This is a genomic window from Breoghania sp. JC706 (assembly GCF_037026715.1).
GTDB lineage: Bacteria > Pseudomonadota > Alphaproteobacteria > Rhizobiales > Stappiaceae > Breoghania.
Genome location: NZ_JBANCG010000001.1, coordinates 514,566 through 570,256, shown reverse-complemented (window position 1 = coordinate 570,256; position 55,691 = coordinate 514,566). Strand labels below are relative to the sequence as shown.

Below are 55,691 nucleotides of genomic sequence, written 5' to 3'. Positions count from 1 at the left end.
TCGCACGCAGCGAAGTCATGTCCGCGACCGAGAGACCCGCATAGTGGGCCACGACGACAACACCCGCGTCCGAAAACACGGTGTTGAGCGCCGCTACGGCTTCGCGCTTTTCCGCTCTATCCACTTGCCTTCTCCACTTGGCGAACGACAACGCGTCGTCCGCCGGTTGGCTTTGCCGCTCCAAAGGGTCTCCCCTTTTCGAGCGACGCTCAGGGTTCCTGCCCCCTCACGCACGCTCTAAAGGAGCGCGGCAAGGCCTACGGTTCGAACCGGGTGGCCTTTCGGCCGGAATATCGGTTCTAACCCGTCTATGCAGGCCCGGATGGCTTAAACCGGCCCCTTTCGGGCCCGGCACCTGCAGTCTCGGACAGGACCGGCTGGAAGGACGATCCCGGAGGACCTTCCTGACAGCCGCATCCCGCCGGGTCACCCCGGCGGGAATTCTCTCAGCCACCTTCACCCGGTGGCATCGTCGACCGGCACCCTCAAGGAGCGCCGTGCACCGATCAGGCGCCGGTGACCGTCGACGGGTCGAGCTTGATGCCCGGGCCCATGGTCGAGGTCAGCGCCATGCGCTTCAGGTACGTGCCCTTGGCGCCGGTCGGCTTGGCCTTGATCACCGCATCGGTGAGGGCCTTGATGTTTTCCTTCAACTTCGCCTCGTCGAACGAAGCCTTGCCGACACCTGCGTGAACGATACCGGCCTTCTCGACGCGGAACTGGACGGCACCGCCCTTGGCGTCATTGACGGCGGAGGTAACGTCCGGGGTCACCGTGCCGACCTTCGGGTTCGGCATCAGGCCGCGCGGGCCGAGAACCTTGCCGAGACGGCCGACGAGCGGCATCATGTCGGGTGTCGCGATGCAGCGGTCGAAATCGATCGTCCCGCCCTGCACCTGCTCGACCAGGTCCTCCGCACCGACGATATCGGCACCGGCCTTCTTGGCCTCTTCCGCCTTGTCGCCGCGGGCGAACACTGCGACGCGCACCGACTTGCCGGTGCCGTTCGGCAGAACGCACACGCCACGGACCATCTGGTCGGCGTGACGCGGGTCGACGCCGAGGTTCATGGCGATCTCGACGGTTTCGTCGAACTTCGCGGTGGCCCGCTCCTTGATCAGCTTCACGGCCTCATCGAGGGCGTAGAGCTTGTTGCGGTCGATTCCGTCGCGGCTGGCGACGATACGCTTTCCGATCTTCGCCATGCTCTTACCCCTGAACCTCGAGACCCATCGAACGGGCGGAGCCCTCCACCATCTTCATGGCGGCGTCGATATCGTTGGCGTTCAGGTCCTTCATCTTCGCTTCCGCGATTTCACGGACCTGATCACGGGTAACCGAGCCTGCAACGCTCTGGCCGGGCGTCTTGGAACCCTTCGGCAGCTTCGCGGCCTTCTTCAGGAAGAAGGACACCGGCGGCGTCTTGACCTCGAACGTGAAGGACTTGTCCGTGAAGAACGTGATCACGGTCGGGCACGGCGCGCCCTTTTCCATGTCCTGCGTCTGGGCGTTGAACGCCTTGCAGAATTCCATGATGTTCAGACCGCGCTGACCCAGCGCCGGACCGATCGGCGGGGACGGCGTTGCCGAACCCGCAGGCACCTGAAGCTTCAGGGACCCCTGTACTTTCTTCGCCATGTGGCTCTCCTAACTAAACTGGCCGGAAATCCGGCACCAGAGAGGTGGTGGTAGGGCCGCTTGCGCGGGGCGATCCGCCCTCAAGCCACCTTCCACCGCACACCCTGCCGAAAAGCCTGAAACTCAGAGCTTCTCGACCTGGGCGTATTCCAGTTCGACCGGGGTCGCCCGGCCAAAAATCGAAACGGCAACCTTGAGCCGCGCCCGCTCGTCGTCGACTTCCTCGACGAGACCGTTGAACGAGGCGAAGGGACCATCGGAGACTCTGACCTGCTCGCCGACCTCGAACGAGATCGACGGCTTCGGCCGGTCCACGCCTTCCTGCACCTGATGCAGAATGCGCTGCGCCTCGGCCTCCGAAATCGGCATCGGACGGTTGTCCGACCCGAGGAACCCGGTCACGCGCGGCGTGTTCTTGATGAGATGATAGGCGTCGTCCGTCATCTCCATCTTCACCAGCACATAGCCGGGAAAGAACTTGCGCTCGGCGTCGACCTTGCGCCCGCGCCGCACTTCCACGACCTTCTCGGTCGGGACGAGAATTTCGTCGAAAAGATCCGAGAGCCCGTTCGACTCGGCCTTTTCCCGAATGGATTCGGCAACTTTCTTCTCGAAATTCGAATAGGCGTGGACGATGTACCAGCGCTTGGTCATGTGACCCCAGTCCGCATCATTTGATATCGTGTGAGGCTCGGATCAAAAGCCCAAACCAAGAAGGAGCTTCACGCCCTCGGCCATAAGCTGATCCGCAACCAGGAAGAAGATCGAGGCGATCGCGACCATGATGAAAACCATCACGGTGGTCACCGCCGTCTCGCGCCGCGTCGGCCATGTGACCTTAGCAACCTCCTGGCGCGTCTGCTGGAGGAAGGTAAAAGGATTGTTTTTTGCCATTCCGCCTATGGCCGCCTGTGGCCTGCTGTCAGCGTGACGCCGCACCAGGAAACGCGCGGGCCCGCTCCTTATTCGTGTTCCAGATTGCCTGCCCGCCGCTTGCGGCGCCGAACGCCCACTGACGTTCGAAGGTCAATCCTGTTTGCGATCAAAACCCTGGCTCCGAATCAGAACCGCGGATCAGGACCGTTTAAACGGCATATAGGCGCGCGGAATCCTCCGCGCGCCACTGCCCGTTGCGCTTTACTTATAGCCGACGAACCGATTCCACAAGAGCGAAACTGGCAGGGGCGGAGGGACTCGAACCCACGACCTGCGGTTTTGGAGACCGCTGCTCTACCAACTGAGCTACACCCCTACTGGCTTCAGACCACGAAGGTCGCAGCCCTTATTCGCACGTCTTGCGCCGTTCCGGCGACGATCCCGACACGTGCCGCCCAGGCGGCTTGCGTCGGATTTAATCCGGTTTCCCGGAATTGGCAAGCGCGGCCCGCAAGCCGCGCCCACCGAAACATTGTCCGGCCCGATTACTCGATGATCGAGGCGACGACGCCGGCACCGACGGTGCGGCCACCTTCGCGGATGGCGAAGCGCAGGCCGTCTTCCATCGCGATCGGCACGATCAGCGTCACCGTCACGGTGACGTTGTCACCCGGCATCACCATCTCCGTGCCTTCCGGCAGTTCCACCACGCCCGTCACGTCCGTCGTGCGGAAGTAGAACTGCGGACGATAGTTGGTGAAGAACGGCGTGTGACGGCCACCCTCTTCCTTCGTCAGGATGTAGGCCTCGGCCTTGAACTTCGTGTGCGGGGTCACAGAACCCGGCTTGCAAAGAACCTGGCCGCGCTCCACGTCCTCACGGCCGATGCCGCGAAGAAGAGCACCGATGTTGTCGCCAGCCTGGCCCTGATCGAGCAGCTTGCGGAACATCTCCACGCCCGTGCACGTCGTCTTCTTGGTGTCGCGGATACCGACGATCTCGATTTCCTCGCCGACCTTGATCACGCCGCGCTCGACACGACCGGTCACAACCGTGCCGCGACCGGAGATCGAGAACACGTCCTCGATCGGCATCAGGAACGGCTGGTCGATCGGACGCTCCGGCGTCGGGATGTAGCGGTCGACCTCGGCCATCAGTTCCTTGACCTTGTCGCGGCCGATCTCCGGGTTGCGGTTCTCGACCGCAGCCAGCGCCGAACCCGCAACGATCGGAATGTCGTCGCCGGGGAAGTCGTAGGAGGAAAGCAGCTCGCGCACTTCCATCTCCACGAGCTCCAGAAGCTCGGCATCGTCAACCTGGTCGACCTTGTTCAGGAACACCACCAGCGCCGGCACGCCGACCTGACGGGCCAGAAGAATGTGCTCGCGGGTCTGCGGCATCGGGCCATCGGCGGCCGACACCACAAGGATCGCGCCGTCCATCTGCGCAGCACCCGTGATCATGTTCTTTACGTAGTCGGCGTGGCCCGGGCAGTCGACGTGGGCGTAGTGACGGTTTTCCGTCTCGTATTCCACGTGCGCCGTCGAGATCGTGATGCCGCGCGCCTTCTCTTCCGGCGCCGCGTCGATCTCGTCGTAAGCCTTCGCCGTCGCACCACCCGATTCAGCAAGCGTCATCGTGATCGCTGCCGTCAGGGTCGTCTTGCCGTGGTCAACGTGGCCGATCGTGCCAATGTTCACGTGCGGCTTGTTGCGCTCGAATTTTTCCTTAGCCATCGACGTCGCTCTCTGCTCGTTTCTGCGCGGCGCTAGCCCGCGGACTTCCTATTCCAGGCACGGCCGGAGGCAGCGACACCGCGCCACCCGGCGATGGATCAGAACTCGGGAGACCTCACCTTCCAGAGCGATCTGGTCGGGGCGATCTGGCCAAGGGCATTTTGGCGACTTGCAGAAGATGTTCTCGCAGGCTGGAGCGGGTGAAGGGAATCGAACCCTCGTCATCAGCTTGGAAGGCTGTTGCTCTACCATTGAGCTACACCCGCACTCTCGTGCCTGCCGTCATGCGATGGTGGAGGAGGTTGGATTCGAACCAACGTAGGCAAAGCCAACGGATTTACAGTCCGTCCCCTTTAACCACTCGGGCACTCCTCCGTTCTCGCATCCGGTAGAACGCAAAGCCTACAGGATCGCCAAACAGAAACACCCCGCCGCCAAGGGCTTGGAAGGACCGAGGTCCGTAGAACCCGGGAGGCGGTGAATCCCGTGGCGCGTGTTATGGCGATGTCGCCCCGGAGTGTCAACGGCCGATTGGACAAGAATGTCTTTTCTCCCCACGGCCCGGCTTTTCTCCCCAACGCACGCTCCGCGAAACCGCCCCGCGGAGAACCCGCCGAACGCGGGAAACAAGGCATTGCAAGCTGTTGCACCCGCGCCCCGCCCCGCGGCGAACACACGAAGTCGCGCAAGCGACAACGATGCCGCCGGCATGCGCGTACCTGGGGATAACGTCGGCGGACCGATCGCAAGGCCTCCGTTGAACCGTGCCGCAGGCCCGTTTGTGCGTGCGGATTCAGATACCGGCTCCCTTGCGCGGTGTGCTGCCGGTGGCTAAGGCTTTTCCCATGACAAAGACCCCGGAAAAGCCCTCCGCCAGGGCTGGTGCAAAACCACCGCTTGCCCGCAAGTCGAACCGCCACTCCCGCCCGGGCGCGCCGCGCCGCGGCAAGGACGGCCCGTCCGACGGCCCCCTTCTTCTCTATGGGCTTCACACGGTGGAGGCGGCCTTCGCCAATCCCGACCGAAAGCGCCACCGGCTGGTGGCGACACGCAACGCGCTCGCCCGGCTTGAGGAGCGGGGCGTCACCATCGACGTGCCGGTCGATCTCGTCGACCCGCGCTCCATCGCCCGCCAGCTGCCGCGCGACGCGGTGCACCAGGGCGTGCTGCTGCAGGCAGACCCCCTGCCCGCCTGGGATCTGAAGTCGCTGGGCGATGCCCGCCTCGTGCTGGCGCTCGATCAGGTGACCGATCCGCACAATGTGGGCGCGATCCTGCGCTCGGCGGTCGCGCTTGCCGCCGATGCGGTGGTGACCACCCACCGCCATGCGCCGGAGGAAGGCGCGGTTCTGGCGAAATCCGCCTCCGGGGCACTCGATCTCGTGCGCCATCTGAAGGTTCAGAACATGGCGCGGTTTCTGACGGAGGCCGGCGAGGCGGGCTACACGCGCGTGGCTCTCGACAGCGAGGGCCCTGCCCCTCTGGAGGAAACCGATCTCGGCGAGAAGCTGGTTCTGGTTCTGGGCGCGGAGGGCAAGGGCGTGCGCCAGGGTGTACGAGAGGCCTGCGACGTGCTTGCCCGGCTCGACATGCCGGGCAAGATCCGCTCGCTCAACGTTTCCAACGCCGCCGTGCTCTCCCTTTATATAGCGCGGCGGAAGCTGGGGCTCTGACCGCCCCTAGCGGCAGCGCCGGTACTTTCCCGAATACGCCAGATAGAGCCCCGTGCGCGGGTTGAAGCTCTTGTACTTCGACGCGCAATAGGCATACCAGTCCGGCGAGCCCGGCACCGGACGGCCGCGATAATAATAGCGGCTCGGCGGCAGCGGCGCCCTGCTGTAATAATAGGGATCGGCACCGTAGTAATAGGGCCCCGGGCGATACCCGTAGCGCCAGTAGGGCACGCCGACGAGCGGCCCGCTGCCGAACCAGAACGAGACGCCCGGCCTGTAGTGACGATGGCGCCAGTGCCGGTGCCGATAATGCACCGGCGTGGCGAGCGGCCCGCCTCCATCGCCGACGGCCACGGCCGGAAGGGCCGCGCGAAGCGGCATCGCTGCAACCGGTGTGCTGCCGAACCACGCAAGCGCCATCACGCAGGCGATTGCGGCTGGAATGACCCTGACTGAACGAACCATGACATTTCCCTCAAGGTTGAGCCCGCAGCATGGCCGGCTTTCGCGGCCGGATCAACACGCGCGCCATCCGGCGAAGACACCCTCCCCGGCCCGGATCGTATGTCGACCGCATGTCGATCGCAGGGCAAGCAAACCGGACGAAAAGCCGCTTGTCCATTCGGCTTGTCCATCCGGCTTGCGCGCCACATCGTCTTTTGCGGTACGGCTTCGCGACGCAACGCCGAGAGGCCTGAAGCCACCATATCCGCATCAGCAAACAGCTTGCGTCTGGAAAGCGGCAAAAACCGGGCATTTTCCGCACCATACCGGCGCGAGACGGCACCTCGCCGACGCCCCTTCTCCTGACACGTCCGCCACCGGCCCGCACAGGTACGGCAAGCCGCCCGCACGACGCCCCGCGCTGTCTGGCTGACGGGGCCATGTTGCCGGCGATCGACGGAAGACACCTGCGACACGCCTTGCCTGTGGCAAATCGCATTTCCCGGGATGCAACGACGCACACCTTGTGCTAAGGGAGCGCGTCGTTCAGACAAGCCGAGGGCCCGCCGCGCCCTCGCGCCTTTGCGGGCCGGTATAGCTCAGTTGGTAGAGCACCTGATTTGTAATCAGGGGGTCGCGGGTTCGAATCCTGCTGCCGGCACCAATAATTTCAATGACTTAGCCGCAATCCGATGCGAACGAAATGAGAACGTGAGACGGTCTCACGGTCTCACGCGTGAGACCCTTTTGGTCTCATGGGATTTGAGGGGATCGAACAAACAATCAGCACGCACTCGCGATACACCGTGACAATGTCGACGAGTGCAAGCGATGACGGAGAAAGGCTGATCACAGGCATAGCCACCTACAGGCTTAGTTCCCCATGGGAAAAGCGAATTATTCCACCTATCAGATTTATATTATAAATATAGAATATGTTATTTTTAAAAATGTAGAGACAGATGGTATAAATAGTAAAATAAAACCCAGCGCGTACATTATAGCTATCGAAAATCTAGTATATGGACGCGAATAATTATCAGCCTCGTACTTTGCAAATGCAATATCGGAAGAAAACTCTCGGGCCGCAATTGCACGATACGGCTCGGAAAATGCCCATATTACTTTTGGCGCGTCATAGGCTCGCCTGGCAATAGCTTCTGCATTAAAGTATCCTGAACCAGTAATGAAATCTTGATGAAACCCTGCCCAATCTCCATTGTTTTCCCCTTCTTCAATAGAACTAATCTCTGGGGTGGCGTCATCTAATCTCTCGACTTCTAGATCGCCCCCATCTTCACGCTCGGCCTCTAAATATTTTTTATATACTTCGACGACTAGTCGCGCTGCTTGCAATCTAACGCTCTCTGGATAGTCAAGAGTTTCCGTTTCATCACAACGATCGGAATTTTCAACAAACTTAAAAAGCACGTCATCAAAATATGATATAATATATGTTTTAGCTGTTAGTGACTGAACAACACTAGCAAAAGTAATACTATCGGGCGACTTGCTTACGCTTTCTGGGCACGCAATACTATATATTATCGATGAAATTCCGACTATAATCAGCCCATAATAAATAAAATAAATATTTGTCAGTTCAAGAGAACTCGTCGATGGGACTCCAATATTTAAAGAAACTTTCTTTAAAAAATTGATCACATAGTCATTAAAAAGAAGAAAGTATGCTATCACGGGCGCAAACATGACAGCACGCATTAGCGGTAGACTGCCAATCCGCCGCAAAGCAGACCAACTAAAGATACGTCCTAACTGTGCACAGAAATTAGACATTGCGGAATACGTGACCTCTTGCACGACGCAACAGCATCATTGAGTAGCATGCTATCAAACGGTTTTTGTACCATAAGATCTCAGATTGTTGATCGAAAAATACTTAAGCTGAAAAACCCTTACGCCTTAAGGCTGTTGCCGATTTTGTCCGGAATTCCGGGAGCCGTTTTGTCCTAAATCGCCCAAATTCGCATTGAGCCCTTACCGCCCCCGCTCCGCCTCAATCCGCTCTACCGCTGCCCGCAGATATTTCAAATCCGACCGCAGTTCCGTGAGCAACTGCACCTGGCTCACGCGGTCCACCTGCCTTTCGCGCTCGGCCGTCTCGAGCGCGGCGAGGCGGCGGGCGTGATCCTCCAGCGTCGAATCGAACTTCTGCCAGCCAACCGACAGGCCGACGATCAGCCCCCCGATCGTGATGAGGTTGCCGACCGAGATATCCGGTCGAATCCAACGCCTCTGTTCGTCGGCCATGCCATGCCCCTTGAGACTGCCCGTCAGGCCTTGCCGTTGCGCTTTTCCTGGCTGCGCTGCCAGACGTAGACGCCGAGAACCGACGCCCCGAAACCGAGATAGGTGGTCACGTAGCCGCCGATCTGGCCGACCGCGTTGATCGGGCTTTCGGCGTAAGCGATCGCATAGACGAAGGCGGCGCCGAGCGCCGAATAGACCAGGCCGAACTCGATCCCGAACAAGGGCCGCCAGATGCGCGTCAGCGTGTCCTTGGCCTTCTGCTCGGCGCGCATGGTCTGGTTGACCTGCCCGAGCATCGCTGCCCAATCCTCGCGCCGGTCGATCTCGACCTGGCGGATCGCCTCGCCGACGCCCCTTCCCTCCTCCTCCAGCACTTTCGTTCAGGACCAAAGCCTGCTGGCGCCCACCGCGATTTCCGCTAGGATAGGTCCGTCGCTATGGAGGGTAGCGCCATGGAAAAGGGGCCTGCGGCAAACCGGATCACCCTGACGGACCTGACGAAGACGCAGCGCATCCTGCTCGAGCACCTGCGCGGCCGGCCGTTCTGGCGCGTGCGCAACGGCTGGCGGCAGCAGGGCAACGCCCATCAGGTTTCGCTGGAAACGGGATCCTCGCTCATGCGCGCCGGTCTGGCCGAGCAGGCGGCCGGCAGTCTGCGGCTGACGCCTCTCGGGCGGCTTCTGGCCGAAGAGGCGAGCCAGCGCACCCGAAAGCGCGTGAAACCCGGCAATGCCGAGAGCTGAGACGCACGGCCGGCGGCTATATGCAGGACGACGAGAGAGCCATTGCCCTCCCCGCCCTCGGTTTTGCGGTCGCTCGGGAAGGGCACGCCCCTATGCCGTCAGGATCGCCCGCGGCGTGTTCGTCAGCCGGCGCCCGCCATCCCCGGTCACCACCACCGTCTCGGAAAAGGCGATGCCCTCGGCGGAAGTATAGACATGGAAGACCATGCCGCTTTCCAGCGGCCAGTCGCTTGTCGGCAAGAGCGCGGGCGAGAAATCGCTTGTGCGGGGCGTGCGGGTGACGAGGCCGAGCGTATAGGCCGTCACGTTCGGATAGTCCTTGCGCAGGCCTTCCGCCAGCAGCGGCGCGCGCACGATCGCATCCACGTCCGCGGCAATCGCGCCGTCGCGCATGGCGGCGATCTGTTCGTCCTGAAGGGCGATCAGACGTTCTGCGACGTGACGCTGGCGGGCAGAAGGTTCGCCGATCACGATCGGGCGCATCATCCGGGCGGAATAGTTGGCGACCTTCGGGATCAGCTCCACATGGATAATGTCGCCCGGCCCCAGCGTATCGGTGGCGAAAGCCCCGTGCAGGAAGGAATGCTCGCCGGCGGATTTCACGATCGGCCCGACCTCGCCCGTATCCGCCCCCTCCCGCAGGAAGACCCCGGCAGCAAGCGCCGCCGCATCGCGGGTGGTCATGCCTTCATGTGCGGCCTCGCAAATGGCGGCCATCGTCTTGTCGGCGATCGTTGCAGCGTTTGCGAGAAGCGCGATCTCGGCCGGTGACTTGACCCGGCGAACCCGATGGCCGAATTCGCCCAGATCGACGAATTGCACCCCCGGCAGCAATGCCTGTAGCCGGCCCGCCGTCAGCGCCGAAAAGCCATAGGAATTGGCATCGATCCCGATGCGAGCCCCGGCAAAGCCCCGAGCCCGAAGAACCCCTGCCATCGCCTCGTGCGGGCTTTCCCAATCGGCAAAGCCGGTGATGTCGGAAAACCAGCAGGCCGCGCGCGCATTGTCGGCGTCGAGCGCTCTCAGCACCAGGAACGGGGCGCCGTCGCGCGGCAGGAAGGCGGCGCGGTACATGGTCTCCGACACGGTGTAGCCGGTGAGCCAGGCGAGCAGCTCGCCGCTGTCGGCGATGACAAGGTCGACGTCGGCCTCACGCATCACGGCCCGGACGCATTCCGCCCGGGCCTCCATTTCACCTGTGGCAAAGAGCATCGTCGTTCAGGCCACTTCGCAGATATCAAGGATGGTGAGCAGATAGACGCGGATCATGTCGAGGAAGTCGGGGATATCGACCCGCTCGTCCGGCATGGTGTTGTAGCGCCCGCCGGGTCCGCACACGACGCCCTCCATGCCGGCCTCGGCATAGAGATGGCCGGCATCGGTGCCGTAGAAGCGGGTCGGGGTGATGGCGCCGGTGGGCTGCTTCTCGCCGCGCACGCTCTCGTAGGCCCTGTTGATCGCCTTGACGATGCGCGAGTCCGGCGAGACCTCGAACGGCGGCATCAGCGGCCGGCCCTCGATCTTTTCGGGCACAAGCTTCGCCTTCAGCCCCGGAAAACGCTTCTCCAGGTCGGCGAGCAGTTCGCGCATGTCGGCCCACACGTCCTCTTCGCACTGGCCGGGCGCATAGCGGGCGGAACCTTTGATGCGCACGAAATCGGAGACCTGTGGCGGGCGCCATTCCTCAAGATCCTTGCCCAGCGCACCGTGGACCACGCCGACATGGGCGCGGTTGATCGAGCGGTGAACCTCGCTTTTGGCGTTGCGGAAGGTCATCGCGTCGATGCGCGGGATCAGATCGCAGGCCGCCGCGATCGCGTTGACGGATTCCTCGCGCTTGGACAGATGCCGCGTATCGCCCGTCAGTTCGATGACGAAGCTGAGTGCGGCCGCATGCATGGTTATGGCAACGAGGTCGCTCGGCTCGGAATTGACGAAATAGTCCGCCTTCACGCCGTTCTGGATGGCGGCCATGGTGCCGACGCCGCCCTGCAGCTCGCCGACCACATAGGTCAGCACCACGTCGCCCTTCAGCTTCACCCCGGCATCGATCAGCGTCTTCACGGCGCAGTAGTAGGCCGCATCGCCCGCCTTCATGTTGGAGACGCCGATGCCATAGATGAACTTGTCGTCGACAAGGCCCGCATAGGGGTCGACCGTCCAGCCCTCGGTGACGGGGTTGGTGTCCAGATGCCCGTTGAACAGCAGGCTCTTGCCGCCGCCGGCGCCCTTCAGGCGGCCGATCGCGTTGTAGCGCGTGCCGTTGTCGAAGGGCTGCAGCTCGCTCTCAAGCCCCAGCTCGCCCATCTTCGCGGCCATGAAGCGCGCCAGTTCGATCTCGCCGTCGGTCTGCGAATGACTGCGGTGCTGGACCATGCGCGAGAGGAAATTCAGCGACGCCTTCTCGTCAATGGATCTGACGAGCGATTGCGGATCCATCTTGGATCTCCTTTGAAGCTCTTGTCGTTGGAAAGATCAGGAACCGGCCTCCACCGCGGGCGGGGTCGGAACGGCATCGATCAGGCGGCGCGTATAGTCCGCCCTCTCCGGCGATCCGATCTCGTCGGCCGCAACCACCTCGATCAGGTCGCCGCGATACATCACGGCGATCCGGTGGGCGATCTGGCGCACCAGGTTGAGGTCGTGGGTGATGAACAGGTAGGCCGTGTCGGTCTGGCGCTGGAGCTCCAGAAGAAGCTCCACGACGGAGGCCTGCACGGAAACGTCAAGCGCGGAGGTGATCTCGTCGCAGATGACGAGGCGCGGCCGCGACGCGAAAGCGCGCGCGATCGCCACGCGCTGCTTCTCGCCGCCGGAAAGCTGGTGCGGGAAACGGTCGGCATAGTCGCGCGGCAGCCGCACCTCCTCCAGAAGATCGCCGATCTTCTCGTTGCGCGCCGCCGCACCCGACACCAGACCATAGAGATCGAGCGGCCGCGACAGGATCTCGGCGATCCGGTGGCGCGGATTGAGCGAGGCGTCCGGATGCTGAAAGATCATCTGCACGTCGCGGCGATAGGCCTTGTCCATGTCGCGCGGACTGCGGATGGTGCGCCCGTCGAAACGGACTTCGCCGCTAAACGGATTGAGCCCCGTAAGCGCCTTGGCGAGCGTGGACTTGCCCGACCCGCTTTCGCCCACCACGCCGAGGATCTCGCCCGGCGCGATGGAAAGGCTTACCGCGTTGTTGCCGAGGACCTGATCCTGCTGGCGGCCGAGCAGCGATCCGATGAAGGACGAGCGGCCATACTGGACGGTGACCTTGTCGGCCTCCACCAGCGGCCTGCCCGTATTCTCCGGAGCGGGCCCGGCGAGCCGGCGCGCGGGGTTGGGCACCGCCGCGATCAGGTTTCGCGTATAGTCCTTTTCGGGGCGCCGGAAGACGCTCTCCACATCGCGGCTTTCCATGATCTCGCCGCGATAGATGACGGATACCCGCCGTGCGACGCGCGAGACCAGCGCCAGATCGTGCGAGATGTAAAGCGCGGCGACACCCGTCTCCGCCTGAAGTTCGCTCAGGAGATCGAGGATCTGGCGGGCGGTGATGACGTCGAGCGCCGTCGTCGGCTCATCGAAGATGATGAGTTCCGGATCGCATGCAAAGGCGGTGGCGATCACCACGCGCTGTTTCTCGCCGCCGGATGCCTCGTGCGGCATGCGATGCATCATCTGCGCGGGCGTCTTGAGCCCGACCTGCGCAAGCCGCGCCTCGGCTTCCGCCCATGCCTGGCGCTTCGTCAGGCCGCGATGATGGACGAGCACCTCGGATAGCTGGCGCCCGAGACTGAGCGTCGGATTGAGCGAGGTCGAGGGATCCTGAAAGACCATCGACATGCGCCCGCCGCGGATGGCCCGCATCTCGCGCTCGCTCTTTTGAAGGAGTTCCTCGCCGGAAAGCCGGATGGCGCCGGTCTTCTCCCAGGCATTGCCGGGCAGGTAGCGCATGATCGACCAGGCGAGCGAGGTCTTGCCCGACCCGCTTTCGCCGACAAGACCGAGCACCTCGCCGCGCGCGATCTCCAGATTGATATGCCTGAGGGCGGAAAAGGGGCCCGCATGGGTACGGTAGTCGAGGCTGTAGTCGAGGACCTCGAGCACAGGCGGATTTGCCTTGTTGTTCATGATCGCCCCCTCACGTTCTCGGATTGAGGGCGTCGCGCAGACCGTCGCCCAGAAGGTTGAAGCCGATGGCGACGGTGGCGATGGCGATGCCGGGCCAGACCAGCATCCACGGGCTGCGATGCATGTAGGCGCGGGCTTCGGAGATCATCAGGCCCCATTCGGTGGAAGGCGGCTGCGCGCCGAGCCCGAGAAAGGAGAGCGTGGCGAACAGCATGATGGCGAACGAGATGCGGATGGTCATTTCAACGATCACCGGGGCGACCACGTTGGGCATCATCTCGCGCACGATGATGAAGCGGCTCGGCTCGCCGCGCGCGACCGCCGCCGACACGTAGTCCTGCTTGCGCACGGTGAGCGCCACGGAGCGCGTGATGCGGGCCATGCCGGGCGCGAACGCGATGGCGACCGCCATCAGGGCATTGAAGGTGGAGGAGCCCAGCAGGTTCACGATGAGAAGCGCGAACAGGAGGCTCGGGATCGACATGACCGCATCGACGGTGCGCATGATCGCCTCGTCCGCGCGTCCCCCGAGGAAGGCCGAGGTCGTGCCGACAAGGGCGCCGAAGAGCGTGCCGAGCACGGTGGCGGCCACCGCCATGACGACGGTCGCCTGCCCGCCCATCAGCAGGCGGCTGAGGATATCGCGGCCGTACTGGTCGGTGCCGAGCCAGAAGTCGGCGGAAGGCCCCTTGTAGCGGGCGAGCGGCGACATCGCCTGCGGATCGTGCGGCGCAAGCCACGGACCGAAGACCACGAGGATGATGGTCAGGAGAATGATCAGGGAGCCGAGGGCACCCTGCGGCGTGCGCAGGAGGCGCTTGAGGATCTCAATCATACTGGATCCTCTTGTCGAGAACGGCATAGAGCATGTCGGCTGCGAAATTCACGACGGAATAGGTGGCGGCCATGATCAGCACGCCGGCCTGGATGGACGGCAGGTCGCGCGCCTGGATGGCGACGATGAGGGAGCGGCCAATGCCGGGAATGGCGAAGATCTCCTCCACCACGATGACGCCGCCGAGCAGGTAGCCGACATCGAGCGCGACGATGGTGATCGCCGGCAGAAGCGCGTTGCGCAGCGCATGGCCGACCAGAACCGTGCGCCACGGCAGGCCCTTGAGGCGGGCGGCACGGATGTAGTCGGTGTGCAGCACGTCGACGAGTTCGGAGCGCACCATGCGCGAGACGTGGGCGATCAGGATGATCGAGATCACGAAGACCGGCAGCACGAGATGCAGGAGCGACGACCCGGGATTTTCGAGAAGCGGCACGTAGCCGGTGGGCGGCAGGAGGTCGAGCCAATCGGCGAAGACCAGGATCGCCACTGTCGCGGTGACGAATTCCGGCAGCGACACGCCCACGTAGGAGATGAAGCTGACGACCATGTCCGCGACCTTGCCGCGCCGGACGGCCGCGATGACGCCCAGCGGAATGGCCAACATCAGCATGAAGGAGATGGAGAGAAAGGCGAGCAGCAGCGAGCGGCCAAGCGCATCGAAAAGCGCGGGACCAACCGGCTGGCCTGTCCTCAGCGAGGTGCCAAAATCACCCTGGAGGACGCCGCCCAGCCAGTGGAGATACTGCATCCAGATGGGGTCGTTCAGCCCCATGCGCACGCGCAACGCCGCCAGCGCCTCGTCGGTGGCGTTCTGTCCCAGCATCATCACCGCCGCATCCGACGGCAGCACCTGGGTCAGCGCGAAGACGAGCACCGAGACGACCAGCAGCGTATAGAATATCAGCGCGATGCGCTTGAGGAAGTAGCTGAGGGACACGAAAGGCTCGCTCTCTCGGGAAATGGAACCGGGCGCAAGACGCCGCGCCCGGTGGTTGCTTGTGCATCGGTTTCGAAAGCCGAGGCTTCCGTCGTCTGAGGAGCACCAGCTTGCTCCCCTCTCCCCCCTTACGGGGGAGATGTCGGCCTTCGCCGACAGAGGGGGGCAAACCGCTTGCTCTGAGCCTGCCGCCCTACCCCCCTCTGTCACGCATTCGCGTGACATCTCCCCCACAAGGGGGGAGAGGGGAGCGAGCCGCCGGCCTTCGGCGCGGAACGTAATTCCTCAGACCACGATCCGATCAGCCGCGCGACGGCGCATCCGCTGCCAGCGAGGCAAAGTCGAGCCGGAAGACCGAGGCACGCGGGTGAACCTCGTAGTTCTCCAGCCACGAGCGCTTGGCCGACAGGACGTCGAAGAACACCGGAATGATCGACGGCACCTCGTCGAACATCAGCTTCTGCGCCTGGGCATAAAGCTCGGCGCGCTTGGCCTCGTCGGTGGTCTCGCGCGCGGCATAGACAGCCTTGTCGAAGTCCTTGTTGTTCCAGCGCGTCTCGTTCCAAGCGGCATCGGAGGTGTAGAGCAGCGAGAAGATGCCGTCCGCCGTCGGCTGCATGTTGTAGAAGCCGACGTAGAAATTGCCCTTCTTCCAGACCTGGTCGAGATAGGTGGCGTGCGGCATGGTCTGCACGTCGATCGTGAAGCCCGCGGGCTTGGCCATCTCGCGCAGCGCAACGGCGAGCTGGGTGCGGTAGGACGGCTTGTCGGAGGCGACCAGCGTCGCTTCCAGTCCGTCCGCATAGCCGGCCTCCGCCAGAAGCTTCTTCGCTTCCTCGATATTGGCCTGGCGCTCCGGCAGGTCCGCAAAGAAGCGGTAGGAGGAATTGATCGGCGTGTCGTTGCCCGGCTGGCCGAGCCCTTCGGTCACGAAATCGACCATGGCGTCGCGGTCGATGGTCAGCGCCAGCGCCCGGCGCACGCGGACATCGTCGAACGGCTTGACGTCGCAACCGAAATTGATGTTGCAGAACTGGCCGGAAGCAACCCGCAGCGCGTCGACGCCCTCGGCATCCTCCATGCGCATGAATTCCGTCGGACGTACGGTCTGCATGAGATCGATGTCGCCGGCCAGCAGCGCCGAGCCTTCTGCCGACGCATCCGGGAACACGCTGATCTCGACGCCGTCCAGATAGGGGCGCGCGGGATCGTAGTAGTCGGGGTTGCGCTCGACGACGATCTTGCGATCGGGCTCGTAGGAAACGAGCTTGAACGGCCCGGTGCCAACGGCGGTCGACGACAGGCTCTCGAACTTCGCCTTGTCCTCCACGTAGGCTGCCGGAATGATGCGTGCATCGGTGTAGGCGACCGCGACCGGAAAATCGGAATAGGGCGTGGCGAGCTTGAATTTCACCGTCGTCGGGTCGATCGCGAAGATCTCCTTGATCGGGCCGACATTCTTGCGCCCCGGCGAGGCGGTCTCGGGATCGAGGATCGCCGTGAACGTGGCAACCACATCCTGTGCCGTCAGCGGCGAGCCGTCATGGAACTTGACGCCTTCGCGCAGCTTGAAGGTCCAGTCGGTGAGGGTGTCGTCGGCTTCCCAGGAAAGCGCCAGGTCCGGCTCGACCGTCATGTCCACCTTGAGGCGCGTCAGGTTCGAGTAGAGCAGCTCGGTGACCATGTATTCCGGGATCACGCGGGTCAGCAGCGGATGAATGACGCTCGCCGCCTGATCGACGGAAACGCGCAAGATGCCGCCGCGCTGCGGCTCGGCCGCAAAGGCCTGGATCTTCGGCATGAGCGGCGTGAACGCCAGCGCAGCCGCTGTTCCGGCGAGGAAGTGTCGGCGGTTGAGGGAGAGAATGGAAGGTTTCTTGGTCATTTGGGGCTTCACTCTTCTTCGGCAGGTGGATCTGACTAGGACAGGAGATCAGGCTCGGGGATGAGATCTGAGGCGTAGTCGGCCGCAAGATAGGCAAGGACGCTCTGCGCCAGCGCGACGACATCGTCCACGGTGGTGTGCTCGTCGGGGCTGTGGATGCAGCTTTCCGGGCGTCCGAGGCCGCCAAGCAGCACCTCCTGCGTGACGCCGGCCTTCTGCACCCAGCCGAAATCGGAACAGCTCGCCGCCCCCCATTTGGCAAAGTCCGCATCCGCATAGCCGAAGCCGAGGCTCAGCGCCTTCTGCCAGCGCGGCCAATGCGGCCCGTTGGGATCCGCTGTCGGCATCAGATGGCCGACGAGATCGATCTCGACCTTGAGGCCAGGCACGCCGCCGAGCGTTTCCTCAACGAGGTCGGTGATCTCCTTCATCGCGCCCTCGAAACTTTCCTCGGGCGCGTAGCGGCGGTTGACCAGAATATCGAAGCGAGAGGGCACCTGACCGCCGCATGTGCCGCCATGGGCACCGGCGATTGTCAGCTGCGGGCGAAGCGGCCCGCTTGCGTGCGGCGGCGCCGGCAGCGCGGAGCTGCGCTCGGCGACCTTCGTCTTCAGCGCATGGAGACCGTTCAGCAGCGGCAAGGCCATCTCGATGGCATTGATGCCGGCCCCGGTGCGGTTGCCCTCGCCCATGTGGACGGCATGCCCGTTCACCCTGACCTGCAGGTTGAAGAGCCCGAAGCAGCCCGCCCAGATGCGCGGCGCGGCGGAACCGTTGAAGTTGAGGACATGGCCCGGCATGTCACCCGTCTCCGCCAGATACCGGATGCCGGGATAAAGCCCGCCCTCCTCGTCGGTGCACAGCAGCAGGACGGGGTCGTAGGCAAGCGGCAGGTTCCTGTCCGCAGCCACCCGAAGCGCAAGCAGGACGGCCGCGATGGTGCCCTTCATGTCGGCCGCACCCAGCCCGTAGAGGCGGTTTTCCTCGCGCGTCAGCATGAAGGGATCGCGCTGCCAGCCCGGCGCGGCAGGCACCGTATCGACATGGAAATAGAGGCCAAGCTGCGGCCTGCCGGTATCGCGGGCCGCGATGAGGTTCGTGCGCCGCCCAGCGGCCGGACCGTTTGCGACCTTCCACAGGTTTTCCGGAACGTCGACGCGCCGCATGGCAAGTCCGAGGGGGGCGATCAGATCGGTCATGAGTGCGGCGAAGGCGGGATAGCCCGCTCCCGGCGGGAAGGTCGTGTCCAACGCGATCATCCGGGCAAGATCAGCCACAGCCTCCTCGCCACGCGCGGCGATCTCCTGTATCGCCTGAGCCAGATCGGAAGAAAGGTTGGTCGTCATCCCCGCACGCCTCACCTGCACTCCTTACCCGGATGCCAACTGGACACCCGGCAGCCTCTTTTCTATATACTATATAGTAATAGACCGGATTCACATATATGACCAGACGCGATGACGAGCCAGACCAAACACTAGGCAATTTGCCCAGTTTTTCATCAAATATGCCGCTGTCGGATCAGGTTCTGCCGCTTTATCAAGTCGTTAAACAGCAGATCAGCGACGCGATATTGTTGGGCCGCTGGCCGGCGGGAACGGTTCTTCCAAACGAGATCGAGATGGCCCGGTCTTTCGGCGTTGCGGTGGGAACCCTGCGCCGAGCCATGAGCGACCTGACCAAGGAAGGGCTGCTCGCCCGCCGGCGCAAGACGGGAACCATCGTCACCGGCCGCACGCCGCAGCAGAGCCTGCGGTTCTTTTTCCACTATTTCCGCCTGCATGGCCTCGATGGCAGCCTGCAGCATTCCGCAACCCGCATCCTGAACCTCGGCAAGCGTCTTCCCGACGAGGATGAACAGGCCGCCCTGGGGCTCGGCGCCGATGAGCCCGTCGTCGCCATCGATCGGCTGCGCTCCATCGCCGGCACGCCGGTGATGATCGACGTCATCGCCATGCCGGCCGGCCGCCTTCCCGATTTTCCCACCGATCCGGCGCAGCTTCCGGACCTCCTTTATCTGCACCTCCTCGATCGCTACAGCATCCGCATTTCCGCGGTCCGGGAGGAGATTCATGCCGACCTGGCAACCGACGGGGATTGCGCCCTGCTCGGCTTGGAGGGTCCGGTCGCGCTGCTGTGCATCGACGAGATCGCCTACGACCAGGCGGGCGAACCGATGATCCGCGCCCACCACCGCTGCATCACGAGCGCGCACCGCTACGTGAACGAGGTGCAGTAGCGGCAAGACCGGCAGGTGCGGCGCGCCGGTTCACAGGAACAGCAGAACCAGCGCGCCCCCATAGAGCACCAGCACCAGCGCACTTTCGAAGCCGATGCTCGCAACGCCGTATTTCTCGCGGCGAAGCATGCCGAGAAGCAGCACCCCCGTCATGATGATCGCGATCAGCGCGGTCGTGCGGTCGCGGTCGGTCATGGCATCGTAGATGGACCCGGAATAGGCGAAATCGGCCAAGCTCAGGAACATCACCTCGAACGCATTGCCGCCGATGATGTCGCCGAGCGCGAGGCTCACCGCACCAATACGCACCGCCGCGATCGCCGTCACCAGTTCCGGCAGCGAATTGGCGACACCGGCGAGAACCGTGCCCACCACCGATTCCGACAGCGCCGTCTTCGCCACGATGACGAGGCTCGCCTCGCCGACGAGATAGCCGGCAACCGCTGTCGTCGTCGCATAGAACGCAAACCGCAGCCACAAGCTGCGATCGCTCGCGGCACCGGGGCCCATATCCGGTTCCGACAGGGATTCGCGCGTCTTGTCCGTCATCACCGGTCGCCACATCGGCCGCGTCTCGATCTCCATCAGCAGCCGCAACCCGAATGCATAGGTCACGGGAATGAGAACAGAGACCGGATGGATGCCCCACAGCGTCACGGACGGTGTGCTGGAGGCGGCCAGCGCCATGGCGATGAGCGCCACCAGCAGCACGCCCTGCGCAAGTCCGGTCACACTGGCGGCGGCGTGTTCCAAATTGGCCTGGCGATAGAAGAGATCGGCGACGGCGATGAAGGCCGTCTGGGCGATGAGGCCGCCCAGCGCATTGCCCACCGCCAGCGACGGCGCGCCTTCGATCGCCGATGTCACCGAGGTGATCGCGCCGGGAAGCGACGTCGCCGCGCCGACGAACAGCGCACCGGCAACCACCTCGCCCATGCCGGTCCGGTCGGCCAGTTCGTCTGCAATCCACGAAAGCCGCACACCGGCCAGCGTGATGACGCAGGCAGCGGCGATGAACAGCGCGACGGCAAGCGCAAGCGGCATGCTGGAAAGTTCGGCCATTGCCACCCTATCCGGTCGGCGGTCGGCGCATGATGGGCGAAGAAAAGATAACGCCCGCTCACCGACAAGGTTTCGCAAGCCGGTTCCGCACAACGTTCAGTTCTGCCACGACGCCGCAGCCGTCCGACCTCGGTTGATTTGCCGCACACTATCTTGTCATATGCCCCTGCGTAGAGCATTTCATGGCTTCGGGGGCTACAGTTTTGATCAGGATTTTCGCATGCCTGCTTCTTGCAGGCGGGCTGGCCGCGTGCGGCACAGTTACCAGAGGGACCGAGGAACAGGTCTCCTTCCACAGCAATCCGGATGGCGCGAAGGCGCAGACGACGCTGGGTCTTGCCTGCACCACGCCGTGCACGCTGGACATTCCGCGCAAGAAGACCTTCCAGGTCACCATGACCAAGGAAGGCTATGAGGCGCAGACTGTCGACGTGAAGACCGAGGTTTCCGGCGGCGGCGCGGCAGGCGTTGCCGGCAATGTGCTGCTCGGCGGCGTGATCGGCGTCGGCGTGGACATGGCGACGGGCGCCGCCCTCAACCATGCGCCAAACCCGGTTTTCGTCGATTTCGAGGCTCCGGAAAACACCTCCAAGCCGCCGAAGCAGCCGGAAGTGAAGCCCTATGAGCCGAAAGGCCCGCAGCCGATCCAGACCCCGGTCTCCTGAATAACGGGCAAGGCGGCTGCCTTGAGGGCAGATGCGTTTCGTCCGGCTGCGGTCTGACCGCAGCCGGACGAACTCAAGCTTGCGTCAGCGGCTTTCGGTCAGCATGACCTCGAAGCCCTCGAAATGCGGGCCGCCGACATACATCGTCGTGCGCTCGCCGGCTCCCTTGTGCGCGGCACGAAAGGCCTCCGACTTCGTCCAGTTGACGAAATCGTCGTAGCTCGCCCACAGCGTGTGCGAGGCATAAAGGGTATGGTTCTCTTCCGTTCCCTCTGTCACTTCCGGCCCCTTCAGGAGCTTGAACTCCAGATAACCGGGAACCTCGTTCAGGTGACGCTCGCGGTTCATCCAGACTTCCTCGAAATTCTTCTCAAGCCCCGACTTCACGCGAAAGCGGTTCATTGCGATATACATCAGCTGTCTCCTTGTTGCGACTTGACGCATTCACGGTGCGGCATAGCGGAATGGCACCGTAATTCTCTGCGACCCCTGGGTCATCTCGTCGGGGAATTCCGGGAAGGGCGAAACCCGGCGCACGTTGTCGAGCGCCGCGGCATCGAGATCGGCGTTGCCCGATGAACTCACCACCCTGAGCCCGCTCACCGCGCCGGAGCGGGCAATGGTGAAGCTCACCCGAACCACGCCTTCCGCTCCCCGGGCCGCGCGCGGATAACGCTTGGCGCGCTGCAGACGGGCGTTGATGCGGCCGAGATAGTTCGACGTCGCCTTGCGGCCCCCGTCTCCACGTTCGGTGGTTTTGCTGCCAAGCGTCTGGCCGCGTGCCTGGTTGCGGTCCGAGTTGCCGCGCGGCGCGGGCTTGCGCTTGGTCACGACCCGTTTCTTCACTTCGCGTTTCGGCCGCTCGACCTTCGGTTTCACCGTTGGAACGGGCGCGGTCACCACCTCTGCCGCCGCGCTTTCCGGTTCCACCGGCTCCGCCTCGCGCGGTTTTATCGCGGCAACCGTCTCGTCCGGCAGGATCTCCTCCGTCAGATCTTCCGGCGGCGTCGGTTCGATCTTCGGAGCCGACATCGCAGGCGCGGCACTGTCCTCAAGGATCGGGCTCAATGTCGCCATATGCTGCGGCTCGGCCGGTTCCACCTCCGTCTCGACCGGTTCGATCGGTTCAACCACCTCTTCAACCGGCTCGTCCTCGACGGGCTCGATCTTCTCTTCCGGCAGCGGCTCCACAGGCTCCGACACGTCCGCGCCCTTGAACAGGTCTTCCATCTCGCCGACGACGGCGTGATCGCCGCCGGGCGAAGCCGAGCGCTCGATGAGGGGGCCACCAAAGTCATAGTGCGCGCCCGCGGCCAGATGAACGGCAAGCGAAGCGGCGAGACACCCCAGAAGCAGACGTCCCTTCCTCATTCGCCCGTCCCCGCCGGTGCCGCCGTCGCGCCACCTTCCGCCGTTTCATCGCCGGCCGCCGGAGCCTGCCGGGCGACGAGCACGATCTTGCTGCGCCCTGCCGCGCGGGCGCTGGCAAGCACGCTGTTGAGGACCGATGCCGGCAGCGCCTTGTCGGCGACGATGCGCAGCGGCCTGCTCCGCTCTTCCTCGGATGCGGCGGCAAGCGTCTCGACCAATGCATCCGGCACGATCATCGCGCCGCCAATCGTCATCGTGCCGTCCGGCATGATCACCAGCGCGCCGCCCGTGTCGGTCTTCTCCCGCTCCACCGAGACCTCCGGCGGCGTGATGTCGTGCGCGTCGTTGGGCTCCACCGATCCGGCGAAGAGGAAGAAGATCAGCATCAGGAACACGACATTGATCAACGCGATGGTGTTGTCGGTCCTGGCCCGCTCCATGGGTCCGTGCATCCGCATCGCTATTTCCCCGCCACGAGAATGCTGGACAGCCCCGCCGCCTCGATCTCATCCATGGCGCCGACGACATCCTGCACGTTGGCCTGCTCGCCTGACAGAATGGCGACGCGGGCAATCTCGTTCTCCTTCAGCTCCGACAAACGCACGGGAAGCTCCGCAGCCGTCACGGGGCGGCCGTTCAGGTCCATTCGCCCCTCGCCGTGGACGCGCAAAAGCGCCGGTCGGGGCGTGTCGGCGACCGCCGTCGCCGTTCCGCCGCCGCCCGACAGGGGCAGCGCCTGGTAATGCGAGAACGTGGACGCCAGCATGAAGAACAGCAGAAGCAGGAAGATGACATCGATCAGCGACGTCAGGCCGATCGGCCGCCGCCTGGCTTTGGAATGACTAATGCGCATGCCTGCGTCCATGGCTGGCGAGATCGACGACGCCCACGGGGGCGGCTTCGGTCGGCTTGCCGGTGAAGAATGCGGTGACGAGGTCTTCCATCGCCTGCTGCTCGCGCTCGATGCGGGCATCGCACCAGCCGACGAAGACGGATGTCGGAATGGCGACGGCAAGCCCCACGGCGGTGGTCAAAAGCGCGACCCAGATGCCGCCGGCCAGCACGGAGGGATCGACGTTGGCGCCCGCGCCCTGCATGGCCCGGAACGCCTCGATCATGCCGAGCACCGTGCCGAACAGGCCGATCAGCGGCGCCGTCTGCGCGATCATGTCGAGAGGGCGCAGGAACGAGCGCAGGTCCGCCAGCTTGTTGAGGCAGACGCGTTCGATGTCCTCGCGCAGCTGCGCCTCGGTGCCCCGCCCGCTGCTGGCGCCACGCACCAGATGGGCAAGCACATCGCCAAGCACCGACCGTTCGCCCCCCACGTGCAGCATCGCGGTCTCGCGCTCGCCGGAGATCCACAGCCGCAGGACCTTGCGCGCGTTGATGTGACGTCCCGTGCCCGCAACGTGGAACTGGATGAGCTTTGCCAGCGCCAGCGCCAGGGTGAGCACCGACAGCACGCCCAGAAGAACCACCACCGGCCCGCCGGTGCTGGCAAGTTCCAGGATCGGGGCAAAGATGTCCGCCAGGAACGGCGGCAGAGCAGACGAATTCATGACGAACTCCTAGAGCAACGATTGTTCAGGCGGACCAGTCCGAACCTGCAAGAGCCGCTCGCTATCAAAATGGCCAGAGCATCCTGCCTGCCTTCGCGCGAAGACGGACTGCCCCAGTGGCCCGGCCGAACCACACCGGCCGACGAATTGCGGGCGGCTGACCCGAGCCTTGGTGCAACGGATCAGAGACCGAGACTGATGTCGATACGGCTGCTTGTCTTCAGACTGGAGAGACAGGACGCCGGATCGACCCCCTCGCCCTTGCAGCTGCGGACATCGTTGACCAGAACCGCCGAGACCTTATCGCAGCCGCGCTTGGCGATGTTGAAGCGCAGCACGCGCGTCTTGCCGGCCGGCAGCGCGCCGAGGCTCAGGGCCGACATGTCGGAAACACCGCCGGCATCGTCGAAGACAACGATGTCGAGACCGAAATCGGACAAGGCCTTGGCGAAACCGTTATGGGCAACAAGGGTTGCCTGACAGGCCGTACCAACGGTCGAGGCCTCGTTGAGCTCCAGCGAGATCTCGCCGTTTTCGGCCAATGCCGGCCCGCCCGCCGCAAGCCCTGCACCGAAAACGCCGGCGACATACAAGGCGGCCGAAAGCAGACGGCGCCGTACGCCTGCTGGAGGGGATTTCGGTTGGCGCGTCATTGCTTTGTTCTCGTGCACGGGCAGGAACTCCTTCGTCGGCTGCTTCCACGGGACCGCCCCTGTCGCGGCTCCGGTTTCAGTGGCTCTACGTGGTTCGAGCCGGAACGGTTTCCCGTCCCGGCACATGTGATCGTCATGGGCAAGCCGCACGGAAAGGCGGCTTTCGGCGCCCTCAGCCGCCCAGGCGAGCGCGCAACGTGAACTTGACCGCCAGACCCGGGCCGTTGTCGGCGTCGAGATAGGGCTGGTACTTGTGGTCAAGCAGGTTGTCGATGTTCAGGCCGAGCTGCAGATCCTCGCGCGGCTTGTAAGAGGCGAACAGATTGACCAGTCCGTAGCCCTTGGAGGGCGAGTCGGACCGCTTCTGCGCCGACACGGCCTCAACCTGGAAACCGATCGTCGCATCGACATCTTCCAGCGGCCGGAACCCCACGGTGGTCAGAAGCTTGTTGGCGGGCACCGTGTTCAGATAGTCGCCGGTGTCGAGGTCCTCGCCGCGCTGGTGCTGGCCGGAAAGCCCGACGAACATCAAGCCCATGTCGTAGCTCGCTTCCAGCTCCCACCCTTCGATCAACGCGTTTGCGATGTTCTGGTACTGGTAGCAGAACAGAAAGCTCGTGCAGCCCGATGTCTGGATGTCGGCATCGATGAAATCGTCGACCCGGTTGTGGAAATAGGCGGCCTTCATGCGCAGCCGGTCGCCCTGACGGAACAGATCGTTACGGCGATAATTGAGGCCCACTTCCTTGTTGTGCGCGGTCTCCGGTTTCAGGTTCGGGTTCGGCAGGAAGTCGAACGGGAACGAGCCCGGATGGGTGCCTGCGATCAGTGTCTCGGTGATGGAGGGCGAGCGGTAGCCTTCGGCATAGGTGCCGTAAAGCTGCAGCCCATCGAGGAAGGTCCGGGCAAAGGGCGAGAAGCCGAGGGTGATCTTCGGCGAGACGCGATTGCCGGAAGTGTCGGTGCCGCCGCCCTGCATCTTGTAGCCGTCGTAGCGCAGACCGCCAATCACCTCCACTACGTCCTCATAGTCGATGCGGTGCTGGATGAAGGCGCCATAGACGGAACGCTGACCGTTCGGCGTGTAGAAGGCCGCACTGCCGCCGGCCGTATCCTCCACGTCGACGATGTCACGGAACCCGTCCACGCCGATCGTGGTGGCATGGGCGAAGCCGCCGGTCCTGTAGCGCGCGGTGTTGCTGAGATCGAAACCGAACGTGTCGATCCGGAAACTGCGGTCGCCGCCGGCAAGCGTACCGGTCAGATAGGTCTGGTCGAGCTTGGTGTCGGTCCAGTACCCGGACGCCGTCACGTCGAGCCAGTCGTTGTCCGGTGCACGGTAGCGGTACTTGGCGCTGATCGTGTTGTCGGTAACGTCGTTGTCGTAGTTCGTGGTGTTGGTGTCGCCGGATGTGTAGGACGTGTTGTAGGTGATCGCGCCGATTTCCAGCGAATGGCCGTTGCCGGGGTCGATTTCCGCCTTGACCATGCCGCTGGCGATCTCGTTGGAGGAATTGAAGACGTCGTCGCCCGCGCCGTCCTTGTATTTCCAGTTCTTGCGGTAGACGACGCTGCCCAGCAGCCCGAACGCCTCACCGATGCGCGCGGCTCCGGTCGCGCCCTGTGCCCAGCCGTTGTTGGTGTTGAAGCGGGAGAAGCTCTCCGCCGCCCACGTTTCGCCCGGCTTCAGGAACGTCGAGGCCTTCTTGGTCTCGAAGTTGACCACCCCGCCGATGGCGCCCGAGCCATAGGCGTTGGCGACGGGACCGCGCGTCACCGTCGCGGTTTCAAGGAACTCCGGCTCGACGAAGACAGCACCACCGGAAAGGCTGTGCCCGCTCGCCTGGAAGTTCTGTCGCGCCCCGTCCACATTGACCGCCACCCGGCCATAGCCGGAAAGCCCGCGGATATTGATGGCGACACCGGGAGAATCGGCAACCTCCTCGACCTCGAGGCCGGGAACCGTTTTCAGCACGGCGCCCAGACTGTCGGCACCCGACAGATCCACCGTCTCCGCGGTCACCACGCTTTCCGAAGCCAGCGCGTTGATCGCGGCCTCTTCGGTGCGCGTTGCGCTCACGGTGATCGTGTCCAGCAGGATCGCCCCCGCCTCCTGCGCCATTGCGGCATGGTCCATGCTCAGCCCGGCAAGTGCAGTCGCAGCCATCAAGGTGGCCAGTCGCCTATTCATCAGACGCATCGTCGCTCTTCTCTGGTTCGCGAAAATCGTGGACCACAGGTCTGGCTGGCGACGACGGCACGTCTTCGAGCGTTCGCTTGCTACCCCGGTCAAGGCGTCAGGTCCGTGAATTTCACCCACCCGGCGCCTCGGTCATTGCCTTCCTAGCTAAACATGAGTTATTGAGTCAAGAATACAGTGTGGGAAAACACTTACATTGGAATTCCTCTAATCCAAGACGTGGAGCAGCAAGAGGTATGGAACGTCCCGATCGTTTTCTGCCGATGGGAAACTTCGCATCCAGCTCATCCAGCTATGGAGACGCGATCATGAATCAGCCTTCACCGGCCGCCGATATCGACGCGCCCGCGATCAAGCGGTCAGGGCAGAGCGCGCAAGAGCCGCGCACGCTGGACAGCGACACGTTGTTCAAGGGCGAGCGGGAACTGCGGATCATGCACGGCGATGCCTGCTACCGGCTGACGATCACCCGGCTGAACAAGCTCATCCTGACGAAGTGACCCTCTATTCAGCCTCTGGCATCCCGAACCTGCCATCCCGATCCCGGCATCCCGATAACGAGAGTGGGACAATGATCGCATCTCGCCCGCGCCCGCATGCGCGCCGTACCTTCCTGGCAGCAGCCGCCTGCCTCTGCCTTTCCGCCTTCCCGGCCGCGCACGCCGCTCCCGAAGCACCCGCGCGCATTGTCTCCATCGGCGGCTCGGTGACCGAAATCGTCTATGCGCTCGATCAGCAGGACCGCCTGGTCGCGGTCGACACCACGAGCATCTATCCGCAGGAGGCGACAAAGCTGCCGAATGTCGGCTACATGCGCCAGCTCGCAGCCGAGGGCGTCCTTGGCCTCGATCCGGACCTGATTCTCGCCATAGAGGGATCAGGCCCGCAACCGGCCGTCGACGTGCTCAAGGCGAGTGCCGTACCCTTTATCGAAGTGCCGGAACATCACAGCGCGCAGGGCGTGCTCGACAAGATCACAGTGGTCGGCAAGGCGCTCGGCGTACCCAAACGCGCGGAAGCGCTGAAAGCCAAGGTCTCCGCCGATTTCGACGCGACCGCCAAGGCCGTCGCAGACACGACCGAGAAGCCCGGCGTGCTGTTCCTGCTGTCGGTCGGCAGCGGTCGCATGCTGGCGGCCGGTTCCAACTCCGCAGCCGATGCGGTCATCACCATGGCCGGCGGACACAATGTGCTCGCGTCCTTCGAGGGCTACAAGCCGATCAATGCGGAAGCCCTCGTCGCTGCCGCGCCCGCCTACATCGTCGCGATGAAACGGCCGGGCATGGACCCCAGCGCCGACATTCGCGCGCTTCCCGGCATGGAACTGACGCCGGCCGGCAAGAACGACCGGATCATCGCGATGGACGGACAGACGCTGCTCGGCTTCGGTCCGCACACGGCCGCGGCCATCCGCGAGTTGGCGCGCCACATCGGCACGATCCCCGAGTGAGGGCTCAAGGGAGAACGGGGATGGCGATCGCAATTCCGGACACAACCGCAGGCGGGACCACGGCGGAGGACAGGCGGGCATGGCTGCGACGGGTAACCATCCCGGTTCTCGTCGTCCTGCTTCTCGTCGCCATCGCCGCCTCCTCGACGATCGGGGCGACGGAGGTCTCCGTCTCCGGCGCCCTCAACGCCATCGGCGACGCGCTCGGCCTGGAGACGGGCGCAACCCTGCGCGATCGCGTCATCCTGTTCGACATCCGCCTGCCGCGCACCGTCATGGGCATGCTCGTCGGGTCCGGGCTGGCGCTGTCGGGCGCGATGATGCAGGGCCTTTTCCGCAATCCGCTGGCTGACCCGGGGCTGATCGGCATTTCGGCGGGCGCGGCGCTGGCCGCCGTCACCTCCATCGTGCTGATCGGTGGAGCGGGCCTCAGTGTGGTCGCCTGGCTTGGACCGCATCTGCTTCCCGTTTCCGCGTTCCTCGGCAGCCTCGTTGTCACCGTGGCCCTCTATGGCGTCGCAACCCGTGCCGGCCGTACATCGGTCGCAACGATGCTGCTGGCCGGCATCGCGTTCGCTGCGCTCGCCATGGCGCTGACAGGCCTCATCGTCTTTCACAGCAACGACACCGAATTGCGCGACTTCACGTTCTGGAACATGGGCTCGCTCGGCGGCGCCACCTGGGTGCGGATCGCCGGCATGCTGCCCTTCTTCCTCATCACCCTTTTCGCCATCCCCTTCATCGGCAACGGTCTCAACGCGCTTCTGCTCGGCGAGGCGGAGGCCTATCACCTGGGCTTTTCGCCTCAACGGCTGAAGCGCTGGATCGTGGTGCTGACGGCAGCCTCCACGGGAGCGGCGGTAGCGGGCGCGGGCGTGATCGGCTTCGTCGGCATTGTGGTTCCGCACGTGCTGCGCCTCGTACTGGGGGCGGACAACCGTCTGCTGCTGCCGGCGTCCGCACTCCTCGGTGCCACCCTGCTGATCTTCGCCGATATCCTCAGCCGCCTCATCGTCGCTCCCGCCGAACTTCCCATCGGCATCATCACCGCCGTCATCGGCGCGCCGGTCTTCATCTCGATCCTGCTGCGCCGCCGTTCGGTCATCGACATCTAGGAGCCACACGATGATCGCAGCCACAGACATCTCCTTCAGCATCGGCCGTGCCCGCATTCTTGACGACGTCTCCCTGGAAGCCCCCCCGGGAAATGTCACGGTGCTGATCGGCCCCAACGGTGCGGGAAAATCCACCGCCCTCAAGTGCCTCACGGGCGAAATCCGCCCCGGCAGCGGCACGGTCCTGTTTCATGGCAGGCCGCTCGACAGTTTTTCGGCGGAAGACCTCGCGCTCCGTCGCGCCGTGTTGCCGCAAGCCTCCGCACTCTCGTTTCCATTCACCGTTTCCGAAGTGGTGGAACTGGGGCTGAGGGCTGGGCGGCGGCGCCCCTCGGAGCGCCGAATCGTTTGCGAAGCGCTGGATCTGGTCGGCATGGGCGGCTTTTCCGGCCGGCTCTACCAGACGCTGTCGGGCGGCGAACAGCAGCGAGTTCATCTGGCCCGTGTCCTGACCCAGGTCTGGGAGCCGGTGACCGCCGACGGCCCGCGCTACCTCTTCCTCGACGAGCCCACATCCAGCCTCGATATCCGCCACCAGATCGACGTGCTGGAAATCGCGACGGACTTTGCACGTCGCGGCGGCGGGGTCGTTGTGGTGCTTCACGATCTGGAACTCGCCGCCTCCTACGCCGATCGGCTGATCGTGCTGCAGCGCGGGCGGGTGGTGGCCGCAGGAGACGACGCGCACGCGATCGTCGCACCAGACCTGCTCCGCTCCGTCTACGGCCTGAACGAGGCGATGATCGCGAAGCGCTGGCCCGCGATGGCGCAAGCCCGGTAGCACCAATCGGCCCTGGACGCGATTGGGAAGGCCCAGAGCGCCTTGTCGCGGCGCTGACGCGTCGTTATGAGATCATCGGAAACCCCATTGATCTCATTTCACGTGTCGAGAGAGACCCGAGATGGCAATCTGGAAATCGCTTTGTGTCTCCGGTCTGCTCCTTTGCGCAGGCACGGTGCATGCCGCCGGCCTGAGGAGCCTTGAGGTTCCGGCCGACACTGCGGGACCGGCGATGAAGGTGCTGCAATGGTCGCCCTGCGACCGCGCCCCGGGTGAGGTGAAGCTCGGCCCCTTCGTTCTAAATGCTGTTCGGGACTGTCCGGTTAAGGGCGGCAAGCATCCGCTGATCGTCCTGTCGCACGGGTACGGCGGGACTTATCTCAGCCACCGCGACACGGCGGCGGCTCTTGCCGATGCCGGCTTCATCGTCGCCGCCCTCAACCATCCCGACGACAACGCCCTGACCTTCGATCCGGCGCGGGCGAACAGCCTGACCGCCCTCGTCGACCGTCCTGAGGATATCCGCCGCCTTATCGATTTCATGCTGACCGAGGCGCCGGATGCGACAATGATCGACCGGCAGAAAATCGGCTTCTTCGGATTCTCGCGCGGCGGCTACACCGGTCTTGTGCTCGCCGGCGCGGAGCCGGATTTCAAGGCGATGCGGACGCATTGCGACGACCCGACCGGCAAAAGCTGTGCTCTTGTCGACCCCGCCCAGGCACCCACCGGCCCATGGGTTCACGACCAACGGATCAAAGCCTTCGTGATCGCCGATCCGCTGGCTAGCGTCTTCCCCTCCGCCCGCACGCTGAGCGGCATATCCGCCCCCGTGCAGCTGTGGCGATCGCAAGAAGGCGGCGACGGCGTCTCACCGAAAGAAGTGGATGCCATTGCCGCCAACCTGCCGGCCGGCACCGTGTTCCATGTCGTTCCGGGTTCCAGGCATTTCGCGTTTCTGGCCGTTTGCCCCGAAGCGATGCGGGCCTCTCTTTCGGAAATCTGCACCGACCCGAACGGCTTTGATCGCGCCGCTTTCCATGAGCGCTTGAACTCGGCTGTCTCCGCCTTCTTTCAAGAGCACCTCCAGCCTTCGGGCAACCGTTGATTAACGGGCATCGGCCGGGGCTCCAAAGCCAAAATCGTCACGGGCGCGCGTCCTCGCCCGGGCGATAGCGCCGCACGCCCCGCAGCTATCGTGTCCGCACGCCCCATAGCCCGCCGCGCCCTCATCCCATCGCCGACACGAACCGTAGCGCCCGTAACAGGCGCGCCAGCTGTCCCGACTGCCGGCTCCTCGCCCCATCTCGCCATAAGGCTCCCTGCTAACCGTCCCGCCAGCCGCCTCCTCACCTCCCATCCTGCCGGCCGCCGCGTGCGACGAGCAATAAGTGGATCCCCCGGACAAAGCCGGAGGATGACGACGGAGAGAGCGCGCCCCCTAACCTGCCATCCCGTCGGCAAGGCTCTCTTCTCCCATCCCGGGAACCGGCCTCTCACCTCTCATCCTGCCTGTCCGCGCTTGGTTCATAGAACCACTGACTGACCAGCCAGTCATTTTCATTGCGCAAGAACCGCCGTGCGCGTATGCTTAAACTGACCGGCCGGTCAGTTTCGGTATTTCCCCGGCTTCACGCCGCCTTCGGGGTTCCACGGGGGCACACGCCGAAACGGAACGAGCGACCGCGCATGAGAGCTGAAAGGAAGTCCGTTGGCCAGAACGCCCCCGCAAGCCCCCGAACGCGATACGAAAGGGCCTGTCCGAAAAGCCGCTGGAGCGGGCGGGAAAGGCGGCCGGCAGCAGGCGGACAAGGAGAGCCGCGCCGAACAGCGCCGGCAGGAGATCCTCCATGCCGCCTTCGATGCTTTCGCGGAAAACGGCTTTGCCCAGACCCGGCTGGAGGATGTCGCCAGGCGGGCCGGCATCGCCAAGGGCACGATCTATCTCTACTTCCCCGACAAGGAGAGCCTTTTCGTGGACCTGCTGCGCGAGGCGGCGCTGCCGGTTCTGGGAGGCATCCGCGCGGTCGCGGCGCTGCCGGATCTTTCGGTGGAGGAGGTCCTGCGCCGCATTCACGAGATCTTCTTCCGGGAAATCCTGAGCACCCGCCGCAAACACCTGTTGCGCCTGCTGCTGCAGGAAGGCGCGCGCTTTCCGGCCGTCGCCGAATTCTACTATCACGATATCGTCTCGCACGGGCTGGAGGTCTTTTCCAAGGTCGCCCGGCGCGCGCAAGCTAGTGGCGAGTTGACGAGCGACGCCCTTGCCCGCTTTCCCCAGCTGGTCATGGCACCGCTGCTGATGAGCGTGATCTGGGATGCGCTTTTTGAAAAGCAGCAGCATCTCGATGTGGAAGAGATGCTCGCCGCCTTCCGCGCGCTTGTGATCAATCCGGATCGCGCGGCCCGCCCCCTCTCCGACACAGGCGGTGATCCCCGATGAAACGCACCGTTCCCCTCCTGCTCGCGATCGTGGCGGCCATCGGCGCCGGATACTGGTGGTTCGTCCTGCGCCCCGCCGAGGCGCCCGCCGCCTGGCAGGGCTGGGTGGAGGCCGACAGCCTGTTCATCGGACCCGAGGTGACGGGACGGCTCACCCACCTGTCGGTCGCGCGCGGCGATCGCATCGAGAAGGGAGGCGCGCTTTTCACCGTGGAGAGTGACGTCGCGGCCGCGCAGGTGCGGGTGGCCGAAGCCGCCGTTGCGCAGGCCGCCGCTCAGCTTGACGCCGCCAACGCCTCTCGGCAGCGGCCGGAGGAAATCGACGTGCTTCTCGCGCAGGAGAAGGCCGCCAAGGCGGCACTTGAGGAATCTCGGCTCGAATACGAGCGAGCAAAAACCCTTGCCGCCAAGGGCACCGCCGCCGTCTCGGTTCTCGATCAGGCGCGCGCCGCCTACGACCGGGATACGGCCGAGCTTGAGCAGGTCCGCCACCAGATCGCCGTCGCCCGCCTGCCCGCCCGCGAGCCCGATCTGAAAAGGGCCGAGGAGGCGCTTGCCGAGGCGAGAGCCAATCTCGAACAGATGCGCCTGCAGGCTGGCAAGCACGCGGTTACCGCCCCGGCCACCGGCACGATCCAGGAGGTCTACTACCGCGCGGGCGAAGTGGTGAGCGCCGGCAATCCGGTGGTCGCGTTGTTGCCGCCGTCCGCTCTCAAGGTCCGCTTCTTCGTGCCCGAAGCCGTGCTGCCGCGCCTTCATGTCGGCGACACGATCAAGGTGACCTGCGACGGCTGCACTGCGGGAAAGGCGACGATCGATTTCATCGCCGAGGAGGCCGAATACACGCCCCCTGTCATCTATTCGCTGGAAGAACGCGCCAAGCTCGTTTTCCGCATAGAGGCTGTGCCGGAAAAGCCGGAGGCGCTGCGTGTCGGCCAGCCTGTAAGCGTTGTGCCGGAGGCGGGATCATGAGGAACCGCGTCAGCGGATTGTCCGCGCACCGGCACCTTGCTGCCCTCTCCCCCCTTGCGGGGGAGATGTCACGCCGTCGCGTGACAGAGGGGGGTAAGCCGCTTGCTCCGAGCCTGCCGCCTGCCCCCCTCTGTCGGCTGCGCCGACATCTCCTCCACACGGGGGGAGAAGGGCGCAAGCAGCACATTCCGGGAAGCGCATCATGACCGCCGCTCCCGAAATCGCCATCGAGGTGGAAGGTCTTACGAAATCCTTCGGCGACAAGACAGTCGTCAAGGACCTCTCGATGCGTGTGGAGCGCGGTCAGATCTACGGCTTTCTGGGGCCGAACGGGTCGGGCAAGACCACCACCATCCGCATGCTGTGCGGGCTTCTCACCCCCGATGCCGGTCGCGGCACCTGTCTCGGCTATGACATTCTGACCGAGAGCGACAAGATCAAGCCGCGCGTCGGCTACATGACCCAGAAGTTCTCGCTCTATCAGGACCTTTCGATCCGCGAGAACCTCGAATTCGTGGCAAGGCTTTATGGCCTTCCCGACGCTAGGCGGCACGCGCGCGAGGCGATCGGGCGGTTGGGGCTCGCGGGCCGTGAGGAACAGCTTGCCGGCGAGCTTTCTGGCGGCTGGAAGCAGCGGCTGGCGCTGGGCGCCTGCACCCTGCCCTCGCCCGACCTGCTGCTGCTCGACGAGCCCACCGCCGGTGTCGACCCCAAGGCGCGGCGCGACTTCTGGAACGAGATCCACGGCCTTGCCGCCGACGGGCTGACGGTGCTGGTCTCCACCCATTACATGGACGAGGCCGAGCGCTGTCACGAGATCGCCTACATCGCCTACGGTACCCTGCTGGCACGCGGAACGGTGGAAGAGGTCATCGCCTCGGCGAACCTTGAGACCTGGACCGTCTCGGGCCCCGACCTGCACGAACTGGCCGACAAGCTGCTGGCGGCCGAGGGGATCGACATGGTCGCCCCCTTTGGCGCGTCTCTGCACGTCGCCGGGCGCGATCATGCCGCGCTGGAAGCCGCCATCGCCCCCTGGCGCGACGACACCCGCTACACGTGGACTTCGTCGGACGCGACGCTGGAGGACGTGTTCATCGATCTGATGAGCCGCTCGCAGGACAATTTCGGATGAGCGTGAACCCGTCCCCCGCACCCCGGACGGCAAGGCGGCGACGGCGCGTCCCCGGTCTTGCGCGCTTCTGGGCGATGTTCATCAAGGAATTCCTGCAGCTTCGCCGCGACCGGGTGACATTCGCGACGATGATCTTCATCCCGCTGATGCAGCTGCTTCTCTTCGGCTTCGCCATCAACACCCAGCCGAAGAACCTGCCGACAGCCGTCCTCGCGCAGGAAAACACAGACGTTTCGCGCGCCATCGTCGCCGCGCTGAAGAACACCTCCTACTTCTCCATCACCCGGATCGCGCAAACCGAAAACCAGGTGGATCACTGGCTGCGGGCAGGCTCCGTGCAGTTCGTCGTGGAGATCCCCGCAGGCTTCGAGCGGGCCTTGCGCCGGGGCGAGACGCCTGCGCTGCTGATCGCCGCCGATGCCACCGATCCCGTCGCCTCCGGCACCGCCCTGGGCGCCCTCTCCGGCGTCGTATCCAGCGCGCTCGCCGGGCTCCATGGCATCCAGATGGCGCAGACATCAGCCCCCTTCGAGATCCGCCAGCACCGGCGCTACAATCCGGCCGGCGTGACGCGGCTCAACATCGTCCCGGGCATTCTCGGCACCATCCTCACCATGACGATGCTGATCTTCACCGCGCTCTCGGTCACCCGCGAGATCGAACGCGGCACCATGGAAAACCTGCTCTCCATGCCGATCCGCCCGCTGGAGGTGATGCTCGGCAAGATCGCGCCATACATCCTCGTCGGCTTCCTGCAGGCCGCCCTCATCTTCATCGCCGGCTATGTGATCTTCGATGTCCCGGTGGAGGGAAGCCTGCTGCTGCTGTCGGGTTTGTCTATGCTGTTCATCACGACGAACCTGTCGATCGGCTACACCTTCTCCACGCTGGCGCAGAACCAACTTCAGGCGATCCAGATGAGCTTCATGTTTTTCCTGCCCAACATCCTGCTGTCGGGCTTCATGTTCCCCTTCGCGGGCATGCCGGTGTGGGCGCAATGGGTCGGCGAGGCGCTGCCGCTCACCCATTACCTGCGGATCGTGCGCGGCATCATGCTGAAAGGGTCAGGGATGGCCGACATCGCCCACCCGGCGATGATGCTGACGGTCCTGACGCTGGTTGCCATGACCATCGCTGTCACGCGTTTTCGCCGGACGCTGGATTAGGGCGTAGATCCATCATTCCGGCATCCTCACGAAGCACACGGGAATGACATCGGGAGCATGCGCTGGGCTCCGGAATTCATGGGATTTTCAGAAACGCGAGGTCCGCTTGCCGGAGGGCCGGCTCAGTCCTCGTCAGCCTCATCGCGCGGCGGCAGGTCCGCCTCGATGCTGGCGATGTAGTCGTCGGTGACGTCGGTGAGCTGCTTGGCGAGCGCGTTGGCGACCATGTCGTTCTCGTCGCGCGCATCTTCCGCCACGATCGCCCTGATCGCCTGAATGTGTTGTTCGATCAGCCGCACCGGCACCAGCGAAACATCGGTAACGGTTTCCAGAAGTCGGCAAAGGCTGTCGGCAATGTGGCCGGCGAGCGGAAAGCCGAGCGTCGCGGCCTGGCCCTTGATATCGTGCGAATGGCGGAAAAGGGTGTCCCGGCGCTCTTCGTCGAGACCGTGGTCGTGGATGTCCACCCAGCACACGCGCAGGGCTTCCGTTTCCTGGTCCATCCAGGAATTGAAATTCACCGAGAGCTTCGCAAGCGCCGCTTCCGCCGCCGCGACCGGATCGAAATTCGCCTCTTCGCGTCGGCTGAGCTTGCGAACCTTGGAACGCAGATTGACCGGCGGCGTGATGATTTCAAAGTCACCGTCGGCGGCGCGGTCGATCATTTCGCAATTCCTCACGGGACTGTGGTCTGGCGAGAGTTGGCATCGCGACACTGCGATATTTGACTATCTGCGCCATCCGGTCGCGAAGTATGCCCCGGTTTCGTTAACGAAGAGTGTGTGCAATGCCGCCGGAGGTGAAGGACCACATCGCTCAATAGCGGAACATCTCGGTCAGGATGCGCTCGTCCCAGCCATGATCGGGATCGAACATGATCAGGCTTTCCGACGCTGCGTCCTCGGCAACGGCGACGCTGCGCACGTTGCGGATCTCGATATGGTCGGCGGCCGCGCTGACCGGACGCTTATCCGGCTCCAGCACGTCAATGCGCACCCTTGAGCGATTGGGCAGCAGGGCGCCGCGCCAGCGCCGCGGGCGGAACGGACTGATCGGCGTCAGCGCCAGAAGCGGGGCGTAGATCGGCAGCAGCGGACCGTGGGCCGACAGGTTGTAGGCGGTCGAGCCTGCGGGCGTCGCCACAAGAATGCCGTCGCAGATCAGCTCCTCGAGCCGCACGCGCGTGTCGACCGTCACCTTGAGCTTCGCCGCCTGATAGGTCTGGCGCAGCATCGAGACCTCGTTGATCGCCCGCGCCGTGTAGACCTCGCCGTCGATGTCGACAGCCTCCATCAGCAATGGATGGATGGTCGTCGCCACCGCCTTGCGCAGACGATCGATCAGCCCCTCCTCCGCGTATTCGTTCATCAGAAAGCCTACGGATCCGCGATTCATGCCGTAGATCGGCACATGCGAATTCATGAAACGGTGCATCGTCTGCAGCATCAGGCCGTCACCGCCGAGCGCCACGATCACGTCCGCCTCTTCCGCAGGCACGTCACCGTAAAGCGCCGATAGGTGGTCGCGCGCGGCCCGTGCCTCCGGGGTCCGGCTGGAAACGAAGGCAATCTTCTCGATGGATTTGCCCAGCTGACTGTTCATCGCACGGATCCTGTCTGCCTCCCGACATCGCGCGACTTGCGCGGCCTACCGTTCCCCTTCGCCCCGTCACAAGTCATCCCCCTTGAGCCGGAAAGCGCATGCCTCTTAAGCCAGAAGGTATCGGGCAAGGTAAAGGAATATCTGGTATGCGCCCTGTGGTTAAGTGAGCAATTGATCGCGCCGCCGCGAAAGCCGATGGTCGCAATGAGGCCGCCGTGCGACCTCCCCCTTTTCGCAGGAGATCCCCATGGCAGACGACACCCCCGTTCTCGTCTATTCCACCTTCCCTGACACCGCCTCGGCCCGCGCCGCGGCGGGCGTTCTGGTGCGCGAGCGTCTGGCGGCTTGCGTGAACATGATCCCCGGCATGAAGTCCGTCTACATGTGGAAGGGCAACGTGGAGGAGGCGACCGAGATCGTCTTCATCGCCAAGACGATGCAATCGCGCGCGGACGCGGTGATGACCACGATCCGCAAGTACCACCCCTATGACGAGCCGGCACTCATCGTCCTGCCCACCGCCGGCGGCGCCCGGAGCTTCTGCGACTGGATCGAGGAACAGGTGGCTGTCTAGGAGGCCGGCGAGCCCCTACTTACCGCTCTTTACCGTCGGCAATGGCGGGATCGACTTCAGATACGCCGCGATCGCCTCGCGGTCGGCTGCCGGCAGGTGGGCCATGTTCTCCTGGACAGACGTCATCGAGCCGCCGAGCGTGTCGAAGGACGGTGTGAACCCCGTCTCCAGCGCGTAGGCGATATCGGCCTTGCTCCAGTCGCCAAGCCCGGTGGGGTCGGGCGTCAGGTTGGGCACGAAGCCGTCGCCTTCAGGAGCCGGACCACCGGCAAGCCAGCGATCCATCCTGAGCCCGCCGATGAAGTCGCGCGGGGTGTGGCACTCGGCGCAATGGCCCGGCCCCTCGACGAGGTAGGCCCCGCGATTGACGTCATCAGGGACATCCGGATCGGGCTCGAAGGTCTTTCCATCGAGATAGAGCAGCTTCCACAGACCGAGCCCACGGCGGACGTTGTAGGGGAACGACAGCTCGTGCGGCCCCACCTCGTTCGACACCGGCGGGAGCGTGTCGAGAAAGGCCTTCAGATCTATGAGATCGGCCTCGCGCATATGCTGGTAGGAGGTGTAGGGGAAGGCCGGATAGTAGTGCCGGTCGTCGGGCGAGACGCCCTTGACCATGGCGGTCACGAAGTCCGCGTTCGACCAGCCGCCGATACCGGTGCGGGTGTCGGGCGAGATGTTGGGAACGCGGAAGGTACCGAAGGGCGTCACCAGTTCCTGCCCACCGCCAAGCTTCAGCTTCTCCTCACCGGTGGCCTTGGCCTTCGCATGGCACGAACCGCAGCCGCCCGCCCAGAACATCCGTTCGCCGTTGGCGAGATCGGCCGTGTGCTCGGCGAGCGTGGAGGGATAGATGCGCTCCGGCATCGTCAGCCAGTAAAAGCCGGCGCCGCCTAGAACGGCGAGCACGACCACAATCCGGAAAAACGAGCGCATGGCCTCCCCCCTCAAGTCATGTCAATGCGCATCTGGACGACTAGAAGCCGACATCGGGGCCGATACGGCCCCGGCGCCAGGCTGCTTAGCGTCACTCCTTTTTCAGACGGAAGTCCTCGTGGCAGTCCTTGCAGGAGCCGCCCAGCTTGCCGAGGGACGCGCGCAGGGAATCGATGCCCTCGCCGACAACCGGCGTCAGTTCGGCCGATACCGTCTTGAGTGCCTCCGCATCTTTCTCGAACTCCGCCATGTCCTCCCAGATCTTCGGAGAGGCGGCCGTGTCGCCGCCGGTCTCCGTGCCTTCGGGGAAGAGAGCGGTGAAGCCGTCAATGCTCTCGTTGATCTTGCCCATCGCCGCCTTGGCCGCGTCCGCATCGTAGGGCTTCTCGCCCTTGGCCATCTCGCCCAGGACCTTCATCGACCCGCCGATCGCCTTCATCGTCTCCTGGCGCTGTTTGATCGGGTCTCCCTGAGCAACGGCAGCGGCGCTGAAAGCAACGACACCCAGTCCGACGACCAGAAAAGCTGTACGAATTCGCATTGATCTTCTCCCTTACCCAACGGTTCCGCACAATCCCTTGCGACAGGAGGCACGGCAAGCCCCCGGGCTTCACAACTCGGTGACGCAACGACGCAAACATGTCGGCACATCCGTGACATGCGCATGAACGCGCGACATGCACGCCAACCGAAACATGCAATTACCGGAATATCAAGAACAAGCCGAAGGCATCATCCCGCGGTGAGCGTGCGCGACACCGCATCGCGCCACCCATCGACCTTTCGCGTACGCAGGGCCTCGTCCATCGTCGGCGAGAACCGGCGCTCCAGCGCCCACCCTTCGGCAAACGCCTCCGGTTTCGGATAGACCCCGGCGCCGTAGCCGGCAAGATAAGCGGCCCCCTGCACCGTCGTCTCGCGCATGCGGGGCCTGTCGACGGGGGCGTCGAGCACGTCGGCAAGCCGCTGCATCGTCCAGTCGGAGGCCACCATGCCGCCATCGACGCGCAGCACCGGCGCCCCCGCGCCCGCACCGTCGTGGCCGGCGGCGCGCCAGTCGGCGTGCATGGCATCGATCAGATCGTTGGTCTGGAAGCAGACCGCCTCCAGCGCGGCGCGTGCGAGTTCCGCCCGCCCCGTTCCCCGCGTCAACCCGAAGATCGCGCCCCGGCATTCCGCATCCCAGTAGGGCGCACCGAGCCCGACGAAGGCCGGCACCATGTAGACCTCCTGATCGGCGTCCGCGATTGCCGCCAGATCGCCCGACTGGGCGGCCTCTTCGAGAATGTGCAACCCGTCGCGCAACCATTGCACCGCGGCTCCCGCGACGAAAATCGCGCCCTCCAGCGCATAGGTGGGTTTCCCGTCGAACTGATAGGCGATGGTGGTGAGCAGCCGGTTCTGCGAGGTCACTGGCGCATTGCCGGTGTTGAGCACGGCAAAGCACCCCGTGCCGTAGGTCGACTTGACCATGCCCGGCTCGAAACACGCCTGACCGACGGTCGCGGCCTGCTGATCGCCCGCGATGCCGCGAATCGCGATGGCTCCGCCGAAGAGATCGGGATCGCTCATGCCGAAGTCGGCCGAACAATCGCGCACCTCCGGCAGCATCGAGGCGGGCACACGGAAGAGATCCAGCAGCGCCTCGTCCCATCGGCCCTCGTGGATGTTGTAGAGCGCCGTGCGGCTGGCGTTGGTGGCGTCCGTCGCGTGCACCGCGCCGTCGGTCAACCGCCACAGGAGGAAACTGTCCACGGTGCCGAAGGCAAGCCGCCCCGCCTCCGCGGCCGCCCGCGCGCCGTCGGTATTGTCGAGGATCCACGCTATCTTGGAGGCGGAGAAATAGGGGTCGAGCAACAGTCCCGTTCGCGAACTCACCAGGCTCTCATGGCCGGCCTCGCGAAGCTTCTGGCATGTCGCGGCGGTGCGCCGGTCCTGCCAGACGATGGCGGGCGCCACGGCCCGGCCGGTGCGGCGATCCCAGACAACGGTCGTCTCGCGCTGGTTGGTGATGCCGATGGAGGCGATCTCGCCCGCCTCGATGCCCGCAGCCGTCATCGCCCGCCGGCATGTGGAGGTCACCGTCGCCCACAAGTCTTCCGGCTCATGCTCGACCCAGCCGGGGTGCGGATAGTGTTGCGCGAATTCCATCTGTGCGACGCCCTTCACGCGCATCGCCTGATCGAAGACCATTGCACGGGTCGATGTCGTCCCCTGGTCGATCGCCAACACATGGCCGGTCATTGCGCCTCCTCCCCCGTATCGTGCCCACCTGTCGGGCTTGTCATTATCCGGGGCGAGCATGCCCTCCCCCTGCCGTTTCGACAAGGCCGTCACGTTGACGCTGCAGGAGAAGGAAAGAGCGCCGCGATCAGGCGGCGGGGAGGCTCGCTTGCTGCACGAAATCGCGGGCGAAGTCGCGGGCCGCCTCGGTTTCCAGCCGCCGCAGCAGGCGACGCAGGGAATCGAGTCCGTCGTCGAAGCCCTCCTCCGGCTCGTGGCCGGCCAGAACGCTCCCGATCATCCGCCGCGTGAACTCGAAGCCCGACAGCGGTTCCCCCGCCGCCGCGATTTCCCGATAAGCGACGACCGCCACCTCGAATGCGGAATAGAGCTTCGGCGGCAGTCCCGCCCGCTTGAACAATGCCCTGAGGCTCGACGTCCAGCCGCTGATCAGGATGGTCTCCACGCGCGGCCCCGGCATTTGCGCCAGATCGCTCATGGCCGCCATGTAGAGGCTCATGTTGCCGGTGCAAAGCGCGCGCAAAAGCAGCGTCGGCGTGAGCTGGGCGCTTTGGCGCAGATGCTCCACCAGACTTCCGATCTCGGCGCGATCCGCACCCTGCGCCATGGCGACCGTGATCCGGTCGCGCGCCTCGCCGAGCACCGTGCGGGCGCGTTCCGCCTTCAGTCCCGTGCCGACCGCCGGTACCCGGCACATCTGTTCGGCCAGCTGCGCCACGAGCTTCTGCTTCACCGCCAGCGGCACGCCCGGCCGCGTCATCAGCGCCCGGCGCAGTTCCGCATTGCTGTCGAAACGCTCCACCAGCCGCTCCAGCGCCGGTCGCGTCAGCATCGCGGCAGGATTGGCGAGCAGCTCCAGGCAGGCGTCGAGCACAGCCGTTTCCGCCAGCGAGGCGGCGACGGCGGCCGAGACCAACGGACGCCGGGCAATCGCCATCTGCATGTCGGGATCGCCGAGCGCGGCGAAGTCGATCAGCTCCGCGTCGAGAAACAGCGGCGAGCGCATCAGCACGAGCGCGGCAATGGGCGGAATGTCGTTGGCGAGCGCCAGAATGACGTGACGCGGCGCGGCCGCGCTTTCCGCCAGCGTATCGGCGAGCGCGGCGCGCACGATCGGGGACCGATCGTCCAGCAGCCATGTCATGGCGGCTTCGACATCGCCGCGTTCTTCCCGCGCGAGATCCGATGTCAGATAGGAACGCGCGAGCGCCTGTACGGCCTCCGCCCGGGACGCGTCGGGGGCCGTTTCCATCCAGCACAGAAGGTTGCGGATAAACATCGATGAAACCCGGGCACCAATTCCTGAGCCGCCATTGTGTCAGCCAAGGCTTAAGATTGGGTTCACCATGTTCTCAGGAAAGAAGCGGATTGGTATCGTCCATAGATCACATCGTAGAGGGCGAAGGAGCGCACGGGGCCGTCGGACGGGCACGCCACGTCACGCGGGCGGGACGAGATCTTCCGGCTCCTTGAAGATCTGGTACTTCAGGAAGCCGGTCAGATCGAAGGGCCTGCCATCGGACGTCGTGGCCGCATTCGCGGCGGAGGCAACGCGCGTTGTCGCTTCGGAGCCCCCCACGGCGGCGCTACTGGCGGCGTTGCTGCCGGCATGCGCCTCCACGGCGGCCTGAAGCCCCGCCGGACGGGCCCGGAAGGCGCTCACGAACGTATCGTCGAAACGCGCGTCAGCATCGGTCTCGCCGGTGCGGAACAGCGCCTGGAAGGGCGTCTCGGCCTGGGTTGCCCGCCATGCGGAGGAAATCCGCGCCGAGGCGCTGCCGCTTGCAAACAGATCTTCGCGCTCGCGCCCTGAGGCGGCCGCAGTGGTTTCCTCGCCCTGCGTGGCCGAATCGTCGGAAACGCTGACTGTCTCGGCCTCCGCCAGCGCCACGGCGACGGCGGGATCCACGGCCGGCGACTCGGCCGTCACCGCTTTCTCGCGCACGGGTTTGGCGGCCGGCGGCATCGGCGCGAAGGCGGTGAGCGCGGCGTTCGTCGACACGTCGTCGCCCGTGACCGCCACGGCCTCCTCGGCCGCCGCCACCGTGAGGCGCTGCGCATCCCCCATGGCCTCCGCAACCTCAGGCGCCGCATCCGCGCGCGCCGCCTTGCCCGAGGTGGACAGCGCCTCCGAAAGCGCCTGGGTTTCTTCCGGCCGATAGTACCGGCTGGCGATCACCGCGTGCGCATCGCCGCTGCTCCCCCCAACCATTCCGGGGCCGGCCATTCCAGCTTCCGCGGCAATCGCCTGCGCTTTCGCAACCGGCGTGGGCACGGGCTTGGAGGCGGCGACGACGGTCGCGTACTCGATCTGCGACGGGCTGTCGTGCTGGCGCACGAGATTGGAGAGCACATCGGAGACGCTACGCGCGGAGCCGTCGTCGTCGTAGAAGATCGACCTGTTCGCCCGCGCCTGACGCGGGAAGACGCTGTCGGCGGCGCGCTCCGGATCGCTTTCGGCAAGCCGGATGAGCTTGGAGGCGCCGCCTGCGCCCAGGAAATGGGCTGCATAGAGCTCGCCGTCGGACGGCTCGCGCCCGAGCTTGCCTTCCAGATAGGTGGCGTTCTTGCGGGTGAATTCTCCCGCCATCGCTGCGGAGATCGTCGGATCCTTGCGCAGATCGAGAATCTCGCGCCGCCGCGCCGGATCGCGCACCGTGTAGCTGCCGTCCGACCGCTGGGTGATATCGTCGGCATAATCGCCGAGCCCGTGCCGGTCGCCGGTGGTCTTCACCGTTTCCAGCCAGGTCGATTCGATGAACTGGAACAGACCGGTCGCGCTCGAACTGCTCGCCTTGGCGCCCGCATCGAAATTCGACTCGCGCGATGCCGTCTTGACCAGATACCCGAAATCGGTTCCGGTCGTCGAACTGGCCGACTGGAAGGCCAGTGCGATGCGAGACGCGATCGAGGGCGTTGCGGCCACTTTCATGACACCCGCCTCCTAGCGGTCCTGGGGCTAATTGCAGACAGCCTCTTGGTAAATGCGGTCTTAACAATCGCCTGAAAATCGTTAACACCGCGTTAACCATCACCTAGCGACGAACGCTTACTTGAACGAGATAACGGCGGAAAACCGCCAGGGGAAGGAGACACCACACAATGCCGGGACTGCACTTCGAGGAGTTCGAGATCAGCCGGATCATCGAGCATGAGCTCAGGCGTACCGTGACGGAGATGGACAACATGTTGTTCTCCAACATGACGCTGAACCCGCAGCCGCTGCACATCGACCGCCACTTCTGTGAAACGCAGACCGAATGGGGCCAGCCGCTGGTGAACTCGCTCTTCACGCTGGGGCTGATGATCGGCATCTCCGTCAACGACACCACGATCGGCACCACCATCGCCAATCTCGGCATGAACGACGTGAAGTTTCCCCATCCGCTGTTTCACGGCGACACGGTCAACGTGACCACCGAAGTGCTCTCCAAGCGCGAATCCCGCTCCCGTCCCGATGCCGGCATCGTCGAATTCGAACACAAGGCCTACAATCAGAAAGGGGATCTGGTCGCGATCTGCCGGCGGCAGGCCTTCATGCGCAAGAAGACCCCGGCAACCACGACCAGCGACACGATGGAGGCCTGACCATGCGCTCCCTTCTTTTCGTCCCCGGCGACGACAAGCCGAAACTTACGAAGGCGCTGGCGAGCGGCGCGGACGTGATGCTGCTGGATCTGGAGGATTCGGTCGCGCTCGACGCCAAGCAGACGGCGCGCGAGACCACCCGCTACTTCCTGCGCGACACGATCTCCCGACACGAACGCCCGCGCCTTTATGTGCGTGTCAACGCGCTCGACACCGGCATGACCGAGATGGATCTCGACGCGGTGATGGCCGAGGCGCCCGAGGGCATCATCCTGCCGAAATCGACAAGCGGACGTGACGTGGAGCGGCTCGACGCCATGCTTTCGGTGCACGAGGCGGACCGCGGCATCGCGGAAGGGCGCACCCGGATCATCGCGATCGCGACCGAGACGGCGGCATCCCTCTTCAGCCTCGGCACATATCAGGGGGTCAGCACCCGGCTTGCCGGGATGGCGTGGGGGGGCGAGGATCTCTCCGCCGACCTCGGCTCGTCCGCCAACCGGGCCAACGGCGAGTTCACAGAGCCCTACCGCTTTGCACGCAACCTGTGCCTCTTCGGCGCCGTCGCCGCCCATGTCGCGCCCATCGACACTGTCCACACCAACTTCCGCGATCTCGACGGCCTGCGCGCGGAATGCGAGGAAGCGGTGCGCGACGGTTTCACCGCGAAGCTCGCGATCCATCCCGCACAGGTGCCGGTGATCAACGAAGTGTTCACGCCCAACGCCGCCGAGATCGAGCGTGCGGCGCGGGTTGCAGCCGCCTTCAAGGCCGCCGGCGACGCCGGCGTCATCGCCATGGACGGCGAGATGCTCGACCGACCGCACCTGACCCGGGCAAAGAAGCTTCTCGAACGGGCGCGGCTCGCCGGGGTCTATGCGTGAAGGAAAGGAGGAGCCGCGGCATGAAGCTGCCGCGCTGCCGCCTTCGCGCCGCCCCTCAGGCTCCCGACGCTTCTCCGCCGCCGCCCTTCGGCCGGTCCATCTGGAACACCGCGTCGACCACCGAGTAATCGCGATAGCCGAGCCGCGCCAGCGGGCGCAGGTCGGTGACATCGATCATCCCGTCGCGGATCACCGCATCGTCGATGTAGATCGAGACCACCTGCCCCAGCACCATCCAGCGGTCGGTCTCCGCTCCTTCCAGATCCGTCAGATGGAGCGTCTGCAGGTGTCGGCATTCCAGCGCAATCGGCACTTCGCCGACGCGCGGCACCTTGACCGCCGCTGATGCCACCGGCGTCAGCCCCGTCGCCTCGAATTCCGAGACGCCGGCGCCAAAAGGCGCGGAACTCTGGTTCATCTGCTCGCGCAGGTTCCAGGTCGCGAGATTGCACACGAACTCGCCCGTCGCCTCGACATTGGCGACCGAGTCCTTCCAGCCCGAGGACGAGAACATCACGATGTGCGGATTGTCGCTTACCGCGTTGAAGAAGCTGTAGGGGGCGAGATTGGGCCGGCCTTCGGCATCGAGGGAGGAGATCCAGCCGATGGGCCGCGGCGCCACGATGGCCTTGAAGGGATCGTGGCGCAGTCCGTGGCGGTTCGTTATCGCATCATAGTTCACGTATCGGATCCTTACGCCCCCTCGGGGCTCCAGCGGTTCATGACGGTTTCGACATCCGGGCGCGGCCGGTCGACGGGGGCCTCTTGAGGCGTGCCGATATGGACAAAACCGACGACGCGCTCGTTCTCGCCGATGCCGAACAGCGCCTTGGCCTTGTCGTCATAGGCATACCACTCGGTCAGCCACTGGGCGGCGAAGCCCATCGCATGGGCGCCGAGGACAAGGTTCATGCAGGCGGCGGCGGCCGACATCTGCTGCTCCCATTCGGGGATCTTGAAGTGCGGTGCGGCGGTAGAGACGACGGCGATGACAAGCGGGGCGCGCGAAAAGCGGGTGCGCTCCTGCTCCTGCCGCTGATCGTCGAGGCCGGGATCCTCGCTGAGCTTCAGCGCGAGGAGCTTTTCGCCCGCCGCCTTGCGGGCCTCGCCTTCGAACAGGACGAAACGCCAGGGCGTCAGCTTGCCATGGTCGGGCACGCGCACCGCGATGGAGAGCAGCGTGCGGATCTGGTCCGCATCGGGCCCCGGATCGCCGAGCGCGATGGCGGGAATCGTGCGGCGGGTGGTGAGCAGGGAGAGAGCGTCGGGCATTTTTCCTTGCAAGCCTTTCATGGTCGCATCCTGAGTTAACAGGGACTGCGTCTTTGTGTCGACCGATCTCCGGCTCCCTGCGCGGGAACCGTGCCGGCAATGGATAGGTGATCGAAAACAACATTTTAGGAAAATGAACGTGGGGCCATGTGAGCCCAACAGCCCCGCCCCTGTCAATGCCGGCAGAGCCCATTGCGGCCTGTGGACTTGAAATTGCCACCCTTTTGCGGCTGAGAGAAACGGGCCCGCCCAGTCATTCGCCGACTGGCCATTCCCCGCGCGAGAGGGCATAACCGGGCCGACAGATGAACGAGGGTCGCCCCGCGCACCCCGGAAATGCGGAACAGGTTGATGGCTTTGCGGCCGACCACGACAGATCCGATCCCGGCGCCCGTGCGCCGCGCCGTCCAGATGGCCGCCGGCCTCTTCCTGCTGTTCGCGCTCGTGCTGGCGGCACCAGCGCACGCCCAGAACAACGGCCCCGGACCAGGCCCCATACCGCCGCTGCCGATCCCCTCTCCGGAGGACGCCTTCTCTCCCGGCCCCTCCGGCCCGCCGATGACGCCTCCGGGCGGATTGCCCGGCACCATGCCGGATGCGGCATCGGACAAGAATATTGCGCCGGAGCCCTCGCTCGATCTCCTGCTCAACAACCAGACGCTGTCACCGCTTCCCAGCGACGCCCTGCCCTATGCGCCGGCCCAGACGCCGCAGACCGGAATGCCCGGCGATCCGTCGCAGACAACGCTCTACATGATGGCGCGGCTGACCGACAATGGACCGCTGATCGACAACGGACTGGTGTGGCGCGTCTATTCGCAGACGATCGACGACCAGGGCCACCTCGACCTGATCGCGAAGGCAAAGGGCGGCGACGCGGAATTCCAGCTCGATCCCGGCACATACCTCGTCTACACCGCCTACGGTCATGCGGGCGTCACCACCAAGGTCACGGTCGCCCGTGGCCAGACCTCCAAGACGGTGATCTTCAACGCCGGCGGCATCAAGCTGAACGGCGTCGTCTCCAAGAGCGCACCGATCGATCTCGCCAAGGTCCGCTTCGACATCTACGAGATGGACTTCAACGCCCGCGGCGAACGCAAGCTGGTGGCACGCAACGTGATGCCGGGCAAGATCGTGCCGCTCAACGCCGGCACCTACCACGTCATCAGCCGCTACGGCCGGGTCAACGCCACCGTGCGCGCCGACATCAAGGTGGAGGCCGGCAAGCTGACCGAGGCGACCATCTACCACAACGCTGCGGAAGTGACGCTGAAGCTCGTCAACGAGTTCGGCGGCGAGGCGATCGCCAACACCGCCTGGTCCGTGCTGACGGCGAGCGGCGACTCCGTTGTCGAAGGCAACGGCGCCTTCCCCTCCTATGTGCTGACCGCCGGCAAGTACACGGTGGTTGCCCGCAATCAGGGCCGCATCTTCTCGCGCGAATTCGAGGTCAAGCCCGGCCGCAACGCCGAGGTCGAAGTCCGCACCAAGGATGGCAACGCCGCCGGGTTGGCGCTGGATACGGACTGAGGGGCGGGGAAAGTCACAGGACACGCACTCCGCACATTTGTCCGTAGCGTTATTTGCGGGGATGTTTAAACTACAATTTCAGAATTAGTTTCCAAGCAGACGCCGTGGCGGAAGGCCTATCAACGTGCGCCGAAAAGCCAAGTTGACGATCACGTTTCTTCTCATTGCAGGCATTGCCTGGTTTACGTGGAACCGGGTCTTTCCAACCGCCGAGCTTCATTACCGTCTCGATGTGACCTTCGAGGTAGACGGAAAGCCCGTAACCGGCAGCAGCGTCCACAAATTCACGGCGAAACGGCTGCGCGGCCTCAATAGCAAGCAGTTCCTGCTGACAGCTACCGGTGAGGCGGTTGTCGTCGACATGCCCGGTAGAAGATCGGTCTTCGTCCTGCTGACCACTCCGACACCGGATGGAACCTACACGGGCGGGACCAAAGGCCGGTATGACTTCATACTCGTCGACGCCTGCAATCTTTGGAAAAAGCGCAACGAGCTTGGGCCATCCGGTTTTGTTCGTTTCCTGGATGGCTTTACCGGAAGCTGTGAGGTGCCCGCCGAGTCATTGCCGCTCATGGTGGCGTTCAGGGACGAAAGCGATCCGACGTCCGTCGAGCGTGTGTATCCGAACAATCCTGAGAGCGCGCTTGGCCCGGGCGTTCAGTTCATCGGAGCAACCGTTTCCACCACTGACGCCCCGGTAACAACCGGGATCGGCAAACGTCTCACTTGGCTTTCGGACCACTACGGGCTGAGGCTTACGCCGCATTATGTGACTTCGCCGGATCCTAGTCTGCCCGATCTTCTGATGCACGGCTACTTCAAGAATACTCTAGATAACTGACTGGGCACTCGCTCAGGCTCGGATCGCACGCTCCCGCCGCCTCCCCCGGCTATCATCCCCGCGAAGGCGGGGATCGAGCAACCACAGGATCGCAGTCGACCGTATCCGCCCCCTCTCCCAAGGGGAGAGGGCCGGGGTGAGGGGTGTCGGGCTCTCATGGATACGGAAAATCCGACACCCCTCACCCGGCGCATGCGCGCCGACCTCTCCCCATGGGAGAGGTTAGGAAAGCCGAGGCTCCCCGGCGATCTCTCCTAGATCCCCTTCCCCCCCTAAAACGAAAAAAGCGGACCCTGCGGCCCGCTTTCCTCTCGATCTCGCCCGCTCCGGCGCTGAGCGCTACTGCACCCGCTTCAGATCCGGCGCGGTGGCCTCATCGGTCAGCGAGGCGACTGCCTCGTCGAGCGTCATCGACGTCTGGTCCTTGGAGCCGAGCCGGCGGATGTTCACCGTGCGCTCCTCCGCCTCGCGCTTGCCGCACACGAGGATGACCGGAACCTTGGCCAGGGAATGCTCGCGGACCTTGTAGTTGATCTTCTCGTTGCGAAGATCGAGTTCGGCCTTCAGCCCGGCGCGCTTCAGCCTGGCGTGAACCTCGCTTGCATAATCGTCCGCATCCGAGGTGATCGTGGTCACCACCACCTGTTGCGGCGCGATCCACAGCGGGAAATGACCGGCGAAGTTCTCGATCAGGATGCCGAGGAAACGCTCCATCGAGCCGCAGATGGCGCGGTGGATCATCACCGGCGTCTTCTTCTCACCGTCGCTGTCCACGTAGAAGGCACCGAAGCGCTCCGGCAGATTGAAGTCGACCTGCGTCGTGCCGCACTGCCATTCGCGGCCGATGGCATCGCGCAGGGTGTATTCGAACTTCGGCCCGTAGAAAGCGCCCTCGCCCGGCAGAATGTCGGTCTTGATGCGACCGCCCGACTGGGCCTCGATCTGCTTCAGGACCTTCTGCATGATCTCCTCGGCGTGGTCCCACGCCTCATCGGAACCGACGCGCTTTTCCGGTCGGGTGGAGAGCTTGACGACGATCTCGTGGAAGCCGAAATCCTCGTAGACCGAGAGGATCAGATCGTTGATCTTCAGACACTCCGCCGCCATCTGCTCCTCGGTGCAGAAGACGTGGGCGTCGTCCTGCGTGAAGCCGCGCACGCGCATCAGCCCGTGCATGGCGCCCGAGGGCTCGTAGCGGTGCACCATGCCGAATTCGGCGAGCCGCAGCGGCAGGTCGCGATAGCTCTTCAGGCCGTGCTTGAAAATTTGCACATGGCCCGGGCAGTTCATCGGCTTCAGCGCGAAGACCCGGTCGTCCTCGCTTTCCGGATCCGCGCACTGCACGGAGAACATGTTCTCCTTGTACCAGGTCCAGTGGCCCGAGGTCTCCCACAGCGAAGTATGCAGAACCTGCGGCGCGTTCACCTCGTCGTAGTCACCGGCAAGCCGGCGGCGCATGTAGGAAACGAGGGTCTGGAACAGGGTCCAGCCCTTCGCGTGCCAGAACACGACGCCCGGCCCCTCCTCCTGGAAATGGAAGAGATCCATCTCGCGGCCCAGACGGCGGTGGTCGCGCTTTTCCGCCTCCTCCAGCATGTGGAGATAGGCCTTCAGATCCTTCTCGTCCGCCCAGGCGGTGCCGTAGATACGGGTCAGCATTGGGTTGTTGGCATCGCCGCGCCAGTAGGCGCCGGCCACCTTCATCAGCTTGAAGGCGTTGCCGATGCGGCCCGTTGAATCCATGTGCGGCCCGCGGCACAGGTCGAACCAGTCGCCCTGATGGTAGATCTTGACGTCCTGATCTTCCGGGATCGCGTCAACGAGCTCCACCTTGTAGGCCTCGCCCATGTCGGCGAAGACGTCCTTCGCCTTCTGGCGCGACCAGACGTCCTTGGTGAAGGGCGCGTTCTTCTGGATGATCTCGCGCATCTTCTTCTCGATCACCGGCAGGTCTTCCGGCGTGAACGGCCAGTCTTCCTGGGTGTCGGGGTGGACGCGCTTGAAGTCGTAGTAAAAGCCGTTCTCGATCACGGGGCCGATGGTGACCTGGGTGCCCGGCCACAGCGCCTGCACGGCCTCGGCCATCACATGGGCGGCATCGTGGCGGATCAGTTCCAGCGCGCGCGGATCGTCCCGGGTGACGATCTCGATCTTCGCATCGTGCCGGATCGGATCGGCGAGATCGCACAGCTCGCCATCGAGCGCGATGGCGACGGCCTTTTTCGACAGCGACTTGGAAATGCCTTCCGCGACAGCCTTGCCGGTCACGCCGGGCTCGAAATCACGCACGGAATTGTCGGGGAAAGTCAGATGTATCATGTCTGTCTCCTGGCTCACTCCTGCAAACGAGGCAGGTAAGCGGGGTTGTCATATAAGCATGGGGGGATAAGCGTTTCGAGCGCGCGCGTAAAGGGGGCAAAGACGGGCAGCACCCGCCTCGCGCAAGGACAGCGCGCCCCCGCCTCCGCTTTTTTTCCGAAAATATTCGGCGATGCAAACTTGCAACGGGCCGGCTACCTTCCATTTTCCGGCTTCCCTGCCTTATCGGAGATGCGCGCGCCGTGCCCTGGTACCACCCCGACCATGTCGAGATCTTCTTCTGGGAGGCTCTGGCGTTGCTCGTCGTCTCCTGCGTGCTGGTGCCGCTGTTCCGGCGCCTGGGGCTCGGCACTGTGCTGGGCTATCTAACAGCCGGCGTCTGCGTCGGCTCGGGGCTATCGCTCAACTTCGACGTGCCGGCGGAGGAACTGCTGCATTTCGCGGAGTTCGGCGTGGTGCTGTTCCTGTTCGTCATCGGGCTGGAACTGAAACCTTCCCAGCTTTGGACCATGCGCCGCAAGATCTTCGGGCTGGGGCTGGCGCAGGTCGCGGTTTGCGGCGCGGTGATGACCCTGCCGCCCTATCTCTACGGCCTCGGCTGGAGCGCGAGCATCGTCATCGGCGCCGGCCTTGCGCTTTCCTCCACAGCGCTCGTCATGCAGATGCTGGACGAACACGGCGACCGAGCCGAGCCCTATGGCCGCGTCGCCTTCTACATCCTGCTGTTTCAGGATCTCGCCATCGTACCGCTGTTGCTGCTGGTCCGCATGCTGTCGCCGCACGGCGAGGAGCCGAGCCTGACGGATGCGCTGACAAGCGGTGCCATCGCGGCCTGCGCCATCGCGCTTCTGGTCCTTGTCGGGCGATACCTGCTGGAGCCAATCTTCCGGCTGCTCTCACGCACCCGCCTGCCGGAGATCATGACGGCGAGCGCGTTGGCCACAGTCATCGCCGCCGCCCTCGTCATGGACATGGCGGGCATGTCCTACGCCATGGGCGCCTTCATCGCGGGTGTCCTGCTGTCGGAATCCTCCTTCCGCCACGAGGTCGAGGCCAACATCGAACCCTTCCGCGGGCTCTTCCTCGGCCTGTTCTTCATTGCCGTCGGCATTTCGCTCGACCTGCGGGTGGTGGCCGCGAACTGGCTTCTCATTCTCCTGGCAGTGCCGCTGTTCATGACGCTGAAGGGCCTTGCCACGCATTTCGTGCTGCGCGCCGGTGGCTTGCCGCCTCATTGCTCGCGGCTAGCGGCCCTGTCGCTGTGCCAGCATGGCGAATTCGGCTTCGTGCTGTTTTCCACCGCCGCCGGCGCCGGGGTTCTGCCGCACGACATCGCCTCCATCCTCGTTGCGGTGATTTCCTTCTCCATGGCCGCCGCCCCTTTCGCCGACAGGTTGCGCCCCCTCATCGACGGCCGCACGGTGCCGGAAACCATCGACGAGGATTTTTCCGACGCAGGCGGCAACGTGCTCGTCATCGGCTTCGGCCGCATCGGCCAGGTCGTGACGCAGTCGCTGTTGGCCGCCGGCGCGTCGGTGACGCTGCTCGACAACGATCCCGACCGTATCCGCGAGGCCCGCAGGTTCGGCACGCGCGTCCACTTCGGCGATGGAACGCGCCGCGACGTGCTGCGCGCGGCGGGCGCAGAAGGCGCCGACCTCATCGCCATCTGCTCCGACCGGCCGGAACAGACGGTCGGCATGATCGAGATGATCCGGCGCGAGTTTCCGAAACCGAAGCTGATTGCGCGCACGTATGACCGCATCCATTCCATCCAGGTCGCCAATCTGGGCCTCGATGCGGAGGTGCGCGAGACGTTCGAATCCGCCGTGCGTCTCGGCGCTCACGCACTTGAAGCGCTGGGGCTGGACGAGGCGCGGATCGAGGAGACGATCGCCGACGTGCGCCACCGCGACCGCGAACGCCTGCGCGAACAGATCCGCGCGGCCGCAGGGGCGGCTGGCCGCCAGGAGGCGATCGAGAAGGTCCGCCCCGAGCCGCTCGCCCGGCTGAGGCGCAAGGCGGCGGAAATCAGGGACGGCAAGAAGATGCCGTCGGCGTGAGGGAGATGGAAGAGGACGTTTCCGGCATTGCCCGCACTGAACGTCTGGCCAACCCTGAGAACCAGTGCCGCGAAGCGCCCACGGTCTCCTCCCGCTCACCTACCCCGAATAATGCTCATCAAGCCGGCGCACGAACCACTGCACCAGCCGGTTCCAGACGAATTCCTTCTCAGCCGCGTCTTCCACGCCGTGTTCGAGGTTCGGATTGTCGTTGACCTCGATGACCACGCAACGTCCGTCCGTCTCCTTGATATCGACGCCATAGAGCCCCGGCCCGATGAGGCGCGCGGCACGCACGGCGTTGTCGATCACCTCCGGCGGTGCCTCGTTCAGCGCGCAAGGGCGGAAATCACCCTCCACCGACGGCTTGCCCTTCTCGTGATGGATGATCTGCCAGTGCTTCTTGGCCATCATGTACTGGCAGGCAAACAGCGGCTCGCCGTCGAGCACGCCGACGCGCCAGTCGAACTCGGTCGGGCAGAATTCCTGCGCGAGCACCAGATCGGACTCCTCAAACAGCTCCTTCAGCCGCGCTTCCGCCCCCGCCCGCTCCTCCACCTTGAAGACCCCGCGCGAGAACGAGCCGTCGGGGATCTTCAGCACGACCGGATAGCCCAGCCGCTCCTCCATTTTCGGCACATCCTTGAGCGAGCTCATGATCACCGTCTTCGGCGTCGGAATGCCGTGCGCTTCCAGAAGTTCGGCCAGATAGACCTTGTTGGTGCAGCGGATCATTGACACCGGGTCGTCGATGACCGGCATCCCCTCCTGCACCGCGCGCTTGGCGAAGCGGTAGGTGTGGTTGTCGATCGAGGTCGTCTCGCGGATGAACAGCGCATCGTACTGGGCAAGCTGGTGGTAGTTGTCCTTGCCGATCTCCACAACCTCGACGCCGTGGCGCTGGGCGAGCTTGGCGAGATAGCGCAGCGAAGCGGCGGAGGTAGGCGGCAGAACCTCCTTCGGATTGCGCAGAACGGCGAGCGAATATTTCAGCTGGGCCCGGGTCTTGGGCGCACGCCAAGAGCGGCGCGAATAAACTTCCAGCGCCTCGTGGAAGAAATTCCGGTCCTCATCGGAAATATCGTGAATGGAGACGGTGCGGATGCGGTCGATGGTCGACCACTCGCCGCATTTGACGGTCACCTGGATGAGCGGCGCGCGAAACCAGTCGAACAGCAACCGCGCGAACCGCATGTAGCGGACCTCGCGCACCGAACCGAAGCACACCGTGATGCGGAAGGTGCCCTCGTCCTGTTCCGCCTGGCCGCGCAATTCGCGGTTGAGCGTGTCCTCCAGTTCCGGCAGCGCGATGCGGTAGAGCGTCTTGCGCGACAGGTCCACCATCGTCTCCACGTTCGGGATGACACGGTGACCGCGCGCCGCCGCCAGCAGCGAGGCGTAATAGCCCGCGCCCTGATAGGCATAGGACCGGGAGAGATTGACGATGGTGGGGTGCGCGCCCCGGAAGAGCCTCGGGCTCGTGATGTATTCGCGCACCGTCATGACCTTGTGCGGAGTTTCCGCGTTCGAAAAGTCCTTGGCGTGATCGACAAGGATGACCCATGCGGCCATCAGGCAGCCTTTCTGAGGAGAATCTGCGCCCGGACGCCCGCACGGCCCCAGCGGGCCATGCGGTCGAATGCGGCGTCCGGAATCGGGAGGGAGGAGGAATCCGTGGCGCTCTCGAAGCCTTCGTATTCGAGCCAGGGATCGTGGATGACGAGATGGTCGGGATCGGCCGCATGGACGATGACCCAATGCGGCTCGCGCCGACCGAACATCTGGTAGCCGGAGATCAGCACAATCGCGACGGCCCCTGAAGCGATCGCCGCGGCGAGATCCCGCGGCGACAGCGGCTCGCC

Annotated in this window: 56 protein-coding genes and 4 tRNA genes (2 of these 60 cut by a window edge); 20 read left to right on the top strand and 40 right to left on the bottom strand. The window is 64.5% G+C overall.

Features of this window, described 5'->3' with window-relative positions; translation table 11 throughout:
- The 9 genes from rplJ to V2L18_RS02460 all read right to left on the bottom strand — a co-directional run.
- Window positions 1–124 carry the start of a 50S ribosomal protein L10 gene (rplJ, locus tag V2L18_RS02500; protein WP_336176224.1) on the bottom strand. The gene continues 395 nt to the left of window position 1, outside the view, so only the first 124 of its 519 coding nucleotides appear in the window; its start codon is at window positions 122–124; its stop codon lies off the left edge, out of view.
- 382 nt (window positions 125–506) lie between these two features.
- Window positions 507–1,205, bottom strand: coding sequence for a 50S ribosomal protein L1 (gene rplA, locus V2L18_RS02495; RefSeq protein WP_336176223.1), 699 nt, complete (start codon window positions 1,203–1,205; stop codon window positions 507–509).
- A gap of 4 nt (window positions 1,206–1,209) precedes the next feature.
- Window positions 1,210–1,638 (bottom strand): 50S ribosomal protein L11, encoded by a 429-nt coding sequence (gene rplK / locus V2L18_RS02490; RefSeq protein WP_336176222.1) that lies wholly within the window; start codon window positions 1,636–1,638, stop codon window positions 1,210–1,212.
- A gap of 123 nt (window positions 1,639–1,761) precedes the next feature.
- Window positions 1,762–2,292, bottom strand: coding sequence for a transcription termination/antitermination protein NusG (nusG, locus tag V2L18_RS02485; protein WP_336176221.1), 531 nt, complete (start codon window positions 2,290–2,292; stop codon window positions 1,762–1,764).
- A gap of 42 nt (window positions 2,293–2,334) precedes the next feature.
- On the bottom strand, window positions 2,335–2,532 hold the full coding sequence (gene secE, locus V2L18_RS02480; protein WP_336176220.1) for a preprotein translocase subunit SecE: 198 nt from the start codon (window positions 2,530–2,532) through the stop codon (window positions 2,335–2,337).
- A gap of 282 nt (window positions 2,533–2,814) precedes the next feature.
- Window positions 2,815–2,890 (bottom strand) — tRNA-Trp (locus tag V2L18_RS02475).
- A gap of 169 nt (window positions 2,891–3,059) precedes the next feature.
- Complete coding sequence (gene tuf, locus V2L18_RS02470) at window positions 3,060–4,250, bottom strand: elongation factor Tu (protein WP_336176219.1); 1,191 nt, start codon at window positions 4,248–4,250, stop codon at window positions 3,060–3,062.
- A 192-nt stretch (window positions 4,251–4,442) separates the two neighbouring features.
- Window positions 4,443–4,516: transfer RNA gene (locus tag V2L18_RS02465), tRNA-Gly, on the bottom strand.
- Window positions 4,517–4,540: 24 nt separating this feature from the next.
- Window positions 4,541–4,625, bottom strand: a tRNA-Tyr gene (locus V2L18_RS02460).
- Window positions 4,626–5,095: 470 nt separating this feature from the next.
- On the opposite strand from V2L18_RS02460, the gene V2L18_RS02455 reads away from it, so the two are divergent.
- Entirely contained in the window at window positions 5,096–5,923 is an 828-nt protein-coding gene (locus V2L18_RS02455) for an RNA methyltransferase (RefSeq protein WP_336176218.1), read from the top strand.
- Window positions 5,924–5,929: 6 nt separating this feature from the next.
- On the opposite strand, the gene V2L18_RS02450 is transcribed toward V2L18_RS02455, so the two are convergent.
- Window positions 5,930–6,388 (bottom strand): BA14K family protein, encoded by a 459-nt coding sequence (locus V2L18_RS02450; RefSeq protein ID WP_336176217.1) that lies wholly within the window; start codon window positions 6,386–6,388, stop codon window positions 5,930–5,932.
- A 567-nt stretch (window positions 6,389–6,955) separates the two neighbouring features.
- Here V2L18_RS02450 and V2L18_RS02445 point away from each other — a divergent pair.
- Window positions 6,956–7,031, top strand: a tRNA-Thr gene (locus V2L18_RS02445).
- A gap of 251 nt (window positions 7,032–7,282) precedes the next feature.
- Here the strand turns inward: V2L18_RS02445 and V2L18_RS02440 are convergent.
- The 3 genes from V2L18_RS02440 to V2L18_RS02430 form a co-directional block, all read right to left on the bottom strand.
- Complete coding sequence (locus tag V2L18_RS02440; RefSeq protein WP_336176216.1) at window positions 7,283–8,164, bottom strand: hypothetical protein; 882 nt, start codon at window positions 8,162–8,164, stop codon at window positions 7,283–7,285.
- A 201-nt stretch (window positions 8,165–8,365) separates the two neighbouring features.
- A complete protein-coding gene (locus V2L18_RS02435) occupies window positions 8,366–8,638 on the bottom strand; it encodes a hypothetical protein (RefSeq protein WP_336176215.1) in 273 nt (90 codons plus the stop codon).
- A gap of 23 nt (window positions 8,639–8,661) precedes the next feature.
- The gene (locus V2L18_RS02430) at window positions 8,662–9,012 is read right to left on the bottom strand and encodes a 3TM-type holin (RefSeq protein ID WP_336176214.1); all 351 of its coding nucleotides are present in this window, start codon (window positions 9,010–9,012) and stop codon (window positions 8,662–8,664) included.
- A 78-nt stretch (window positions 9,013–9,090) separates the two neighbouring features.
- On the opposite strand from V2L18_RS02430, the gene V2L18_RS02425 reads away from it, so the two are divergent.
- Entirely contained in the window at window positions 9,091–9,381 is a 291-nt protein-coding gene (locus V2L18_RS02425) for a hypothetical protein (RefSeq protein WP_336176213.1), read from the top strand.
- Window positions 9,382–9,471: 90 nt separating this feature from the next.
- Here the strand turns inward: V2L18_RS02425 and V2L18_RS02420 are convergent, their stop codons facing one another.
- From V2L18_RS02420 to V2L18_RS02390, 7 genes are all read right to left on the bottom strand, one after another.
- Window positions 9,472–10,572 (bottom strand): Xaa-Pro peptidase family protein, encoded by a 1,101-nt coding sequence (locus V2L18_RS02420; RefSeq protein ID WP_336176378.1) that lies wholly within the window; start codon window positions 10,570–10,572, stop codon window positions 9,472–9,474.
- A gap of 27 nt (window positions 10,573–10,599) precedes the next feature.
- A complete protein-coding gene (locus V2L18_RS02415; protein WP_336176212.1) occupies window positions 10,600–11,820 on the bottom strand; it encodes a M20/M25/M40 family metallo-hydrolase in 1,221 nt (406 codons plus the stop codon).
- Between the two features lie 36 nt (window positions 11,821–11,856).
- Complete coding sequence (locus tag V2L18_RS02410; protein WP_336176211.1) at window positions 11,857–13,503, bottom strand: ABC transporter ATP-binding protein; 1,647 nt, start codon at window positions 13,501–13,503, stop codon at window positions 11,857–11,859.
- Between the two features lie 10 nt (window positions 13,504–13,513).
- Window positions 13,514–14,338 (bottom strand): ABC transporter permease, encoded by an 825-nt coding sequence (locus V2L18_RS02405; RefSeq protein ID WP_336176210.1) that lies wholly within the window; start codon window positions 14,336–14,338, stop codon window positions 13,514–13,516.
- Window positions 14,331–15,278: an ABC transporter permease gene (locus tag V2L18_RS02400; protein ID WP_336176209.1), complete on the bottom strand. Its 948-nt coding sequence runs from the start codon at window positions 15,276–15,278 to the stop codon at window positions 14,331–14,333. The genes V2L18_RS02405 and V2L18_RS02400 overlap by 8 nt, the downstream gene beginning before the upstream one ends.
- A 301-nt stretch (window positions 15,279–15,579) precedes the next feature.
- Window positions 15,580–17,145, bottom strand: coding sequence for an ABC transporter substrate-binding protein (locus V2L18_RS02395; protein WP_336176377.1), 1,566 nt, complete (start codon window positions 17,143–17,145; stop codon window positions 15,580–15,582).
- Between the two features lie 53 nt (window positions 17,146–17,198).
- Window positions 17,199–18,509, bottom strand: a complete 1,311-nt coding sequence (locus V2L18_RS02390) for a M20/M25/M40 family metallo-hydrolase (RefSeq protein WP_336176208.1) — start codon at window positions 18,507–18,509, stop codon at window positions 17,199–17,201.
- A gap of 98 nt (window positions 18,510–18,607) precedes the next feature.
- Between V2L18_RS02390 and V2L18_RS02385 the strand changes: the two genes are divergently transcribed.
- The gene (locus V2L18_RS02385) at window positions 18,608–19,402 is read left to right on the top strand and encodes a GntR family transcriptional regulator (protein WP_336176207.1); all 795 of its coding nucleotides are present in this window, start codon (window positions 18,608–18,610) and stop codon (window positions 19,400–19,402) included.
- A gap of 30 nt (window positions 19,403–19,432) precedes the next feature.
- Here V2L18_RS02385 and V2L18_RS02380 read toward each other — a convergent pair whose 3' ends face one another.
- On the bottom strand, window positions 19,433–20,464 hold the full coding sequence (locus tag V2L18_RS02380; protein WP_336176206.1) for a sodium:calcium antiporter: 1,032 nt from the start codon (window positions 20,462–20,464) through the stop codon (window positions 19,433–19,435).
- Between the two features lie 203 nt (window positions 20,465–20,667).
- Here V2L18_RS02380 and V2L18_RS02375 point away from each other — a divergent pair, with 203 nt between their 5' ends.
- Window positions 20,668–21,129, top strand: a complete 462-nt coding sequence (locus tag V2L18_RS02375) for a translation initiation factor 2 (protein ID WP_336176205.1) — start codon at window positions 20,668–20,670, stop codon at window positions 21,127–21,129.
- An 84-nt stretch (window positions 21,130–21,213) separates the two neighbouring features.
- Here the strand turns inward: V2L18_RS02375 and V2L18_RS02370 are convergent, their stop codons facing one another.
- The 7 genes from V2L18_RS02370 to V2L18_RS02340 all read right to left on the bottom strand — a co-directional run bounded on the left by V2L18_RS02370 (window position 21,214) and on the right by V2L18_RS02340 (window position 26,903).
- Window positions 21,214–21,543 carry an antibiotic biosynthesis monooxygenase gene (locus V2L18_RS02370; protein WP_336176204.1) on the bottom strand — a complete coding sequence of 110 codons (330 nt, stop codon included), beginning with the start codon at window positions 21,541–21,543 and terminating at the stop codon, window positions 21,214–21,216.
- A gap of 30 nt (window positions 21,544–21,573) precedes the next feature.
- On the bottom strand, window positions 21,574–22,500 hold the full coding sequence (locus V2L18_RS02365) for an energy transducer TonB (protein ID WP_336176203.1): 927 nt from the start codon (window positions 22,498–22,500) through the stop codon (window positions 21,574–21,576).
- Window positions 22,497–22,940, bottom strand: a complete 444-nt coding sequence (locus tag V2L18_RS02360) for a biopolymer transporter ExbD (RefSeq protein WP_336176202.1) — start codon at window positions 22,938–22,940, stop codon at window positions 22,497–22,499. Before V2L18_RS02360 ends, V2L18_RS02365 begins: the two co-directional genes overlap by 4 nt.
- A gap of 20 nt (window positions 22,941–22,960) precedes the next feature.
- Window positions 22,961–23,353 (bottom strand): biopolymer transporter ExbD, encoded by a 393-nt coding sequence (locus V2L18_RS02355; RefSeq protein WP_336176201.1) that lies wholly within the window; start codon window positions 23,351–23,353, stop codon window positions 22,961–22,963.
- Window positions 23,343–24,059 (bottom strand): MotA/TolQ/ExbB proton channel family protein, encoded by a 717-nt coding sequence (locus V2L18_RS02350; RefSeq protein ID WP_336176200.1) that lies wholly within the window; start codon window positions 24,057–24,059, stop codon window positions 23,343–23,345. Before V2L18_RS02350 ends, V2L18_RS02355 begins: the two co-directional genes overlap by 11 nt.
- 182 nt (window positions 24,060–24,241) lie before the next feature.
- The gene (locus V2L18_RS02345; RefSeq protein ID WP_336176199.1) at window positions 24,242–24,712 is read right to left on the bottom strand and encodes a hypothetical protein; all 471 of its coding nucleotides are present in this window, start codon (window positions 24,710–24,712) and stop codon (window positions 24,242–24,244) included.
- 172 nt (window positions 24,713–24,884) lie between these two features.
- Window positions 24,885–26,903, bottom strand: coding sequence for a TonB-dependent hemoglobin/transferrin/lactoferrin family receptor (locus V2L18_RS02340; RefSeq protein WP_336176198.1), 2,019 nt, complete (start codon window positions 26,901–26,903; stop codon window positions 24,885–24,887).
- A gap of 317 nt (window positions 26,904–27,220) precedes the next feature.
- Between V2L18_RS02340 and V2L18_RS02335 the strand changes: the two genes are divergently transcribed.
- The 9 genes from V2L18_RS02335 to V2L18_RS02295 all read left to right on the top strand — a co-directional run bounded on the left by V2L18_RS02335 (window position 27,221) and on the right by V2L18_RS02295 (window position 35,973).
- Complete coding sequence (locus V2L18_RS02335; RefSeq protein ID WP_336176197.1) at window positions 27,221–27,412, top strand: hemin uptake protein HemP; 192 nt, start codon at window positions 27,221–27,223, stop codon at window positions 27,410–27,412.
- A 71-nt stretch (window positions 27,413–27,483) separates the two neighbouring features.
- Complete coding sequence (locus V2L18_RS02330; protein WP_336176196.1) at window positions 27,484–28,362, top strand: hemin ABC transporter substrate-binding protein; 879 nt, start codon at window positions 27,484–27,486, stop codon at window positions 28,360–28,362.
- A 20-nt stretch (window positions 28,363–28,382) separates the two neighbouring features.
- Complete coding sequence (locus V2L18_RS02325; RefSeq protein WP_336176195.1) at window positions 28,383–29,477, top strand: iron chelate uptake ABC transporter family permease subunit; 1,095 nt, start codon at window positions 28,383–28,385, stop codon at window positions 29,475–29,477.
- 10 nt (window positions 29,478–29,487) lie between these two features.
- Complete coding sequence (locus tag V2L18_RS02320) at window positions 29,488–30,258, top strand: heme ABC transporter ATP-binding protein (RefSeq protein WP_336176194.1); 771 nt, start codon at window positions 29,488–29,490, stop codon at window positions 30,256–30,258.
- A 232-nt stretch (window positions 30,259–30,490) separates the two neighbouring features.
- A complete protein-coding gene (locus tag V2L18_RS02315) occupies window positions 30,491–31,366 on the top strand; it encodes a dienelactone hydrolase (protein WP_336176193.1) in 876 nt (291 codons plus the stop codon).
- 603 nt (window positions 31,367–31,969) lie between these two features.
- Window positions 31,970–32,701 (top strand): TetR/AcrR family transcriptional regulator, encoded by a 732-nt coding sequence (locus V2L18_RS02310; RefSeq protein ID WP_336176192.1) that lies wholly within the window; start codon window positions 31,970–31,972, stop codon window positions 32,699–32,701.
- The gene (locus V2L18_RS02305; protein ID WP_336176191.1) at window positions 32,698–33,672 is read left to right on the top strand and encodes an HlyD family efflux transporter periplasmic adaptor subunit; all 975 of its coding nucleotides are present in this window, start codon (window positions 32,698–32,700) and stop codon (window positions 33,670–33,672) included. Before V2L18_RS02310 ends, V2L18_RS02305 begins: the two co-directional genes overlap by 4 nt.
- A gap of 202 nt (window positions 33,673–33,874) precedes the next feature.
- A complete protein-coding gene (locus tag V2L18_RS02300) occupies window positions 33,875–34,807 on the top strand; it encodes an ABC transporter ATP-binding protein (protein ID WP_336176190.1) in 933 nt (310 codons plus the stop codon).
- A 74-nt stretch (window positions 34,808–34,881) separates the two neighbouring features.
- Window positions 34,882–35,973, top strand: a complete 1,092-nt coding sequence (locus V2L18_RS02295; RefSeq protein ID WP_336176376.1) for an ABC transporter permease — start codon at window positions 34,882–34,884, stop codon at window positions 35,971–35,973.
- 122 nt (window positions 35,974–36,095) lie between these two features.
- On the opposite strand, the gene V2L18_RS02290 is transcribed toward V2L18_RS02295, so the two are convergent.
- Window positions 36,096–36,638, bottom strand: coding sequence for an Hpt domain-containing protein (locus V2L18_RS02290; protein ID WP_336176189.1), 543 nt, complete (start codon window positions 36,636–36,638; stop codon window positions 36,096–36,098).
- Between the two features lie 151 nt (window positions 36,639–36,789).
- Entirely contained in the window at window positions 36,790–37,575 is a 786-nt protein-coding gene (locus V2L18_RS02285) for an NAD kinase (protein WP_336176188.1), read from the bottom strand.
- A 247-nt stretch (window positions 37,576–37,822) separates the two neighbouring features.
- Here V2L18_RS02285 and cutA point away from each other — a divergent pair, with 247 nt between their 5' ends.
- Window positions 37,823–38,149: a divalent-cation tolerance protein CutA gene (gene cutA, locus V2L18_RS02280; RefSeq protein WP_336176187.1), complete on the top strand. Its 327-nt coding sequence runs from the start codon at window positions 37,823–37,825 to the stop codon at window positions 38,147–38,149.
- A gap of 15 nt (window positions 38,150–38,164) precedes the next feature.
- On the opposite strand, the gene V2L18_RS02275 is transcribed toward cutA, so the two are convergent.
- The 5 genes from V2L18_RS02275 to V2L18_RS02255 all read right to left on the bottom strand — a co-directional run bounded on the left by V2L18_RS02275 (window position 38,165) and on the right by V2L18_RS02255 (window position 44,261).
- The gene (locus V2L18_RS02275) at window positions 38,165–39,085 is read right to left on the bottom strand and encodes a cytochrome c (RefSeq protein ID WP_336176186.1); all 921 of its coding nucleotides are present in this window, start codon (window positions 39,083–39,085) and stop codon (window positions 38,165–38,167) included.
- A 91-nt stretch (window positions 39,086–39,176) separates the two neighbouring features.
- Window positions 39,177–39,626 carry a cytochrome c gene (locus tag V2L18_RS02270; protein WP_336176185.1) on the bottom strand — a complete coding sequence of 150 codons (450 nt, stop codon included), beginning with the start codon at window positions 39,624–39,626 and terminating at the stop codon, window positions 39,177–39,179.
- A 191-nt stretch (window positions 39,627–39,817) separates the two neighbouring features.
- Window positions 39,818–41,329, bottom strand: a complete 1,512-nt coding sequence (gene glpK, locus V2L18_RS02265) for a glycerol kinase GlpK (protein ID WP_336176184.1) — start codon at window positions 41,327–41,329, stop codon at window positions 39,818–39,820.
- A 127-nt stretch (window positions 41,330–41,456) separates the two neighbouring features.
- On the bottom strand, window positions 41,457–42,608 hold the full coding sequence (locus V2L18_RS02260; protein ID WP_336176183.1) for a DUF2336 domain-containing protein: 1,152 nt from the start codon (window positions 42,606–42,608) through the stop codon (window positions 41,457–41,459).
- 159 nt (window positions 42,609–42,767) lie between these two features.
- A complete protein-coding gene (locus V2L18_RS02255) occupies window positions 42,768–44,261 on the bottom strand; it encodes a hypothetical protein (RefSeq protein WP_336176182.1) in 1,494 nt (497 codons plus the stop codon).
- A gap of 170 nt (window positions 44,262–44,431) precedes the next feature.
- Here V2L18_RS02255 and V2L18_RS02250 point away from each other — a divergent pair, with 170 nt between their 5' ends.
- Both V2L18_RS02250 and V2L18_RS02245 read left to right on the top strand, forming a co-directional pair.
- Window positions 44,432–44,917: a MaoC family dehydratase gene (locus tag V2L18_RS02250; RefSeq protein WP_336176181.1), complete on the top strand. Its 486-nt coding sequence runs from the start codon at window positions 44,432–44,434 to the stop codon at window positions 44,915–44,917.
- Between the two features lie 2 nt (window positions 44,918–44,919).
- The gene (locus tag V2L18_RS02245) at window positions 44,920–45,801 is read left to right on the top strand and encodes a CoA ester lyase (RefSeq protein WP_336176180.1); all 882 of its coding nucleotides are present in this window, start codon (window positions 44,920–44,922) and stop codon (window positions 45,799–45,801) included.
- A gap of 55 nt (window positions 45,802–45,856) precedes the next feature.
- Here V2L18_RS02245 and V2L18_RS02240 read toward each other — a convergent pair whose 3' ends face one another.
- Both V2L18_RS02240 and V2L18_RS02235 read right to left on the bottom strand, forming a co-directional pair.
- Entirely contained in the window at window positions 45,857–46,483 is a 627-nt protein-coding gene (locus tag V2L18_RS02240) for a flavin reductase family protein (RefSeq protein ID WP_336176179.1), read from the bottom strand.
- Window positions 46,484–46,494: 11 nt separating this feature from the next.
- On the bottom strand, window positions 46,495–47,073 hold the full coding sequence (locus V2L18_RS02235) for a nitroreductase (RefSeq protein WP_336176178.1): 579 nt from the start codon (window positions 47,071–47,073) through the stop codon (window positions 46,495–46,497).
- Between the two features lie 351 nt (window positions 47,074–47,424).
- Between V2L18_RS02235 and V2L18_RS02230 the strand changes: the two genes are divergently transcribed.
- Together V2L18_RS02230 and V2L18_RS02225 are read left to right on the top strand one after the other, a co-directional pair.
- Window positions 47,425–48,606, top strand: a complete 1,182-nt coding sequence (locus tag V2L18_RS02230) for a hypothetical protein (RefSeq protein WP_336176177.1) — start codon at window positions 47,425–47,427, stop codon at window positions 48,604–48,606.
- Window positions 48,607–48,748: 142 nt separating this feature from the next.
- Window positions 48,749–49,447 carry a hypothetical protein gene (locus tag V2L18_RS02225; protein WP_336176176.1) on the top strand — a complete coding sequence of 233 codons (699 nt, stop codon included), beginning with the start codon at window positions 48,749–48,751 and terminating at the stop codon, window positions 49,445–49,447.
- A gap of 339 nt (window positions 49,448–49,786) precedes the next feature.
- On the opposite strand, the gene thrS is transcribed toward V2L18_RS02225, so the two are convergent.
- Window positions 49,787–51,766 carry a threonine--tRNA ligase gene (gene thrS / locus V2L18_RS02220; protein WP_336176175.1) on the bottom strand — a complete coding sequence of 660 codons (1,980 nt, stop codon included), beginning with the start codon at window positions 51,764–51,766 and terminating at the stop codon, window positions 49,787–49,789.
- Window positions 51,767–52,008: 242 nt separating this feature from the next.
- Between thrS and V2L18_RS02215 the strand changes: the two genes are divergently transcribed.
- Window positions 52,009–53,829 carry a monovalent cation:proton antiporter-2 (CPA2) family protein gene (locus V2L18_RS02215; protein WP_336176174.1) on the top strand — a complete coding sequence of 607 codons (1,821 nt, stop codon included), beginning with the start codon at window positions 52,009–52,011 and terminating at the stop codon, window positions 53,827–53,829.
- Window positions 53,830–53,928: 99 nt separating this feature from the next.
- Here the strand turns inward: V2L18_RS02215 and V2L18_RS02210 are convergent, their stop codons facing one another.
- Together V2L18_RS02210 and V2L18_RS02205 are read right to left on the bottom strand one after the other, a co-directional pair.
- The gene (locus V2L18_RS02210; RefSeq protein WP_336176173.1) at window positions 53,929–55,401 is read right to left on the bottom strand and encodes a RimK family protein; all 1,473 of its coding nucleotides are present in this window, start codon (window positions 55,399–55,401) and stop codon (window positions 53,929–53,931) included.
- Window positions 55,401–55,691, bottom strand: the end of a protein-coding gene (locus V2L18_RS02205) for a GNAT family N-acetyltransferase/peptidase C39 family protein (RefSeq protein WP_336176172.1). The gene runs 873 nt beyond the window's last position; 291 of the gene's 1,164 nt are visible here — the last part of the coding sequence; the start codon falls outside the window, past its right edge — the gene reads right to left on this strand; its stop codon occupies window positions 55,401–55,403. Before V2L18_RS02205 ends, V2L18_RS02210 begins: the two co-directional genes overlap by 1 nt.

Coding starts and splice junctions, on each gene's coding strand:
- rplA (WP_336176223.1), bottom strand. CDS start 1,205: ATGGCGAAGATCGGAAAGCGTATCGTCGCCAGCCGCGACGGAATCGAC.
- rplK (WP_336176222.1), bottom strand. CDS start 1,638: ATGGCGAAGAAAGTACAGGGGTCCCTGAAGCTTCAGGTGCCTGCGGGT.
- nusG (WP_336176221.1), bottom strand. CDS start 2,292: ATGACCAAGCGCTGGTACATCGTCCACGCCTATTCGAATTTCGAGAAG.
- secE (WP_336176220.1), bottom strand. CDS start 2,532: ATGGCAAAAAACAATCCTTTTACCTTCCTCCAGCAGACGCGCCAGGAG.
- tuf (WP_336176219.1), bottom strand. CDS start 4,250: ATGGCTAAGGAAAAATTCGAGCGCAACAAGCCGCACGTGAACATTGGC.
- V2L18_RS02455 (WP_336176218.1), top strand. CDS start 5,096: ATGACAAAGACCCCGGAAAAGCCCTCCGCCAGGGCTGGTGCAAAACCA.
- V2L18_RS02450 (WP_336176217.1), bottom strand. CDS start 6,388: ATGGTTCGTTCAGTCAGGGTCATTCCAGCCGCAATCGCCTGCGTGATG.
- V2L18_RS02440 (WP_336176216.1), bottom strand. CDS start 8,164: ATGTCTAATTTCTGTGCACAGTTAGGACGTATCTTTAGTTGGTCTGCT.
- V2L18_RS02435 (WP_336176215.1), bottom strand. CDS start 8,638: ATGGCCGACGAACAGAGGCGTTGGATTCGACCGGATATCTCGGTCGGC.
- V2L18_RS02425 (WP_336176213.1), top strand. CDS start 9,091: ATGGAAAAGGGGCCTGCGGCAAACCGGATCACCCTGACGGACCTGACG.
- V2L18_RS02420 (WP_336176378.1), bottom strand. CDS start 10,572: ATGGAGGCCCGGGCGGAATGCGTCCGGGCCGTGATGCGTGAGGCCGAC.
- V2L18_RS02415 (WP_336176212.1), bottom strand. CDS start 11,820: ATGGATCCGCAATCGCTCGTCAGATCCATTGACGAGAAGGCGTCGCTG.
- V2L18_RS02410 (WP_336176211.1), bottom strand. CDS start 13,503: ATGAACAACAAGGCAAATCCGCCTGTGCTCGAGGTCCTCGACTACAGC.
- V2L18_RS02405 (WP_336176210.1), bottom strand. CDS start 14,338: ATGATTGAGATCCTCAAGCGCCTCCTGCGCACGCCGCAGGGTGCCCTC.
- V2L18_RS02390 (WP_336176208.1), bottom strand. CDS start 18,509: ATGACGACCAACCTTTCTTCCGATCTGGCTCAGGCGATACAGGAGATC.
- V2L18_RS02385 (WP_336176207.1), top strand. CDS start 18,608: ATGACCAGACGCGATGACGAGCCAGACCAAACACTAGGCAATTTGCCC.
- V2L18_RS02380 (WP_336176206.1), bottom strand. CDS start 20,464: ATGGCCGAACTTTCCAGCATGCCGCTTGCGCTTGCCGTCGCGCTGTTC.
- V2L18_RS02370 (WP_336176204.1), bottom strand. CDS start 21,543: ATGTATATCGCAATGAACCGCTTTCGCGTGAAGTCGGGGCTTGAGAAG.
- V2L18_RS02365 (WP_336176203.1), bottom strand. CDS start 22,500: ATGAGGAAGGGACGTCTGCTTCTGGGGTGTCTCGCCGCTTCGCTTGCC.
- V2L18_RS02360 (WP_336176202.1), bottom strand. CDS start 22,940: ATGGAGCGGGCCAGGACCGACAACACCATCGCGTTGATCAATGTCGTG.
- V2L18_RS02355 (WP_336176201.1), bottom strand. CDS start 23,353: ATGCGCATTAGTCATTCCAAAGCCAGGCGGCGGCCGATCGGCCTGACG.
- V2L18_RS02350 (WP_336176200.1), bottom strand. CDS start 24,059: ATGAATTCGTCTGCTCTGCCGCCGTTCCTGGCGGACATCTTTGCCCCG.
- V2L18_RS02345 (WP_336176199.1), bottom strand. CDS start 24,712: ATGACGCGCCAACCGAAATCCCCTCCAGCAGGCGTACGGCGCCGTCTG.
- V2L18_RS02340 (WP_336176198.1), bottom strand. CDS start 26,903: ATGAATAGGCGACTGGCCACCTTGATGGCTGCGACTGCACTTGCCGGG.
- V2L18_RS02335 (WP_336176197.1), top strand. CDS start 27,221: ATGAATCAGCCTTCACCGGCCGCCGATATCGACGCGCCCGCGATCAAG.
- V2L18_RS02330 (WP_336176196.1), top strand. CDS start 27,484: ATGATCGCATCTCGCCCGCGCCCGCATGCGCGCCGTACCTTCCTGGCA.
- V2L18_RS02325 (WP_336176195.1), top strand. CDS start 28,383: ATGGCGATCGCAATTCCGGACACAACCGCAGGCGGGACCACGGCGGAG.
- V2L18_RS02320 (WP_336176194.1), top strand. CDS start 29,488: ATGATCGCAGCCACAGACATCTCCTTCAGCATCGGCCGTGCCCGCATT.
- V2L18_RS02315 (WP_336176193.1), top strand. CDS start 30,491: ATGAAGGTGCTGCAATGGTCGCCCTGCGACCGCGCCCCGGGTGAGGTG.
- V2L18_RS02305 (WP_336176191.1), top strand. CDS start 32,698: ATGAAACGCACCGTTCCCCTCCTGCTCGCGATCGTGGCGGCCATCGGC.
- V2L18_RS02300 (WP_336176190.1), top strand. CDS start 33,875: ATGACCGCCGCTCCCGAAATCGCCATCGAGGTGGAAGGTCTTACGAAA.
- V2L18_RS02295 (WP_336176376.1), top strand. CDS start 34,882: ATGTTCATCAAGGAATTCCTGCAGCTTCGCCGCGACCGGGTGACATTC.
- V2L18_RS02290 (WP_336176189.1), bottom strand. CDS start 36,638: ATGATCGACCGCGCCGCCGACGGTGACTTTGAAATCATCACGCCGCCG.
- V2L18_RS02285 (WP_336176188.1), bottom strand. CDS start 37,575: ATGAACAGTCAGCTGGGCAAATCCATCGAGAAGATTGCCTTCGTTTCC.
- cutA (WP_336176187.1), top strand. CDS start 37,823: ATGGCAGACGACACCCCCGTTCTCGTCTATTCCACCTTCCCTGACACC.
- V2L18_RS02275 (WP_336176186.1), bottom strand. CDS start 39,085: ATGCGCTCGTTTTTCCGGATTGTGGTCGTGCTCGCCGTTCTAGGCGGC.
- V2L18_RS02270 (WP_336176185.1), bottom strand. CDS start 39,626: ATGCGAATTCGTACAGCTTTTCTGGTCGTCGGACTGGGTGTCGTTGCT.
- glpK (WP_336176184.1), bottom strand. CDS start 41,329: ATGACCGGCCATGTGTTGGCGATCGACCAGGGGACGACATCGACCCGT.
- V2L18_RS02260 (WP_336176183.1), bottom strand. CDS start 42,608: ATGTTTATCCGCAACCTTCTGTGCTGGATGGAAACGGCCCCCGACGCG.
- V2L18_RS02255 (WP_336176182.1), bottom strand. CDS start 44,261: ATGAAAGTGGCCGCAACGCCCTCGATCGCGTCTCGCATCGCACTGGCC.
- V2L18_RS02250 (WP_336176181.1), top strand. CDS start 44,432: ATGCCGGGACTGCACTTCGAGGAGTTCGAGATCAGCCGGATCATCGAG.
- V2L18_RS02245 (WP_336176180.1), top strand. CDS start 44,920: ATGCGCTCCCTTCTTTTCGTCCCCGGCGACGACAAGCCGAAACTTACG.
- V2L18_RS02235 (WP_336176178.1), bottom strand. CDS start 47,073: ATGCCCGACGCTCTCTCCCTGCTCACCACCCGCCGCACGATTCCCGCC.
- V2L18_RS02230 (WP_336176177.1), top strand. CDS start 47,425: ATGGCTTTGCGGCCGACCACGACAGATCCGATCCCGGCGCCCGTGCGC.
- thrS (WP_336176175.1), bottom strand. CDS start 51,766: ATGATACATCTGACTTTCCCCGACAATTCCGTGCGTGATTTCGAGCCC.
- V2L18_RS02210 (WP_336176173.1), bottom strand. CDS start 55,401: ATGGCCGCATGGGTCATCCTTGTCGATCACGCCAAGGACTTTTCGAAC.